At 58.3% G+C, this 57,671-nt stretch carries 21 protein-coding genes and 1 tRNA gene (1 of these 22 running past the window's edge); 17 read left to right on the top strand and 5 right to left on the bottom strand.

Annotated features, from left to right (window positions below):
- Positions 1 to 285 precede the first annotated feature (285 nt).
- Together Mal65_RS14035 and Mal65_RS26510 are read right to left on the bottom strand one after the other, a co-directional pair.
- Positions 286 to 1,026 carry a hypothetical protein gene (locus tag Mal65_RS14035; protein ID WP_145298680.1) on the bottom strand — a complete coding sequence of 247 codons (741 nt, stop codon included), beginning with the start codon at positions 1,024 to 1,026 and terminating at the stop codon, positions 286 to 288.
- A complete protein-coding gene (locus tag Mal65_RS26510) occupies positions 1,013 to 20,110 on the bottom strand; it encodes a beta-propeller fold lactonase family protein (RefSeq protein ID WP_165701268.1) in 19,098 nt (6,365 codons plus the stop codon). Before Mal65_RS26510 ends, Mal65_RS14035 begins: the two co-directional genes overlap by 14 nt.
- 339 nt (positions 20,111 to 20,449) lie before the next feature.
- On the opposite strand from Mal65_RS26510, the gene Mal65_RS27380 reads away from it, so the two are divergent.
- Both Mal65_RS27380 and Mal65_RS14010 read left to right on the top strand, forming a co-directional pair.
- Entirely contained in the window at positions 20,450 to 23,524 is a 3,075-nt protein-coding gene (locus Mal65_RS27380) for a protein kinase domain-containing protein (RefSeq protein ID WP_165701267.1), read from the top strand.
- 167 nt (positions 23,525 to 23,691) lie between these two features.
- Positions 23,692 to 24,339 carry an ECF-type sigma factor gene (locus tag Mal65_RS14010; protein WP_196784154.1) on the top strand — a complete coding sequence of 216 codons (648 nt, stop codon included), beginning with the start codon at positions 23,692 to 23,694 and terminating at the stop codon, positions 24,337 to 24,339.
- A 48-nt stretch (positions 24,340 to 24,387) separates the two neighbouring features.
- Here Mal65_RS14010 and Mal65_RS14005 read toward each other — a convergent pair.
- A tRNA-Arg gene (locus tag Mal65_RS14005) sits at positions 24,388 to 24,461 on the bottom strand.
- A gap of 129 nt (positions 24,462 to 24,590) precedes the next feature.
- On the opposite strand from Mal65_RS14005, the gene Mal65_RS14000 reads away from it, so the two are divergent.
- The 12 genes from Mal65_RS14000 (at position 24,591) to Mal65_RS13945 (ending at position 32,001) form a co-directional block, all read left to right on the top strand.
- A complete protein-coding gene (locus Mal65_RS14000; RefSeq protein ID WP_145298673.1) occupies positions 24,591 to 25,784 on the top strand; it encodes a tyrosine-type recombinase/integrase in 1,194 nt (397 codons plus the stop codon).
- Positions 25,784 to 26,290: a hypothetical protein gene (locus Mal65_RS13995; protein ID WP_165701266.1), complete on the top strand. Its 507-nt coding sequence runs from the start codon at positions 25,784 to 25,786 to the stop codon at positions 26,288 to 26,290. The genes Mal65_RS14000 and Mal65_RS13995 overlap by 1 nt, the downstream gene beginning before the upstream one ends.
- Before the next feature lie 152 nt (positions 26,291 to 26,442).
- A complete protein-coding gene (locus Mal65_RS13990) occupies positions 26,443 to 26,697 on the top strand; it encodes a helix-turn-helix domain-containing protein (RefSeq protein ID WP_145298667.1) in 255 nt (84 codons plus the stop codon).
- Positions 26,698 to 26,809: 112 nt separating this feature from the next.
- Positions 26,810 to 27,301, top strand: coding sequence for a DUF669 domain-containing protein (locus Mal65_RS13985; RefSeq protein WP_196784153.1), 492 nt, complete (start codon positions 26,810 to 26,812; stop codon positions 27,299 to 27,301).
- Entirely contained in the window at positions 27,301 to 28,269 is a 969-nt protein-coding gene (locus tag Mal65_RS13980; protein ID WP_145298665.1) for a DNA primase, read from the top strand. Before Mal65_RS13985 ends, Mal65_RS13980 begins: the two co-directional genes overlap by 1 nt.
- Positions 28,266 to 29,183, top strand: a complete 918-nt coding sequence (locus Mal65_RS13975; RefSeq protein WP_145298662.1) for a DnaB-like helicase C-terminal domain-containing protein — start codon at positions 28,266 to 28,268, stop codon at positions 29,181 to 29,183. Before Mal65_RS13980 ends, Mal65_RS13975 begins: the two co-directional genes overlap by 4 nt.
- Entirely contained in the window at positions 29,180 to 29,530 is a 351-nt protein-coding gene (locus tag Mal65_RS13970; RefSeq protein ID WP_145298659.1) for a helix-turn-helix domain-containing protein, read from the top strand. The genes Mal65_RS13975 and Mal65_RS13970 overlap by 4 nt, the downstream gene beginning before the upstream one ends.
- Positions 29,531 to 29,700: 170 nt before the next feature.
- On the top strand, positions 29,701 to 29,961 hold the full coding sequence (locus tag Mal65_RS27190) for a hypothetical protein (protein WP_231131134.1): 261 nt from the start codon (positions 29,701 to 29,703) through the stop codon (positions 29,959 to 29,961).
- A 3-nt stretch (positions 29,962 to 29,964) separates the two neighbouring features.
- Entirely contained in the window at positions 29,965 to 30,180 is a 216-nt protein-coding gene (locus tag Mal65_RS13960) for a hypothetical protein (protein WP_145298656.1), read from the top strand.
- A gap of 300 nt (positions 30,181 to 30,480) precedes the next feature.
- On the top strand, positions 30,481 to 30,909 hold the full coding sequence (locus tag Mal65_RS13955; protein ID WP_145298654.1) for a hypothetical protein: 429 nt from the start codon (positions 30,481 to 30,483) through the stop codon (positions 30,907 to 30,909).
- Positions 30,902 to 31,243, top strand: coding sequence for a hypothetical protein (locus Mal65_RS13950; RefSeq protein ID WP_145298651.1), 342 nt, complete (start codon positions 30,902 to 30,904; stop codon positions 31,241 to 31,243). Before Mal65_RS13955 ends, Mal65_RS13950 begins: the two co-directional genes overlap by 8 nt.
- On the top strand, positions 31,240 to 32,001 hold the full coding sequence (locus Mal65_RS13945; RefSeq protein WP_145298649.1) for a hypothetical protein: 762 nt from the start codon (positions 31,240 to 31,242) through the stop codon (positions 31,999 to 32,001). Before Mal65_RS13950 ends, Mal65_RS13945 begins: the two co-directional genes overlap by 4 nt.
- Positions 32,002 to 32,373: 372 nt before the next feature.
- Here Mal65_RS13945 and Mal65_RS13940 read toward each other — a convergent pair whose 3' ends face one another.
- Positions 32,374 to 33,009, bottom strand: a complete 636-nt coding sequence (locus tag Mal65_RS13940) for a hypothetical protein (RefSeq protein WP_145298646.1) — start codon at positions 33,007 to 33,009, stop codon at positions 32,374 to 32,376.
- A gap of 231 nt (positions 33,010 to 33,240) precedes the next feature.
- Between Mal65_RS13940 and Mal65_RS13935 the strand changes: the two genes are divergently transcribed.
- Positions 33,241 to 33,507: a hypothetical protein gene (locus Mal65_RS13935; protein WP_145298643.1), complete on the top strand. Its 267-nt coding sequence runs from the start codon at positions 33,241 to 33,243 to the stop codon at positions 33,505 to 33,507.
- 1,139 nt (positions 33,508 to 34,646) lie between these two features.
- The gene (locus Mal65_RS13930) at positions 34,647 to 35,291 is read left to right on the top strand and encodes a site-specific integrase (RefSeq protein ID WP_165701265.1); all 645 of its coding nucleotides are present in this window, start codon (positions 34,647 to 34,649) and stop codon (positions 35,289 to 35,291) included.
- A 112-nt stretch (positions 35,292 to 35,403) separates the two neighbouring features.
- Here the strand turns inward: Mal65_RS13930 and Mal65_RS13925 are convergent, their stop codons facing one another.
- Positions 35,404 to 35,808: a hypothetical protein gene (locus Mal65_RS13925; RefSeq protein ID WP_165701264.1), complete on the bottom strand. Its 405-nt coding sequence runs from the start codon at positions 35,806 to 35,808 to the stop codon at positions 35,404 to 35,406.
- A gap of 577 nt (positions 35,809 to 36,385) precedes the next feature.
- Between Mal65_RS13925 and Mal65_RS13920 the strand changes: the two genes are divergently transcribed.
- Positions 36,386 to 57,671, top strand: the 5' portion of a protein-coding gene (locus Mal65_RS13920; RefSeq protein ID WP_145298634.1) for a right-handed parallel beta-helix repeat-containing protein. The gene runs 6,023 nt beyond the window's last position; the window shows 21,286 of its 27,309 coding nt (coding positions 1-21,286); its start codon is at positions 36,386 to 36,388; its stop codon lies off the right edge, out of view.

Here is a 57,671-nt window from a genome sequence, read left to right as displayed (position 1 = left end):
GTTTACGAAACAGAGCACGGACTGGCTTCACCAAGAGTGCGACAAGACAAAGGGGTCAGGCGTCTTTGTTTCGGTAACGCCTGCGGTTGGCACGTCCGGGGAAAGCTAAAGGGGACGGGGGTGAATGGCACGAACTTAGGACCTAAGCTGCCGTGGCGTAACGGTTTCGGTTCGGATCACGGGGGTTTTTGCATGAGCTTGTATTGTTTGGCGCGACGTTTCAATTCTCTGGGCTCCTGACGCCCTGGTCGGTTTCCCACAGGCAAAGTTAAGGGGACGGAGGTCTTAGTTCGTCGAGGCACCCTCATAGGTTACAGGAGGCGGTTTTTGGATGTGACGAATTCGCCGGATGGTGACAACGGTTCCAAGTGCCAAGAACAGAGCGGAGCCGGGTTCGGGGACCGAGGTCACCTGCAGAGTGATCTGAGGGAGACTGTTTGGACCACCGATGGGGTTGCCTTCAAAGATCGCGTCATCCAACGAGAATGAGAAGTCTAGGTTGTCGAGCGCAAAGTCCTCCAAGAAAGGATCAAAATCTTCAAGCTGCAGGGCGGTGGTTCCGGGGCGATTCAAAGTGACAATGAAGGACCCCAGTTTGACTGCATCGCCTTTGGCACCGCCGGCAAACGCTAAACGGTCGCCTGCGATGATGAAACTGTTTGCAGACTCTCGCATTGTCCTTGTGAATGTTTCGCCGAATAGGTCTGCGTTGCTCGTGATGGCTGACACAGAAATGACGTCGCTGTTGTGTCGCAGTCGAGTAGCGAACGAGAATAATCCATCAGTCCCGAGGCGTGTTTCCGCACCGGTTTGTCGCAGGAAGAGTTCGACAGGGATTGGTTGACCGATCTGTACTCGAACGGTTTCGGTTGGCGTGGACTGCCCGGCGAGTGAAAGCCCTAGCACGAAATCGGCATTGGCAGAGCCGAGGGAGAGCAGGCTGACGGCCAAAGACAGGCCAACCTGAATGAAGCGAAACGGAGTCATACGAAATCCAAAGCAGGAGGTGGTGTTAAGGAGTGTCAAGGATCGTTCGATAGCGTCGTGCGAACTGCGCAAAGTCGCGATTGTCAACGGCGCCGTTCTGATCGACGTCAAAGTTGGCGTCGTAACCGGCCATCGTTTGAGTGCGACGATAGGTTCTGGCGAACGCGGCAAAATCGCGGTTGTCGACATCACGATCACCATCGATGTCGCCGAACATGGAGAAGAACAGGTCGGCTGCCTGGGCGCCGAAGACAAATTCGCCGCCGTCAACGCCGTCTCCATCTCCGTCCAGCCAGGTGGAAGTTCCCGCGCGACGGACTTTTCTCGGGTCCACCCGCAGTTCATAGTTGCCGTCGATCAGCGATCCACTGGCTCGGACCAGGTCACCGCTGAACGAGAGGGTGACCACGGTGTCGCCGTTGGCGTCGGCAGCACTGACGAACGTCGTCTGTACTGATCCGGAATCGTCACCATGTCGGATCACGGAAAAGGCGTCGTCGTCAATGTCGACGGCGCCGTCGAATTGCACGGTCAGATCACTAACGATCGATCGTTGTGGTGATTCACCCACCGACACTTTCATGACGTCAACAAGGTCGACCAGTTGAAGCAGGACGTGGTCGCTCCGTTCGATCGCGTTCCAACCCATGCCTGCGGGGGCATCGGGAAGCATGTCGATTTGAAAATCAGCGGGAGCAACGTTGACTCGGGCGGATTCCACGCCGTCGAATTCGATCAGCTCGCGACGCTGTGGCAGCGGATTGCCAGTTTCCAGATCCCACCACGTCAGTCCGTTTCGAGTCGCGGCCACCATTTGATTGCCGCCCAGCAATTCAATGTCCTGCGGAAAGTCAAAAGCGGCGTCTTGGAAAAGGTCCTGTTCGATCGATTGAAGGAACGTCAGGTCACCGGATGCCGGGTCACGCTGATAGACCGAAATGGTTCCGTAGTCAGTGCTGCTGAAGACGGCGTGTCGTCCGTCGCGCGTGATCCGCATCTGTGAGGGATGAAGCTGCGACGGATAGTCCTGGGAAGAAAGGTCGATGGACTGGGTGAATTCCAACCAGTCGTTTTCGGTGTCGCGACGATAAACGTCGACACGATTCTCGTACGTTGCCACAACGTAGACGAAAGCTCGTTCAGAGCTGACGGCGATCGTTTTTGGACCCGAAATGGGTGCGGGGCGGTTAGTGTCCGTGACCGTTACCGAACGAGTGATAGGGAAACCTTGGTCGAAGGTCCCGGCCACGCTATTGGTGGCTTCGATCCGCCGGCCGCGTTCGGTTTCAATTTCCAAGGTCCACGACCGGAATGTCGAAGTGTCATTGATGAAAAACACACTTTCGTCATCGATCAAAGTTAGCGTCCAAGTTCCGCCAAACTCGATGGCGTCGAATTTGGACAATGATTCGATTGGTCGATAGACACCCGCCCCATTGTAGTTAGCGATGCTTGTGACGGCTTCGTCGTCCAAGGTCAACGGCGCTGAATCGATCGACCCACCGACGTCGGCGTATAGCTGCACCATTGTTCCGTCGGGTGCGGACAAGAAGACGTCCAGTTCGTCCATGTTGTTCTGCTGGACATCGATCGATACGTTCACGTCGGCGATTCTGTCATAGCCCAGGCCATCGGTCAGGCTTTCCAGGGCACCATTCTGGGACCTTGTCCAATACAACGCACTGACCCAATCCCCTTGAGCGATTTGGTCGTAGTTGCCCAAATCCACTGGGATTCCGATCGCACGAACCTGACCATCGGGAAGCGGTTCGAATTTGCGGATGCTTGTCGGGCCGGCCACCCAGAAGTTTCGTCCTGAGACGTTCAGTATTCGATTCGGCCCGCGGCCTATGTCGGCTGATACGGTTTGTGCCCAAGTCAGATTTCCTGATGTGTCGCGATCGAAAATCGTCACGGTGCCATTGGTGAAATCACCGACCATGACGACATCGCCCGCGTTACTGATCTGGACATCACTGGGCGCTGCGATTCCCGTCATGCCGTCTTGGCCGTTGACCAGTTGCTGGCGTTCGGTTTGATCGGCGTTGAAGACGGTCAAGCGACCTGCCGCCGTATTGATCGCGTAGATGTTTTGACCGTCGGTGCTGGCCGCGATCGCATCGAATCCTGCGATGACAGTGTCTGGCGAATCCACGGCGCCACGCAGGTAGGCGACACCGCCGCTGGGCAGTTCCAGATCGTCGATGCGGGTGTATTGCCCGGCGACACTGGCGGTCACACGAATGGGCGTTTCGGGAATCAACATTGCCCAAACTTGGCCACCACCCAGGGCGGTCAACGCATGTCCGCCGCCGGTTCCAGTTCCCGGAGTGCCGCCAAACTGTTGATTGACGGCGACGCCCCCCGTTGAAAGCGGACGCGCAAAGGTTGGGGCTTCATCGTCAACGATCACTCCCAGCTCCGGTGCATCGATCGGCAACGCTGTCAGGTTAGCGAATACCAGGACGTCGTAACCCGCATAGACTTCACTGGTCGACGCAACATTGTCGGTGTCCAGCGAGTCCAAACGCATCACGGCAACCACCGCGTCGGGGTTGCCGGGCGTATCGACGTCGGGCAAGTCAGCCGACGTCACCTGGTCCAAGACGCCGAACGCGTCGGCGCCACCGATCAAGTCGGTCAGACGGGGTACGTGGGGCGAACCGTCGACAAAGGGGTTCTGGTTCAGCAGCGAAGCCGGCAACCGACCTTCCGGCATCGTCAACACGTCGCCGCTGGAATCGACCAGCGGACTTGCACCACCGGCGATTGCTTCCAGTCCGGCATGAGCACCGACGATCAGGCGACCGTCGTCTCCGGCTTGGCTTTGCTGATCAACACCGTTTCCGCCGCGGGCGTCGACCTGCAGAGCATTCGTACCGGAGATCACGTTTGCGACGAACTTGACACTGCCCGCGGCACCACCGGCGCCGGCGGCACCCAAGCCTCCTTCGCCGCCGTCCGCACCCACGGCACCCGGCATTCCGTCGCTTCCTTGACCGCCCCGACCGGCGGCACGACCGCTTCCTTGTTGACCGGAAGATCCCGACAGACCGGGTGACGGATACGATTTGACGTTACCGCCGTCGGTTCGACCTTCGTCCAGACGCGATGGGTCGGCCGGGGCGGCATCACCGCCCGAGACGTCCACCATGACTGCGGTTTCGTTGCTATTGTCGGATCGATCACCCGCGAATCGGATGCGACCGACGCTGGTGATTTCAAAGCCGCCGCCGCCACCGCCGCCGTTGCCTCCGTCGCCGCCTCGACCTCCGTCACCACCATCGCCTCCGGTGCCTCCGATACCGCCATAGCCACCGTTGCCACCGGACAGCGAAACGAGTGGCCCGAATGGCGACCGGAATTCAACAAGGGCACCGCCGCCGCCTCCGCCGCTACCGCCGGCACCACCACCGCCGCCGCCGCCACCGCTGCCGCCAGCACCACCGGCTCCACCACCGCCACCTTGCCCTCCGGAAATTTCGAACGGATTGTTCGGCGAAAAGCTGCCCGGATCGGCAATTGAACCAGCGCCGCCGTTGCTGCCGGGTAAACCGGGTCGCCCGGGGCCGACGCGGTAGCCAGCGCCGCCGTTCCCGCCCGAAGCGTTGTTCGAAGGATCACCGGAAAATCCGCCCGTTGCGTTGTATCCGCCGACGCCACCTTGTCCCAGCGTTCCGGGCACACCGATGTTGCCACCGTTTTCCGTGGCCACGTTGTTAATCCCCACCCCACCATCACCGCCGGAGGTTCCGGGCCGGCCGGCAGTTCCGAAACCGCCTGACTGGCCGCGTCCGCCACTATCGCCGCGTGTCGGCGCTGACGTCGAACAATCGAAGAACGAACACGAAAGCACTCGGCCGCCGGTGCCGCCTGAACCCCGGGTTCCCCGAAGGCCGCCCAGACCGCCATCGCCGCCGTCACCACCCTGTCCGCCAAGGCCTCCTGCACCGCCGCCTGGTCCGGGTGTTTGACCATCCGCAGCAAAGTCGAACACGACATCGTCACCGATGATGGTGTCTGCGGCGACAAAGAATCGAACGCCTCGCGAACGATCCCCGACCACGGTGACCCGAGACTCATCGGGCAAGTGAAGGTCACCGGCAAATCGGAACTCCGCGATGCTTCCGTCCGCGATCCAGTCCGCCGTGAACGTCGTCCCGTTGAACTGACCACCGCTGGCGACGCCATTGATGGTCAGCGTTTGCGTGTCGAGCTCAACGAGACCGGCGGAGGCTTCCGGAGGAAGTTCCGGGCCCAGCGGTTGGCCCGCACTTTCCGGATACGCCAACAGCGAAAGATTGTCCAGCATGACCGGCGCCGGCGAATCGATCACCACTGCCAAGCGACGAAGCGTCCGAAAGCGATCGTCCAGATCGATTCGCAGGACGTCCGATCCGGCAACGACCGAAAATGCCTGTTCGACGATTTCGCCGTTCAGCGTGTCGCCGATCAAGCGAAACGCACCGGCGGTTGACGTGCGCAACACGTCGATGCTGAACAGCGCGAACCCGGTATCGACCAGTGGTGCCAGCGTGGCCTCACCGCTCAGCGAAACCGCACGGCTGGACTGTTCAGCCGGCTGCAACGTCCCATCTTTGCTGATCAGTTCAAAACCGTCTTCCACGTGACGTGGTGATTCCATCGTGAAGTGATCAAAGCCCATGTGTCGGGCAAAGCCGCGAGACCTTGTTTGCACCGGCCCGGTCACAACGCCGGTGCCACTGGCGACAAAGAACTTGGATCCGTCGATCGATGTCGCCGAAGCCGTGTCAACGGTCAGGCTGTCGTGCATCGAACCCGTGCGCAGTTCGACGTGATCAACATCCAGGGTTTCGACAATCTCCGCCGAGACCAGGTCGCCGGATGTCAGCGGTTTGGTGGCGCTTAGGGTTCCCCCGGCATCGACAACCCATTGGGTCGGCGACTGCGCCATGGAATCATCGACCACCAGACGTGCCAGTGTCAGACGCGGCGGATGGACCGGCGGGGTGTCGGCGAATTCGCCCACCAACAGCGTGGCAAGGTCATCACCTTTGAAGCTGGAAAAACTGGCATCCCATCCGGCCCAAGATTCGATCACAAGCGTGTCGTTGCCATCGCCTGTACCGGCAATCAAACGCATCGCCGGTGCATCGTGCCGGACATCGCTGCCAAGAGTCAGGTGGGTGTCACCGTTGCCCAAAGCGAACACGGTAAAGAAGATGTCATCCAGCGTGACGGTATGCTCGCTAGCAGTGGTATCCTCGGTGGCTTCTTGTCGCCAGCTGATGGAGGCATCACGCCCGGGCCCGGCGGTTCGCCATATCCGTCCGTCGGTGATGTCCGCATCAACATCCTGCAAATACAGACGCACTTCGGCTTCGTCGTCCCCACCGTGAACCGTCAAGGATCGTTTGACTTCATAGACATTGATCTCCTCGGCACCCGCACCAAGTTCCAAGGTCAAGTTTTCGGGTGAAGCGTACACCTGAACGTTTTCGCGAACGTCCGATGCAATGAAGCGGACGTCGTCGATACCGGCAAATCGAAGCGGGAAATCCAAGCCGAATCTGACTAGCGTGTTGTACTGTGTCGTGTCCAGAACGCGGATGGATTCGACGAATCGATTGGGAACGGAAAAACTGCGTGGCTCGATCAACACAAGGCGGATGTTGCTGATCTGGCCGGTCAGGCTGAATTCGGTTTCCAGTTCGAAGGCAAGCGAATCGCTGCCCAGACGAGGGTCGCCCATGGTCTGGGCGTTGCCGTCGGGATCCAGCTCGACCTGAAAGTTTTGTTCCGCGGCAAAAGTTTGCAGTGCTGCGTACGATGCGAACGCATGCACCGGAGTTCCCGGGTTGAGTGTGACGACGGTCGCGCCATCACGGTTGTCTGGGCGCATCATGTCGTCGATCAACCCGGGCTCTCGCAAACGGTCACGATTGCGAATCTCGTTCTTGACGACGTTGGCAAAGATGGTGGTCGACACCGCGTCGGGAATGACGGGCAACAGATAATCGACATCGGTCCTCAGTGACAAATCACGCAGCTCGATTGCATCGAACGCCCCGTAAGCCAATGACCCTTGTTGTTGCCGAAGTGTTTCGGTCACGCCGCTGTTGTTGATCACCAGTGACGTGGTGCCCAGTCCCGCACCGCTCAATCCGTCTATCGTCAGCGTGCCCTGGATCGGCGAAAGCAAATAACTGGCCGGCATCGTTTCTTGGATGACACGGCGTGGAACGACGACTTCCCGAGGCACCAGAAGGGGCGGTTGCGGTGTCCGCGTGGTGATGGTGCGGTACTTCGCCGGAACATGGATTCGGCGATAGATGGGGAACAGCTTGAAGATTGGGATCGCGTAGCCGACGATCTTGCTGTAGCTATAAGCCGGACGCACCAGAACGCGAGAGGTTGTGACGATATCCGGTTGGGCGATCGTCTCGATCTCGGTACGTGTCGATTCGGGAATGACCACGTCCAGGGTCTGTGAATCGCCGCCGACATGAACCACATCATCGCCGCTGCCCGGATTGATTTGCAGATCCAATTCCGGCAGCGTTGAATTGATATAGATTTCATCATCACCGGCACCGGTCAGCAAAATCAGGCGTTCGACGTTCACGACCTCTTCCAGGATCAAACCCGCGCCATAGATCCGCTGGACGGGCACCATCTGGGCAATCCCGTCGACGACCTGTTCCACCATTTCGACATAGACGATGAACTTGTCGCCCGCCGGTGTTCCGACGATGACCAGCGTGTCGATTCCGGCACCCCCGTTGATCTTCACCGGGGCGTTTTCGACGTAAGACAGAATGTCTCGTTCGCCTTCGGCCGAGTTGACGACGATCTGTCCCAGTGCCACCGGTTGGCTCTCATCTGCATCGACACGCTGAAGATGGGCGTAAAGAAAGAAGGTGTCGTCGCCGTCTTCGCCGTACAGATTGATCGGTGCGACGTTGTGATTGACTTCGAAATAGTCGCTGCCGCTGCCACCGAAGAAGGATGCGGGATAGGAAACGCCATTGGTGATATCTTCGACGACTTCGAACCCACCCACCATGGCGGTTGCTCGGACGCTGCCGATAAAGAACCGGTCGGCGCCGGAGTCACCACGCACCGACATTTCGACGCTGGTGTCATCGACAATGAACAGGTCGCTGCCCTGTAAACCGGACACCACCGGCAATTCGACACTTCCGTATTCCACACGCTGTGAATACAGATTGACCAGATCGGGATTCCGAACATTGATGTCGGTGGTGAAATCCGAAAGTGCCCCGAACAAATTTCCGGTGGACGAATCGTCAACGGCCAAAACCCTTTGGACATAACCGCTGCCAAATTGAAACGTATCGGCGCCACGTGTGCCGCGAACGTACAGCTGATCCAGTCCATCGCCCCCGGAATCGGCGATCGACACAACGGAGTCTTCGTCCGCGACCGCGCGAGCATCCAATGTGATCGTGAAGACATCTGCGGCGGCCCCGCCATCCAAAATGGCTTGGCCCGTGAAACCGATGACGTCAAATCGGTTGACGCTGATCGAAGGTTGATCGCCGCCACCGTCCGCGTCGAAGCCGCGTAATTCGATCAGCTCGAATACACCCGGCAGGGCGTCAATCGAACGCATGATTTCCTGACGTGGAAGCAACACGTTCCCGTCGGGCAAAAGATCGGTCCGCACGCGGATCATCGTCAGCGTGTCGTCGGTCAAGATGAAATCGCCGTCATGGCCTTCGACCAAAGTGTCCATGCCGGAAACGTCCAGGAAGGCATCGGACCCGAAACCGCCGGACACCAGATCGTCCCCTGGACCCGAATTCAAATGATCGTCAAACGGCGATCCGATCAGCGTGTCGTTGCCTTCGCCTGTGCGCAGATCCAACGTCAAACGATCCGCCTCCACGCCGGAGGCCTCCACGCGGTCGTGACCGTCCAAAGTTTCAATGACCAGTCGATCGCCGCCAGCACGTGACGAATTTGCCACGGAAAACGCGACGCTGTTCTCGATCGTCCCGTAGACGGTGACGTCGTTGCTTAGCACCGTAATCGTGTCGTCACCGCCTGTTCCCAAAATCGTTAGCACGTCGGCCGACGAATCGATTCCGTATTCCGGTGTGATGAAGACTTCTTCGATCGGATTTCTATCGGCATCAAGTTCCGGGTTCCCCGACGCGTCGACCACCGGAATTCGTTCCTGTCGTGAACGCTGGATCAAGCGAGATTCAAACTGGATGGGATCGCTTTCTGCATCGGGATCGGTCGACGTTTCATCGTCCCTGACTTGCCACAGCGGGTTGCCGTCGTTATCGGTGCGTCCGACTCCGTCGAATTGTTGCGCAAGAAAGGTGGTGCCGTCGGAATCGGTCACCGACTGAGTCAAAGGCAATCCGTCTGCGTCGTATAGATAGGTGCCACCGGGTTCAAGCAACTGTCTGCGAAACCTCGGCACGCTTTCGTCGCGTACTTCACCGTCGCTCATCTCTTGATGGCTGGGGACGGCCAATCGAACCTCACGGAACTCCGACCGCACTCGAGTCTCCACCTGTGTGAACTCGGGCAGTCCGTCGACCAAGACGGGATTGCCATCGATGTGCGACTGTGCCAGTACCGTCTCGCCGCTCGGCAAATCGGCTTCGACCAAGACCGGAATCCCGGCTTCGTCGAAAACATATTCGCCGGCGTCAAACGTCTGGCGATAGAACACCAGGTCGGCGGTAATGTTGGCGTCATAGTCGTCATCCGGCTCAAAGATCCGTGCGTTACCGATGTCATCCACCAAGACGGTTTCGTCGACCTTGATCGACTCCGTCAATACAACGGTTTGCAAGATCTCGCCCGTGCCGAAGTCGACATCCACGGCTTCCAGCGTCGTCATCGACACGTCGGAAACCGTCACCGCATCCGCACCGGCGTACAGCTGGATCTGGAGTCGGCCGAACTGACGCAGCAACAGTGATTCCACCGTTCCCGCCGATTCGAATCGCACGGTCACGTCATCGGGATTGGCCGACGATGGATCGACGAAGACCACGTCTCGGACCAAAGCGTCCAGGCCGCTGACGCGGATGGTGTCGATGTCTTCATAGATTAGGCCCTCGACCAGTTTTTCCGATTCGCCGCCTGCGATCGTCGCATCGACACCGTCGCCCACGGTCCATTCAAAGGTGTCTTCGCCGTCTTCGCCCAAAAGCGTGTCAATCCCTGGGCCGCCTTCGATCGTATCGTTTCCGGACTGTGCGTTGATGAAGTCCATTCCCGGTCCACCACGCAAGAAGTCACGCAGAAACTCCGGCTGGCCGCCATCGACGGGAACCAAGACGCCGGTGGAATCATCTGCCAAGTCACCAAAGATCAGGTCGTCGCCTTCACCGCCGTCAACGCGATCCTCACCCAGACCACCGACGATGCTGTCGCCTCCCGCGCCGCCACTGATCGCGTCGTCGCCGTCACCACCGTCCAGTCGGTCGTCACCGTCGCCGCCTTCGATCAGGTCATCGCCGTCACCGCCACGAATGATGTCCGGCCCGCCCATGCCGCCCAAAACGTCGTTGCCATCGCCACCGTCGATGGTGTCGATCGCATCGGATCCCATGATCGTGTCGTTGCCGGGATCGCCATAGATCTCGCGTGACATGGCAACGGTGGAGTTCACTTCGATCGTGTCGTTTCCCGCACCTCCATGGATCTCGATCCTGGGCGTCACGCCTTCGGCAACGATGTAGCGATCGTCGTTGGCGGTTCCTGGGATATAGATTGTCGCAACGGTGGCCGGGTCGAAGTATCGTCGACTGCCGCGCGATGTCACGATGATGCGATCGACCGGGTTGTTCACTCCGTCGTTGGGCGTCACGTCGATCGGTTCTTGTTCGATCAGATAAGATTCGCCTTGTCCGGCAGTCACGGATTCGCCGGGTCCCGGTTGGTAACGAACGGTGACGACATCGCTGGACTGCGTGGCCACAATCGCCGACGGGTCGGGACAACTGAAGTTGAAATCGGCTAAGACGGAATTGAAGAAGTTCTTGCGAGCTTCGAACACGGTGATTTCGCCGAAGATCCCAAGATCCAGCCCGACCCAAAAGAACGCGTCCAGAAACGCCGATAGCTGGCCGTTGGTGTCAAACAGACAGCTTGCGCCCTGGTCCAAACGTTGGGCAATTTCTTGCAGACGCAACTTTCCGTCGACGACGTTTCCAGGCTGAAGTGGATCGGGAACATCGTTCAGATCAAAGCCGACCGACGCCCGGATTCCGCCTTCCACACCGGCTTCGACCAATCCCGCAATGCCGACCGATGCACCCGCGGTGATTGCACTGGTTAGTGAAACTTCGGGAATGTCGCTTCGAACCGCTCCGTTGCCGTCAAAGGAGACTTGGTCGTCGACAAAGAAGCCTTGGAAGATTCGGTCGGCCTCGTTGATCGCAAAATCGGTTTCGGACCATTCGCGAATTCCCGTCGTGTCGAAACCGAAAATAAAGTCGGTGTCGGCCGTCACGCGACCGCCCAACCGTGCGTTCAAGCCGGGAAAGATTGGAAAGGACTTGCGATACTGAAAGTTCAGATTCAGCCCCGGCATCTCATACTTGAACAGATCCACGTCTTTGCCCAACAGCAAGCCGAAGGCGGCTAGTGGATCGGTCAACAACGGGAATTGAAAGCTGCCTTTGGAAGTACCGATTCGATCGGTGACGCGCTTGGACTTTGGATCCGATGCACTTTCGGCTTGGGCCACGGTGTCGTTCGTGGTGCTATCCGCGATTTCGCCGCTGCCGCCCGAACGCACTTCGTCGCCGATGGTAAAGCTGCCAAAATCGATGACCGGTGAACCTTGGGACGGATCAAACGCATCGATGTCGTCGATAAATTCCACCAACCGGGTCACCGCTTCCACGCCACGTGCGACCGGTGCGAATTTCGTCGGCCCCAAAATGACTTTTGCGATGTCCAGCAAAGATGTTTGTGACGCACCCAATTGCCGCAGCAGCGGGATATCGTCGGTCAGCACTTCCACGATCGGCTTGACCGGATCGGTGACCTTCGATACTTCATCGACAATGGGGCCGACAAAGCCGGTGATGAATTGGCCCAGGTCCATTTGAACGTCGGCAAATTCAACGATCGGTGATCCGCCGAAGTCAGCCGAAGATCCGCCGGCGCCAAATTCCACCTGCGCGAACAGTTGATCGTAGTGGATCGTCGTGGTGATCTCCGGCAGTTGCAGGCCCCCGGAATCGGGAAACGAAACACGTCCCGCGATGTCCACGTTCGCGTCCGCGGAAAGCCGGGCTTGAACACCCAGCGAATCGCCGCGCAGCGGTGCCCAACGTCCGTTGCCATCGCCGTCCTGCAGATCAATCTCGAACGACCCGCGTAAACCACTCGCGTCGTCGTCGTCGATGACTTCATCCAGATCGACCTTCAGAAACCCCAACTGCCCTTCCACCGAGGTTCCCGGTTGCAAGGTCGCGGACAAGTCCAACGAGAACTCTGCACCGCTTTCGGTCACGCCCTCGGTGTCGACGAAGAACCAATCGGAACTGGACAACCCAAACCCGAGACCAAAGACATAGTCCATCGCGATCGTGACAGCGCTGCCATCGTCCGACTTCAGCCCCAGGCCGGGAACACTTGCATCGAAGTCAAGGGGGACGGTGAATGGCTCGAACACGTTGCCCGATAGCACAATGTTGAACTGAGCGGCACCGTCGTCGATGCGAATCCCGATGTCTTCGGGCGTTTGGATGTCTTTCAACAGCAGGCGTCCTTCGGCGTCAAACTGTGGTCGGCCTGCCGCATCCAAGTCGGGAACTTTCAATGCATTGTTTCCCAACCGACTGACCAAGGCGTGCAATTCACGCTGGACCAAATCAATCACGCTTTCATCGTTTCCGATCGCCGATTCGAGCGCCGCGCCCAAACGCGGGGCGTCTTCTGATCCGCCGTAGTAGTAGAACCCTTCCGCATTCGCCACCTCCTGCTTCACACCCAGCAGGTCGTCTTCCAAGGTGACCAGGAAATCGGCCGCAGATTTCAAACGATCACCGATCAGCGGCAACCCGAGTTCGTCAAACTTCGCCTGGATGTCCGATTGCAGACCGTCGAACATGCCCTCCAGACCGTCCAGCAAAGTCCGCGGATCATTCAACAGTGCCGCGATCCCCATGAACTGTTCAACACCGGGACCGGAAAACTCGTAATCGAACTCCGCTCCGCTCAACGAAGCGTCTTCCACGGACAACGCGAGCGCCAGAACGTTGTCTGCGATTCCGTTGCCATCGGCGTCGGCTTCGGTGCCACCGACCGGAACCGTGTCGGTCAAATACAACGGCAACCGAACATCGATTCCACCATCGACGGTGATTTGCAGGTCACCGGCGTTGATGTCTTCGAGCGAATAGAAACCAGGTTCGTTTGGCTTCAAACCATACGCACCACGAACATCGATGTCTGCGGTCGCGTCCTTGATCTTGAAGCCGAAAGAACCAAGGTCACCCTCGCTCTGTCCAATCAGGTCATTCAAATCCAGTTGCACGTCCAAGGTAACGGGTTGCCCAAACGACGCAGCCGCCGATGCATAAACCTCCGATGTGTCGGCAAAGATGATCTGTGGGTCGGTGACATCGTTCAGATCGATTCCGAAACCCAGATCGACTCCCGCGGCACCCGAAACCGCCAGCTTCACCTGTCCATCTGCATCACCAAGTCGAACGTCCAGCGCCGCAAGATCAACCGTCACGCCGTCTAGCAATGGCGTGTTATCGACGAACGACTGGATGTCGTCCCGGAACAAAGCGTTCAAGTCGACTTCGAATGCAAACTCCGAATCCAGCAACGTTCGTTCGAATTCAAAATCCACCAGCAATTGGCTGTCGCGGTAGGTGATCGTGAATGGATCCAACGGCTGGCCAAACAAGTCGTTGACCGCCGCGTTCAAGTCATTCGATAGGGCACCCAGACTGCTGCCATCGCGAACACCCTCGATCGCATTCTTCAGCCCGATGATGAAACTCTCGGTTCCGTTGCCGAAAAGATCGATGGCACTCTTGTTCAACCCGGGGATCTTCTTCGCGATCAGACTGGCGTCGTCTCCTTCGGCATCCACCAACGCGTCCAAGCCCGCGATGATGCCGTCCAGAATCTGATCAAGGCTGACCCCACGCAAATCGAATAGTTGATCCAGATCGCCAAAGTCCAATTCGATGCTGTCGATCAGACTGTCCAGGCTGCCGATTCCCTCATCCAACGTTCGCTGAGCCCGCAACGCCATCGTGCCGGTGTCAAATCCGGAAAGTGAGCCGGCCAAAACCAGCGGCAGATCGATGTCGTAGTATGCACCGGCATCCAGCGTCGGCAGCAATTGCAACGGGTCGACCCGCCGACCCAATAAGTCGGCTTGGCTCAGACGAGCATCGGTTCCCAACGACATTTGCGCGCCGATATCAATGGATCCCTGTTCAATGCCCAGGCCGAACGGGCCGAGCGAAACGGACACATCAAGCGGGTCATCGCCACTGGTCGCCTGGAAAGATGCAACCAACGTCGGCGCGTCGACGTAGAAGTTCCCTTGCGGATCGATTCCGAAAATGAAATTCAGGTCGATCCCACCGTCCAACTGAATCACCGGCGGCGCGTTCGAGTCGACCGACAAACCGAGATCGGCGGCGGACAAACCGGCAAGCTCGATTTGTGACAGATCTAAAGCGATCGAATCGCTGAAGTCCAAAGAAGTCAGATCAACACTGCCGACAAACGCAACGGAGTTGCTTGCGGGTGCAAAGGAGACGTTGTCTTGTGCGGCCAAGTCCAGCGTCGTGATCAACGTGTCGCCATCGATGTCGCCGCCGGGACCAAACACCGACGCGACATTGTCGATAACGCCGCTTTGCAGTTCGCTCGCCAACGTCGTCACGCTGCCGGATTCGATGTTCATCAGGCTGGCCAGCGACACATCGCCGACAAACGGGATCGTAACGCCGGTACCGAGCAATTCATCCAACCGGGTTCCCAGATCTGCGACCCAGTCGGCGAAGGCATCCAGGCCTTCTCCCAACTTGGATTGGTCCGATGAATCCACGCTGATGACGCTGATGGACGCAGCCGCCGGAAGCGACAGACGCTGGCCGATCGCGATGGTGTCTTGCATCACCTCGATCAGGCTGCCCGAACCGTCCACGGTGTCGTGCCCCAACCCCAGCGTGTGGCCAATCTCGTGCATGACGACCGACAGCAAGTCGATCTGATCCGCCGGTACAGTTTCGTCGGTCGCGGGATCCGGATCGACATACCACGTGTTCCCGGCCGCGGTCGGATCCAACAAAATCGATCCGTCCGCAAGCGTTCTTGCGATTTCATTGCCTGGCAAGTGACCGAAAACCAATGTCGGCGCCGCGATGGTGGGGGTCGCGGTGTTGGCACCGATGATCTGAACGTTCGCTGATTGCCATCGCGAAACCGCTTCGGCAACCACCGCGTCGATCGCCGGCGTGCTGTTGTCAATCGCTCCGGTCGGCAAACCTGAAAGAACGATCGGCGTGTCGTTCAGGTCGCCGCTGGCCAGTTCGACGCCCGTCGGCACCGTACGTTGGATCTCGCCTGGATCCAGCGTATCACCGATCAGATTTGACTGGTTCCAACCCAATCGCTGAGTCAACTCATGGATCACCACGCCCAACAAATCAACGCGGTCGGCGGGTGGATTGGACGCCGGGTCGACATGCCAGCCATGATCACCGGCGGTTGTGTCGATCAGAATGTCGCCCGAAAGAATTCGAGTGGAAAGCTGCGTACCGGGCAGATCAATGATGCGGAACGTCAACGTGTCTTCGTCCAGACGTGTCACCGACAAATCATCGACCAAACGCTTCGCACCGTTGTCGGACGTTGCCACTGACAGTGTTCGCGTGTCCGTGCTTCCGTCTCGATTGGCGACGGTGAACGAAGCTCCATCGAACGCATCGAAAGCCGCGGAAACGACGGATCTCGGAATGACGTCCAGTTTCAATCCCGCCGGAACCGAGGTCGTGACCAAGCTGTCCAGCGACAGCGTTTGTGCCGCCTTGGGCCATTGGTCTTTGGAATAGGCTCCGTTTCGATCGATGATTCGATAATCGTTGTCGGGTGACTCCAAGATTCGAATCTGATCCGTCCGTCCCTCAAAATTGATCTCTCGGTACAAGCCATCCAGACTCAGCCGGGTTTGCCACTGCCAGGACTCCGGCAATTCCGACAAATCAATGATGTCGTCGCCGCCTCCCGGAGTGATCTGGTCCACGCCCCAGCCCACTGCACCATCGACTTGGAAGACAAAGATCTCGTCTCGATCGGTACCGATGATCGTGTCGCTGCCTCGGCCAGACACAACGCGATTGATGTTGGTGGCCTGGTATTCGGTGCCCAATCTTGTGACGGTCGATGACGAAAGATCAACTGTCACGTCGGCCAGTTTTTGGGACGCGAACAGATCCAGCGTTGATGTCGATGTGCCGTCCAACTGTGTGCGGTCGTTCTGAACATCCAGGCCTGCGATGTCGTCGCCATCCCAGACATATTGAATGTCGCTGTTGCCGAACGCGAATGAGTCCTCGTGTGGGCTGCCGATGACTTTCGACACGCCGATCACGGCGATGTCGCCAAGGGTTTGATTGATCGGGTTGTCGCCAAAATCGACCAGGGTCGTCAGCCCGCCGAAACGATTGCCCGAGATTCCCGTGGCGCTGCCGGTTCCGGTTTGGGGCAAGCCGGGCAGAAAATTTCCGCCGGAAAGAATTGCACCGGACAAAATGCCCGTCGGTACGGGGAACGCATCCAAGAAATCAAGTCCAGGCAACCCCGCAAGATCGCCTGCTCCCGCGTCCACCGCGACGGCGGTGTCATAGTTGGAGTAGTCCAGCACGACGCTGCCGAGTGAACCAGCCGTGACCGTTCCACGCAATTCGGCTTCGCCATGCATCCGCACGGTCATTGTCCCGCCCTTCGGACCGACCAACGATTCAATGTCGGTCGCGAAGACCATGCTTCGGTCGGTGAACGCGGATACCGCAGTCAGCACACCGCCCGGGTCAAACTCGGACCGATCCACAAAATCACCGAGCGATTGATCCGTAACGACGATGTAGTTCGTGTCGACGCTCAGTGGCGGCTTGGGAACGTTGACATCGACAAGGTCCGGATGAGACTCGTTGAATTCGAAAGAAAGCCAATCCGGTTTTTCGTCGTAAACGTCGACCGTGATGGATCCGACCATCGCCGAGAAATCAAGCGTGTCCAGTGCTTCGGGAGCCGATTCACCTGCGACCACCAAGTCCGGGGGCTCCACCACGAACGACAGTCCCCAAAGGTTCGCATAGCGATAAGAATCAGCCCCGGTCAGTCCCGACAGAATGCTCACGCCAGGCCGCAACGCTTTCTGCTGGAAATCATTGTTGCCGAAGTCCCCTTGGATCAGATTCACCCCACTGCCAAAGGACACATCGCTGATCTTGCCGCTGATGGTGGATGACTCGAAGCGATACCGCGTGATCCCCGAAATCGTTTTCGCGATGTTGTCATTGAACAGTGACGTCGGATCTTCGGTGGCAAGATTGACGACCTCGACGTAGCTTCCAGGTGCGTTTCCCAATGGCCTGGTCAGATCAACGCGGTGCCCTGCGCGCAAACCTGTCGGCACCGCGTCCTCAGTGAATGGCACCCGAGTCCACTTGTTGGCTGCGGTAAACGTTACTCGTCCGGCAAACGTGACGTCGGGCGCGAACCGATAGCTGTTTTCATTGCGGCCGGTCACGATTTCCGTGTTCGCATCCAAGCCCTTGATCGTGATCGTGGGGGCGTTCAATCCGGGCAGATCGTCTCGGATCGCGTTGATCGGCGAGAACGTTCCCAGGTTGATGACTTTCAGCGTGTTGTCCGCTTGGAAATCAAACCGCAACCACTCGCTGACGCCTCCAAAGTCCAGGATCAGTTTTTCGCCGCTGCTGCGCCCCGTCGCATCGATCGTGGTGCTGGTCCACTGATTTCCGAAATAGAAAGTTTGCTGGCCCGATCCGGCTTTCAACGTTTCGATGTTGTTACCAATCAGCGAATTTGCCGGCGTGACGGTCAAGCGATCGCCGCCGTCGGAAAAGACGCCTGACCCCCTATCGCGGGATTGGCCGGCCACGGATTCGGTGTCGCGAGTGAAGCCGGCGGTGCCGACTTCGATGTGACGTCCCGCAAGGCTGTACGTTAGCGGTGCCGTGACGGCGGTGAAGTCCAGCGTTTTGTTGCGTGACGCCAGGCTGTTGGATTCCACAACGTCGGTGCCCCAACCATCGGCAAAGCGAAGGATGTCCGCCCCCGTGCCGGGATCGATGTGGTCGTCGCCCGGACCGCCGTCAATGTCATCGGCACCACTGCCCGCCGAGATATCGTCGTCACCCTCGCCGCCTTCGATGGTGTCATCGCCACGACCACCGCGTATCTGATCATTCCCTTCACCGCCGCGCAGCGTATCGTCGCCCGATCCGCCATCCAGATCGTCGTCGCCGCCCGCGCCGTCCAAGGTGTCTTGGCCGTCTTCGCCACGCAGATGATTCGGCGTTTTGTCGCCGACGATGTCGTCATCATTATCGCCGGCCTGGATGATCGCGATGTTCGTGACGGTGCCCAACACTCGAGGAAACAGTGCCGGATCCACGTTAAAGTCGTCTTCGACATCGCCGCGATAGGTCAGTGTGTTCTGCCCTGCCCCGCCATCCAAATCGCCCGCCAAGACGGCACCGTCATGGAAAACGAATTCGTCATCACCCGTCGATCCGATGATCTGTGCGACATGGTCGAACTGGACTTGCCGGCCATTGGCAAACGTCAACGTGACTTGATTGTGCCCCAAGAAGTCATCGACCGATCGAGCCGGCCGGACATCCACCGTCACACCAGTGGTCAAGGAGGAGAGATCAAGAGTGCTGGTAGGTGTTACTCCGGAAGCGATCGCTGCATCGACGACCAGCTTGGTTCGCGTCAGCGCACTGATCAGTCCATCGGTTCGCAGCTGATCGGCAAATCCGTTGTGCACGCGATACGTGTTGCCACCGCCGCCGGAAGCAATGATTTCGATTCGGTTACTGGCAAGCAGTTCTGAATCGAGACTTTCGACAAAGTACAACGGAACGCCTTGATCGCCGGGCTCCGGTGTAACGGCTGGTGGCAACCCCAAGTGGAAAGTCAGATCATCGGTGACGGCGGCGAAATCCAGGGTGTCGGTACCCTCGCCACTCCGCTCGACGACCTCATCTTCCAGTCCCCAACCATTGGCGAAGACGAAAATGTCATCGCCCAGGCCGCCGAATGCGGTGTCACTTCCGGTTCCACCGATCAGCGTGTCGTCGCCCGATCCGCCTCGCAAAACGTCGTCATCTTCGTCACCACGTAGAACGTCGTCCCCGCGGCCGCCGTCCAAAACATCGTTGCCCAGCCATCCCAGCAATTCGTCATCGCCGCGATCACCCAGCAGGTTGTCGCTTCCCCCTCGCCCGGACAACAAATCGTCGCCCTTTCCGCCACGGATGTCATCGTTCGATTCATCACCGACCAGCACGTCGTTGCCACGACCACCGATGATTTCGGTCACCCCGTTCAGGACCGTGAATTCGATTCCGGCGGATTGATAGGCGGGTGATTCCGAAAGATTGACATTGACCGCCTTCTTCACTCCGCCGGTGAACGTCGCGTTGGGGTCCAAAACGTTGGTCGTCGATGACAAAACGACCGATTGCGAATCCGGGTTGGTCAGGATTTGCCCCTGAACCAACTTCGCGCCCTTTTCGATGATGAAGACGTTTTCACCATCGCCGGGAACAAATCGCTCCACATGCTGGGCTTCCGCTTTCCAACCAGTAGCGGATGTCACGCTGACGCGATTCCGGGACTGGATTCGAAAGGTCAAATTGTCGCCGAATGCGCCGAAATCAAGGGTGTCCAGCGATCCCTCGACGGCCGCCGATTCGATAATCTTGGCTCCGTTCCAGTCGCCCGCGGTGAATACATAGGTTTGATTTCCGTCGGTGGGGCCGAACGTCTTTGCGTCCGGTCCCACGACCGCCAGCATCCGTCGCTCCTCCAACAGTTCCCCACACAGGCGGGCTCGTCGACGACGCAAGGTTTTTCTCGACACTCGTCGACGTCGGGCGGATGGTTCGTGTCGCGGCATGAATCAGGGCACCAGATACTGGTCGGACAAGCGTGATGCGACGGCCTGTGAGACTCCGTCGCCAGTAAGCTTGTGTAGAACTAGTCGTGAAACCCGCCAAACAGCCACCCTTTGTCTTGCCCGGTATACAGACACACCCATGGGGGCCTTCAAACAGCCGTGTCCAACGTCCCCGGCACCGGTGCATCGCGCTGAAACTTGAAGTTTGCTGGCGGGTAACGGTCTAGGATGACAACATGGAAACGGATTTCGCTTTCCTGCCGTTTCCTCATCTCCGTCATGCCGCCAATGCCACCCAACGCCGACGCGTTGTCGATCGAATCGCTGCGACGGATTGAGCAGTGGTGCAGTGAATACGAATCACTGCCTCAGCCGCAACGTATCCAGCAGTTTCTGCAGCTTGCCAGCGACCGCGAGCGACCGGCTTTGGCTCGAGAATTAGTGGGGCTGGACGCGGAACTGCGAGCCAGCCGAGGTGAAACGCCTCACGCCGAAGACTATCGGTCGCTTTGTGCCCAGCCCGGAATCGCGATCGACCATTCGGAACTTCGTGACTTGGTCCGCGGTCAGGTTCAAGTCGCAGAACCCAAACCGCTTTCCACACGCTATCGATTCATCCAGCGTATCGGTCGTGGCGGAAACGGTGACGTCTGGAAAGTCGAAGATTGGGTCGGCCAACGGACGCTGGCACTCAAGCTGTTGCGCGGTCCGCTGGAAAACAGCTCGGCTGCCACGCTGCGGATGAATCGCGAGGCGTTGCTGACCGGGCGGCTGCAGCATCCCGGCATTCCACCAATCTATGACCACGGTGTGCTGGAAGACGGCCGTCCCTTCTTCACCATGAAATTGGTCGGCGGAGAAACGTTCGCCGACATTCTGAAAAATAGATCTGATTCCAGCGATGAATTGACACGTTGCCTGGGCATCTTTGAACAGTTGGCTCAGACCGTCGCGTATGCACACGCTCAAGGCGTGATCCACCGCGATTTGAAACCTCAAAACGTCATGGTCGGCGCGTTCGGCGAAGTCCAAGTGATGGATTGGGGAATGGCAAAGCCGTCAGCCGAATCGACGCTGGAAACATCAACCACGCAACACGACTCGGATCGCCAACACTCGTCGCTGCAATCCGCCCAATCCGATGACGACACGACACCCCGCGTCAACGATGAATCCTGGGATGACTTGCAACAAAGTCTGACAGCCAACGGGGACGTTCTGGGCACACCTGCCTACATGTCGCCCGAACAAGCACGGGGCGAAATCAAAACGCTGGACGCGCGCAGCGACGTCTTTGCTTTGGGCGCGATTCTGTTCGAAATCTTAACGCGGCGAAGGTTACATCACGGATGCTCGGTGATCGAATCGCTTCAGCGGACGACGCTGGGGCAATTCGATTCGGCGCTTGCGACGCTGCACAACAGTGACGCTCATCCGGAATTGAAAACGCTTTGCGAAAATTGTCTTAGCACGGCCCCGGAATTGCGACCCGCCGACGCGGGCATCGTTTCCAACGCCATCACCGATCATCTGACCGGCGTGGAAAAACGTGCCCGCCTTGCTGAAATACAGCAGCGTGAAGCCAGCGTGCGCAGCAGTGAAGATCGCAAACGACGACAACTGCAAACGCGAACCGCATTGGTCGTGGCGGTGATTTCAATCATCGGCGCGGGCGTCGCCATCTGGCAGCGTCGTGAAGCCGTTCGCGCCGGCCAGGAGACTTCCGATGCGCTGGCGTTGGCGGACCAGAGGTTTGACGAGGCGCAATCGGTTGTGGATGAATTTCTGACTCGGGTTGCCGATGACAACGGTGTGTTGACTCGCACCGCCGGTGCACAGGCCATTCGTCGCGACCTGATGCAGAAAGCCGTCGACTATTACGAAGACTTGGAAGCCGGGTCGAAACAGACGCCGGAGTTTCGCTTCAAGATTGCCCAAACGCATCGACGTCTGGGCGAAGTGATGTATCTGCTTTCCCCCGGCGGTGAAAAGCTGGAACATCACGCCGATCAAGCCATCCGGATCTGCGAGCAATTGCTTGCCGATGACCCCGGTAATCCCACCTACCTCGCGTGCAAGACCGATGCCTATGCGTTGAAGGTCCGAGCGTTATCACAAAGCTGGCGCGACCAACAAGCTCTTCCGATTGCTCGATCGTCACGCGAACTGGCACGGACCTTGATGGACATTCGCGGGAACGACGATGATCACTTCCGTTACGCCACTCACACGGGGTTATTGGCACTGATCTATCACCGTTTGAAAGACCGTGACCCGTGCCAAACGCTGTTCCAGAAAGCGATCCAAATCGCCACGCCAATTCAACAAGCGAACCCGGACAACGGTGGGTATGCGACAAAACTCGCACGGATTCAATCCAACTATGGGGCGTATTGCGGTTGGGGACGCGGCCAATGGAAAGATTGCCGAAAACACTTCCAAATGGCGGTGGATCTGCAGGAACAGGCGGTCCAGCTACAGCCATCGCGAGTAGACTGGTGCCATGGCTTGGCCACGTTCCAGATGAATTTGGCGATGTCACTAACCCACACCGGCGACATCCCCCAAGCGGAATCCATGTTCCGCGATTCGATCCGGTCGCACGAAAAGGTGGTTCGCGAAAACCCGCTGGACGTTGATTCGCGATGGTCATTGGCGTTGATCTACGGAAACTTCGCAACCTTCTCGTTAACTCGCCTGAAAAACGCCGACGACTGTGAACAATTCCTGATCCTCTCGGCGGAACAATACAAGCGTTTGACGGACGAGCATCCCGATGTGGAGGTCTACATGGAATCGTACACCGACGCGCTTGAATCGCTGATCGATGTGCGAATTCGAATTGCAAACGCTCAATCCAGCCTAGACGTTCCGAATGATCCGACGATGGTTTTGCGGATTGCTCGCCCCGAACTTCAGCGGATGTTGAAACAGTGGTCTTTGTGGCTGGATGCCCACCCGGATTCGCAGAAATACCGCCGATCCATCGCCTATTGGTCGGCTCTATTGCCCGAAACGTCCCCGGACCTTCTGTTGAAATCGACGGATCATATTACCGGCGACCGAGCATCGCTCCGTCAGTTGGATTCCGAGTGGATCAACGCGCGTGCGTTGGCGCTGATCCGCTGTGATCGTCACACCGAAGCGATTGATTTGTTGAAAATGTGTGAAAGCCAAACGCCTTCTGCGGTTCGTTTGACGATCGAAGCCTTGGCCCGCGTAGACCAGGACCCGGATGCCGCAGTAGACTACTTGCGTCGTGCAAAGGCTTACAAATTCAAGGTCGGTCACACACGCTCCGATTACCGAATGCTGGCGGAACAGGCCGATGCAGTGATTGCGGAAGATCAGCGAGCTGAGTAATCGCTAGGCATTGTTTGCCCAACGCGACTGGGTCTTGGCGGTCCAGTCATTGGGGCAATGCAACAACCTTGGGCTAACTTGGGGCGTCGTTCGAATCATCCGGATTCAGAAAGGCATTTGTGCCAGCCGTCGTCTTCACCATCCCCCCAACGTTCGCTCTCTGCCACTTGTCCGACACGCACGACATCACCGCCATAATCCGTAGCGTCGAAGACGGCGATCCGGACGCCGCTGCGGAACTGTGGAGTCATTGCTTTCCACGTTTGCTGAACTACTGCCGCGGCCGCCTGCCAGAACACATGCGGCGCGTTCTGGACGAAGAAGACGTGGCATTGTCGGCATTCAAGAGTTTTTGCTTGGGCGCGGCCGGCGGTGCGTTTGGCGATATCAAGGGGCGCGACGAACTGTGGAAGTTGCTGTTTTGCATCGCCGGACGCAAGGCACAGGGCTACATTCGACACCAGAACCGTCAGAAACGTGGCGGCGGCAAAGTCGCCGGTGAATCCATCTTTAAATCGGATGACGATTCATCGGTGTCGCCCGGGATCGAACAAGTGGCCGATCAGACCCCGTGTCACGTCAGCAAGGCGCATTTCGTCAGCGATTGCGAAACTCTGTTCGACATGCTGGACGACCAGAAGCTGCAGATGGTGGCAATCCTTCGCATCGAAGGCTACAGCGTCGACGAAATCGCGGCGCGAATGGAATGCTCGCGGCGAAGCGTCGAGCGCCGATTGAATTTGATTCGCCGAATTTGGCAAAGCGCCTTTGACGATGCGGATCCACCGGAATCAAATCAACGCGGCGACGACTGAGTGAAAACGCGGTCAATTCATCTCACCGCAAAACTCTGCCCCAACCAGCACGCCCAGCAGGATTCGAACCTGCGACCGTCGGATTAGAAGTCCGATGCTCTATCCAGCTGAGCTATGGGCGCGACGCGTTTGTTTTGTGGCGACTACAACCGCACTACAACCAGCGGTAGAATTGGGCCAGCAAAACGCCCTGACTGACTCGGCAAAGTCAGCCAGGGCATCACCACCCATGCTGAACAGGAGCATTGGCGATGACTGCGAGCAGTCTACGAAAACGCGGCCGGAAAGCGAAGCCGCAAAAGCCGGCGAAACCCTACGACGGTTTCCCCCTCACTGCCCACGCGTCGGGCAAATGGTGCAAGAAGGTCCGTGGCCGGATTCACTACTTCGGCGAATGGTCCGACCCCGACGGTGCCTTGCAAGAATGGTTAGCGGTTCGCGACCAACTGATGGCCGGCGGCGACCGGAATCAAGAGAACGCCGGGGCTGACATTGGCCTGATGGTCAACGCGTTTTTGGATGCGAAAGACGACCAGCTGCAAGCCGGCGACCTGACACAGAAGACGTTTGACGATTACCGTCGCGCGTGTGAACAACTGGCGGGATTCTTCGGCAAGGGGCGTTTGTTGTCGTCGCTGCAAGTTGCGGACTTTCAAAGGTACCGCCGGAGCTTTCCCCAATCATGGGGATCGACGCGTATCAACAACGAGATCGCACGCGTCAGTGCCGTTCTGAACTTCGCCTATGAAACCGAACTGGTCGACAAGCCGATTCGCCGAGGGCCGAACTTCAAACGCGTCAGCGTAAAGCGCCAACGATTGGAACGAGCGGCGAAGCCGAAGAAACTGTACTCGGCCGAGGATGTCCACCAGATGCTTGCCCACGCCGACGTGCAACTGCGGGCGATGATCCTGCTGGGGTTGAACGCCGGCTACGGAAACGCCGACTGTGGCCGTCTGACGGTCCCCATGATCGACTTTCGCCGGAACTGGTTGGAAGGCCTGCGAACCAAGACGGCGATTCAACGTGCGGCGTGGCTGTGGCCCGAAACCGTGTCAGCGGTCAAAGAGGCAATCGCCCATCGCTACGATCACGCACCACCGTCACTGCGGGATCACGTCTTCATCACAAAACGCCGGCAACCGTGGTACCAAGAATCGGGCAAAGGTGACGCGGTATCCCAAGCGTTTCGCAAAGTCGCGGTGAAAGCCGGCTGTCACAAGCCGGGGGTCGGTTTCTATGCCTTGCGTCACACGTTTGAAACCGTCGCCGGCGATTCACGCGACCAAGTGGCGGTCAACTATGTCATGGGACACGTCGACGATTCGATGGCGGCGGTCTATCGCGAAGGCATCGACCCCCAGCGGGTGAAAGCGGTCTGCCAGCACGTCCGCAAATGGTTCCGCGACGGCAAGCCGAAGCGGTCGGCGAAAGGTGGTGCGTGATGCCGAAGAAACTGGACAACCCCGATTCGCTATCCCTGTCCGATATCCGCCGTATGTCGGAGAAAGAAAGGGACGCGTGGTTCAACAGGGAACACCCAAAACTGGTGGCGTCTGCTGAGAGGGTACTATCTTCGGCGTTTATTCGGGACCGAATCCAGAAGCAATTGGCAGTTGCCGACGGCGACGATGCTTTCGAGCGAATCTTGATTGAGATGCATCACGAAACCGGGCTTACGGTAAACGAATTGGCCGACATGGACGCATCGGAATTTGACCGCTACGTCGCGGCGGCCATGCGACGGCGTGGCGTCGAGCCAGACTGGGTGAGAGTCAAAGCGGGCGACATCGCCGGCGGCAGGGCCACACGCTGTCGTCTGGCGGATGATGATGCACACCCCGGCATCCGCAGGGAACTGAAACCTGCGAGCACTCAATACGATTGGTACGTCCGCCGGAACTTGTTATCGACCTATCTGAAACCGAAAGCAGTCGACCGGTACAGCTAAAAACGTATCGAAAACGTTTCAAACGTATCGAAAACGTTTCATCTATATCGGCCGCCGGAAAAGCATCTTCAGCGACCGCACCCGACCTGCAAACCTTGCTCCTGTCAGCCGCAAGCAACCGCACGCGGCATACACGAGAGCGAGGTTTTTTCATGCACAGTCTGAACTTCTACACCGTTGAGGAAGTCGCCGACATCTTGCGGATTCATAAGGAGTCCGCACGTTCGCTGATTGCCAAAGGCGAAATCGAAGGCATGTCGATCGGCAAAGGACAACGACGCCGCAAGTGGCGGATAAGCCAAGCCGCGCTAGAAGACTTCATTCGCCGGCGGACCGAACAATCACAACCCGGCCCCAAGCCGCAACGGTCCAAGCCAGCCGTCAAACCCAAACGTCAGTGGGTATGAAAAAACGGCCAGGGTCAGCCATCCAACCGACCCCAGCCGTTTCGGTTTTTTCTTGGCAAAGACGGTCGGACGTCTTCGCCGTTTCTTAGCACCCCATCAAAGGGAATCAAAAATGGGAAAGCTATCTAGTATCTTACGCCAGCAAGGCAGCTTGGACAGCATAAAATCGGCTTGGGACACCACAGCCGCCGCCGCCGACAATGACGTGCTACCCAAAGGCGAATACGTCGCCGACATTGTGGCGGGTGAGGCCATCGAAAGCCGAACCAAAGGGACGCCGGGATACCGGCTGACGTTCGAGGTGGCCGAAGGTGAACACACCGGCGGCCGGTTCTGGCATGAATGCTGGTTCACCGAGGCCGCAATGTCGCGAACAAAACGCGACCTTTCAAAGCTGGGCGTGACTGACCTGGAACAACTTGAACGGCCGTTGCCGGCTGTGTTCCGCTGCAACGTCAAACTGGCAATCCGCCGCGACGATGACGGCAACGAAGGGAACCGCGTGCGTCGTTTCGAGGTTGTTGAAGTCATCACCCCGGAACCGGATGCGTTCGCACCGGACGGCGGCAGTGAGAACGCACCCGAAAGCGGGGAGACGTTCTAATGATCAATGCGATGCCGCTGGGGTATCGCATTGTGGGACCGTGTAGCCGCGAGCGTCGTTTGGTTGATTATGACCGAGCGTTCGCGGCCTATGCGGATTGCGATGACCTAGCACAAATTGACCGGGAAGGTTTCTTGTCGCCTTTCCAATACGGCGATGCGATTCGGTCGCGGGTGGTCCGACCGGATGGAACGTTGGACGTTCGCGGGTTCACCGGGCCGCATTGGTCGCGGTACTTGTGGGCCGACATCGACGACGACGGCAACATCGACCGGGCAACCGCTTCGGCTCGGCGGTTGGTCGCTTGGGTGTTGGAGCGGTACCAAGTCGATGAATCGGAGCTGCTGGTGTTCTTCAGCGGTTCAAAAGGTTTTCACGTCGGCATACCGACATCGCTGTTCGCCGCCGCGTCGTCGGACGTGTTCGGACGGGTGGCTCGACAGGTTGCTGAGGACATCGCCACGAAGGCCGACGTGCGGCTCGACACTGCGATTTACAACATCGTCCAGCCATTGCGAGCACCGAACAGCCGGCACGGCAAGACGGGCCGTCACAAGCGGTTCCTGACGGTCGATGAGCTGATACAGGTTCGCCCGGCGGCGATTGTGGAGCGTTCGGCCGAGCCGCTGGCGTTCGACTTGCCAGAAACACCAGCGGCCGACGAACGAGCGGTCGCGGACTGGCAATCGGCTTGCGAACAGACGAACCGAAAAACCGAAGCGGTCCGGTGTTGCGACAACGACCGGACCGAGCTGAACTTGGCGACATTGGAGTTTATCCGCGACGGTGCGGACGAAGGCGACCGACACCGGCTGTTGTACTCGGCGGCAGCAAACTTGGCCGAATTTGGTTGCCCGCCGCGACTTGCGCATGCGTTGCTGACTGAATCGGCCTTGGACTCGGGTTTGCCGCCGGCTGATGTCCGCCGAGCGATTGACAATGGATTGTCGAAAGGGGTTACGGAATGACCGCCGCGAACTTCATCCGGTGCGACCGGTTGTTCGATGACTGGCAAGACGATGTTTTGCACGGCGAACCGCCGCGCCGATATGACATCGGGCCGGGATTGGAACACGTCCGGCTCGGTCCGGGGACCGTCTCTTTGTTGGGCGGTTCACCCGGCATGGGCAAGACGGCATTTGCCATGCAGTGCGTCGTCTCTGCAATGACCGCTGACGCGTCGTTGCGTGCTTGCGTCTGCAATGTCGAGATGCCGCCTGAACGGCTGTTAGAGCGGCAACTGAGCCGTTTATCGGGTGTGGGACTGGACTACATCCAAAGTCGCCAACTAGGTGAACGGCAACGCGACAAGCTAGACGCGGCTTTTGATCTCATCGACGACATCGCCGACCGGCTGGTGTTTGTGCGGGCCCCGATGACGCTTGAGAACGTCGCGGCGGCGGCGGATGACATCGACGCCGAGTTGGTGGTCTTGGATTACATCCAACGAATCCGGCCGGTCGGTCGGCACGACGACAAGCGCGGTTCGGTCGATGCGACGATGGATTCGATACGGCGGTTCGCCGACGCGGGTTGTTGCGTTCTGGCATTGTCGGCGGTCGGACGTTCAAAGGATGCCAAAGGCCGCACCAGCTACGCCGGCGACGGCTTGTCACTGGCATCCTTTCGGGAGTCGTCGGAACTGGAATACGGGGCCGATGACGCCTACCTGCTGGTTCCCGCAAAGGACGCCGAACAGGACGCCGACGACGCGGTTATCGACGTGACGTTGAGGCAACTGAAAAGCCGCTACGGTCAGCCGACTGATTGCGACCTGACGTTCGACCGCTCGGTCCAATCGTTCGAACCGACCGAACCGCCGATGACCGAGGAACACCGCCAACTTCGTGATGCGATTGCGGGATTGTGGGGTGAGGAATGACCCGCCCAAAGAACAAGCCGAAGCGTCAAACCGCCGACCGCTTCCGCGTCTTGAATGCGTTTGTGGACTTCACGGCAAGCGAACTGCGACGGTCCGAGTTGTTGGTGTGGCTGGCGTTGTACCGCGACACCCGCGAAGGGATCGCGACGGTATCCCAGCGAGCCATCGCGGGTCGGTGTGGGATTGATCGCAAAACCGTTGAGCGGTCGGTCGCAAGCCTGGTCGCTCGGGGGCTGCTGGTAGTAGTGAACACGGGAGGGTTTCGCCAAGGTTCGGCAAGCTACCGAGTGTTGCCAATGTCGCGCGAAAAACTCGACTCACTGCCCCGATCACCGCCGGACGCCTAGGCGACATTTTGAGCAAATCCTAGGCGACATAGCTATGTCGCCACGTAGGCGACATTTTGATACCTGCCCAGGCGACACCCAGATGTCGCCATTCCCATAAGGGACCATAAGAGAGTCAGTCTCTCTTAATGGTTCCCATTGAGACTGACTCTAAAGACCATCGCCGACGAATGAACAACGCACCAACCGCCGTCGACCTTCAATCGCTTTGGGTGACGCCGGCACTGAACACGCCGGCATCCGAACCAACGACACCGCCGCGTTGCACGTACCACGACCGGTCCGCCTGGCGCGACGACTTTCAATCGCGTCCTGGTTGGATTCGCACAACGTGTTCGGTTTGCGGCGGATTCATTGGCTACCGCCGCGACACTGGCAGCACCCCCGAACTTGAACACGCGAACCACCACCAACAACAGAACGGAGTTTGAGCAATGGCAGGGACGAAACGCCGGGCACAAGCCAAGCGAACGCAAGTCGACCCCAACACCATCGCGGCTTTGCCACTGACGACCAAGGAAGGCGAGCAAATCTTCGTCGCCAGGACATCGCGTCGCGTCGAGAAGGGGACGCTATTGCGTCTGGATTACGAAGATACGCGGCTGGTCCTTCGCATCGCCGATGAGGACATCCTGAGCGAACAATACTGATGCGAGCTTTAGACACCTGCCCCAAGTGCCACACCGGCACGATGCGACGGCAGAGCACGCGCACGGTCGGACGATGGCGGACGCGGTACTTTCGGTGTGATGTCTGCGGGCATCATGGCAAGGCATCGAACGCGGTCGATGAGCGCGGCAGGGATATTTTTGATGCAGTTATCCGTTCGGATAAGTCGGCCATGGAATGTCCATGTTGCGGCCATACGATGGAAGCATCACACCCATCACGGAGTTGAGTAAGTGAGCCAATCACAAAACCTTCGGAAGCTTCGGCGGATGTTCCCACGTATGACATCCGACCGACTGGTTCTTGCCATCGAACGCGGCAAGACCGTCAAAGCCATCGCCGCGGATGAAATGAAGCGTCTGGCCAGCGAGAACGACCAGCTAAGCGAAACCATCGCCGAGTTGGAAAAGCGAATCGAAACGTTGACCGCTGAGCGTGACCAGCACGACGCGGACGAAGCCGAGCGGACCGCACCGGCGGCGAAGGCGAAAGCACGAGGGAACAAGCCGATCGCATTCGCCAGCGGCACCCGTCCGAATCTGGTTGATACGCACACGATACGCAGCCAGTGGAAGGCACTGGTGGCCGATCTGGTCAGTCAAGGCATGACACGATCCAAAGCCGTCAGCCAAGCGAACAGGGCCTATCCCGAACTGCGGGAACACGCCGTCATCGAAGCCAACAGCCGACGCAGCCGTCGCCATGGATAAGCACTACGTTTGCCTCCAAGACGGTGGCGAGTTTGTCGCGGCCGCCGAGACACCGGCCGAAGCGGTCGCATGGTTCTGCATCGCCGAGGTGGTCGACAAGGCGCACGAATACCTGGACGGACCACCGGCCAATCTGCGGCCAGCGTACTGGGTGCACAACGGCAGGATGGCCAAAGCTGTGCCGGTCTTGCTGGCGGACGCGATGGCGTGCCTGGAGCGATCAAACTGGCCGCTTTTGAACGCGGGCCTGGAAATGAATGTTTCGGCCGATCTTTACCGCCACCACTGCGAAGCATTGGTTGAGCTTCTCGAACTGATTGAGGAAATGCAATGACCACCAAAACCAAAACCGAAACCAAGTCCAAGCTAGAAGCCGCTGAGGAGATCCTACAGATGGTCGCATCGTCTGGCGGCGATTTGACGTTTGAACAACGCGTCGAATGCTGCAACGCACTCGGGTGCACCGATAAGGAACTGGACAAAGAATTGCGGCGGTTCGGTCGCATCGTCCAACAACGCAAGGTGGCCGGCACCCGCCAGGATCGCGACAAGCAAGACGCGGAAGTCGCTCGCCTGTTCAAGGTGCGAGAGAAACGCGCCCCCGAACTGCAAAAGAAAATCGCCGACCTACAGTCCGAGTTGGCCAAGATTGAACAAGACCATCGCATCGCGGCGAAGCGAGCCGAAGAAATGGACGCGGCGGTCGAGAGCTTGCGAGGACTGGCACCCAAGTGGCGCGTGGCTGAGTTCAACCGCATCAAGCGGACGGCGACGAAGACCTACCGAGCCAAGGCAATGGCAGCAGCCACCGAGCTGGACCGCATCGAAGCGTGTCAGAATTTGGTCTTGGACGATGGTGATAAGTGCCTGATGTTTGTCGGCACCATTGAGAACACCAGCGGCAAGAAGTTCATTCAACGCCACGGATTTGGCCAGCGATCCATCGTCGACCGTGCGGCGTGGAAGGCGTACGTAGACGAGCAGGTGGCACGCATTCCAAAGCTTGAAGAAATCCACGGGGAGAACCTGGACGCCTACAACGACGCAATCGATACCGCCGAGGCGGAATGGTTGGACGTTTTTATCGACTGACCCCACCCCCGCTGATTGTCTCCCACCCCGCGTTTGCAACCTTTTCCGCGGGGCTGGGCTTGGCCGGACCGCTGTTAGCTTTGGCAGCGGTCCGGCTTTTTTTGTGTCTTCACCGAACATGCGACAATGGACCAACCGATGCGATGCACCACCCCCCTACCCGCCTTTGGGTCCTTCCGCCGGACAGATGGAAAATGCGGTCAAGGGAATCGCGATGCTCACCGTAAAAAGTCCGGCGTTTTCAAACCCGTGGGGGATTAGGGGGAAGGTACGCACGGACATAGCCGGGGGTGGCCTCAAAGTCGGTTCGCATCGGTGACGACCGCCCGTGTTCCGCCCGCTTTTCCTTGGCCAGCAGAATGAGATTTTCGCCTACGCCTTGGCACGCATGGCAGCGACCCGACATCGAGCGGAGCAAAACTTGGCATCGCGGCGTTTGGCACGATAGGCGGCTCCACAATGCTGACACGTCGGCGGTCCGCCAATCGCCGGCGGTTTGCAGAACGGCGAAAAGAGCGTCAACGCCTGGACCCATTCGTCGCGGTTGTCATGGATCGTCGATGCAATGTCGTGCGGGTCAATGGCGGAATCCTGAAAGTAATTCCAGGCAGTGCAGCAAACCCAAATCCAATCACTCCGAAGGTGAGTTGATGGTCCAATCGGTTGAACGTCGTCCCATGGTTCACGCTTGGCGGTGTTCACGACGTGGTGGCCAATCTCATGCAGCAAAACGCCGATGACCTTCAAAACGTCGGCACCATCCGCAACGCCAAGCTGTCGCTTATTGTTGAGTCCGATAACGCTTTTCTTGTTGCCGATCGGAAATTCAATGATGCCGGATTCGTGGCACCGAGCCGAGTACGCGCCATACCCTGCGTAGTTGCCAGCAACGATAGCGAGCCTCTGATAGTCCGCGTCCGCGTCGGCCCATATCTGCGGAGCAAGGCCGACGTAGTGGTCCATCTTTTTGGCAAGTTTCGGTTCAAACGTCGCGACAAAGCTTTCCATTGTTACGCCTAAACATTCGCTACTTCAAAAGCCTAAGCGTAACGCCGTGTTGTGCGACTGGTCAAACGGTTCAGCGTACGCAAATTTGCGGACCCACCAAGAAACCGACCGCTCACGCTCAACCCTCCCGCGACTGGACGACCTAACGCGACATCGGAGCGACGAAAGCGGGAAAGTGCGTTAGGGGGCGGCACAGGCGGCCTGAGGGGGTGGTAAGCGAAACGGCAGGGCGTGATTCTGGAGCGGATCAAGAACGACCAGGAATACAAAGACGCCGGGTTCACGTCGTTCGACAAGTACATGAACGAGCGGATGCCGCTGGGGATTAAGAAGTCGCACGCATACGACTTGATTCGTGCGGCTAGCGTGCGGCCTTTGTTGCCGACATTCGATTCCGGCATGTCGGAATCAAAACTATGGACTCAGCGAGCCGTCCGCCATCTCACCCACAAGGATTTCACGCCCGCCGACATGAAGCGAAGAAGGAGGAAATGTTGACAATGTAAACAATTCCTCAAGGCCCGCTGGCACGGTCACACACCAAAAGGAAGAAAGAGGAACTTTGTATAATATACAAGGTTCCTCATTTGACCCCGTCGCAAGCATCCATGTGTGTCGCAAGGGCACGTGGCATCTACGAGGAGCAGGCGAAGAAACGTCACGAGGAAAACAGCGGGCGTCCTTCTGGGGCAAAACCGGTGGCAAATTTGCCACCGGTTAACGCAGGCAAAGCCCGCGACCAAGCGAAGAAACGGCAGGGCCAGAGAACAGACCTGAAAGACAACATTCAGGAAAATTTGCCTGAAAGTAACAAGGGCCAGTCCCGCGACCACGACCGCCAATCCCCGCCGGTCACTTCCACGCTGCCAACCATCGACTCCACCATGGTGGAGTCGGGTCACCACGACCACCGGACCCACCGGTCACTTCCACCCGCATTCAGGTGGTCAACTTGACCACCTGTTTTTTGTCACCACGACCACCGGACCCACCGGTCACTTCCACTGGAGTAGGGAAAGTTGCGACTTTCCCTATCTTGGTCGTCACCACGACCACCGGACCCACCGGTCACTTCCACGATTGCGAGGACTGCGATCAGTGATAGCATCGGTTCAGTCACCACGACCACCGGACCCACCGGTCACTTCCACCCCTGCCGCCATCGACGCGGCAATTCCCGGCGGTCTGACGGCGGTTTGCGAGCGGTGGGCGGATGCGGTCTTGCGGCGGGTTAAAAATGGTGGCTTTTAAGCGACTACAACCGCTACAACCGCAAGGCCGATTTACAACCGTTTTTGGTGCTTGCGGCTGATTCTGAAAAACGCGTTTCGCACCGCAAAAGACGGTGTTTTCTTGGTTTTCGCGTTCCGGCGGTCACGCTTTAGAAGTCCGATGCTCTATCCAGCTGAGCTATGGGCGCCTTTGAAAAAAACACCGTGTTTTCCGCGCTCAAACGGGCCTTCGGATAATTGCCCTGAAGCCCGATTCCACCAGACTACTGGGGCCTACTGGCTTTGGCCAGTGTTAATACGCCGGTAGGTCGATGCCGAAAATGCCCGGATCAACGATCCGAACATCGAAATCGGGCGGTGCTTTGACGATGGCGAAGGGTACACGGCGGGGTAGTTCGCAGCAAGGTGAACAGGTCGGCAAGCCATACCCGACGTTCCCCCATTACGCCGCACAAAGGCAGTGGAAAGTGGCAGAAGCGGCTCGACGGCAAAGTCCACTGCTTCGGCCGGTTGGATAATTCCGCCGTTGCCCTGGCCGAGTACAACGCCTACGTCCGCAAAGCTGTCACTGGGAAGCTGCGCAACGAGGATCCGACAAAGTGCAACGTCGACTTCATGGTGAATAGGTGGCTAGCCGGGAAGCTGGTCAAGGTCGACGAAGGGTCGCTTTCCAATCGGACCTACCTGCAATGCAAGCACGCGGCGAAGATCATGAAGGAGCACTTCGGCACAGCCAGAGCGGTTGAGACAATCACAGCCGACGACATGTCGGAGTTCTGGGCCGGGTGGGCCAAGGATGGGCTATCACCGACGGCTATCAACAACCGCCTCCGCTGCATCAAGATGATCCTCCGGTATGCATACGAAGCCGGATACATCGATCGCCCACTTCGACTTGGCGAACCGTTTGACTCGCATGCCACGGATTTGATCATGGGGCATGACGACCACAGTATTCAAGCACGCTACCGTGAATGCTTCGACAACGAGCGGATCAAACGCGTGTGCGAAGCGGTCAGGGCCAAGGTGTCTACGGCGCAATCAAACTAGTTCGCCTAGTTAACCCGCTTGATTAAACCGCTGGCCGACTGGATGCTAGCTTCTTGACCTGATTGCGCTGTAGCCCATTGCAAAGCCACTGTGCGTGCGCCGGCGGTCAGCGTTACATAGTCGACGCGTGCGCTTGGTTGGTGCCTGTACCAGCAATGTTCCCGGCGTCGTCGTTTGGTTCATGTCGGTGCAGGTCAAAGCCACTGGTTTCATTCGAAGCGCCGTCTAGCAACAGTTGGGATCTGATGTCATTGGTGGTGCGGTCGTAGTTCCAGCCGTATCTGACGATCAGGCCGTAAGTGTCGGTCGTTCCAGTGATCTTGTCGGACCACGCTGTCGCCGTCGTTGTGGATACGCCAGGTGATTCAAACAGTTTGAGTTCATGCTTCGGCTGGGCGTCCCAGCTATCCCATGCGTCTCCGGCCCGTAAGACGCTGTACGTCTTGCCGTTTTCTGGTGATGCAGGCTCATCGGGCAACCACCGGGATGGATTGATTGCGGCGGCGACCGATTGCATCGCCAAGTTGTTTGGATCGACTTGAGGTGCACTAGACGTGGCAGAAGATGATGGTGAGCCCGTTGTCCGTCAGTGGGCGATTCAGTTTTGCATTGGGGAACAAACTTGTCTGTTTGACGGGGAATGGGAGGTCAAGATCACCGATCGCGTCATGCTGATTAACCATGACCAGTTCTGGTGCATCTCGGGGGCCGTTTTGACGACAGTCTGCATCCGGTGTACCTCTGCCGCGTTGAAAACCGTAGGCATTTCAGAGAGATCGCCAACGCGCTTCGCATCTAGCTGGTGTTACGTCTAATTTCACGAAGAAGATGAGGAGCCTTTTCGGTCATTGTCGGCGAACGAAATGCTCGGAGGCCTCGGCTAAGTTCTGCCAGTGTGAAATCCTGAAGTAGTCTTCGGCCGGCTCCTCGGTCGCAAAACGTTCACGGGAAACGGCCCTATGGCGTCTGAAATGGCAGAATATCGAGCCGCGATTCCTTGAAATACCCGATACGAGGTCTTAAACTCGGTATCCCCGGCTGCAGAGGGGGAGTGGATCGCGTCGCGGGGGTTGCGTCGAGGAAGAAATTGAAAGATGCCAAGAACTTCAAGTAACACTAAATACCGCCGGCAGGCCCTGGAGCGTCGTTTGCGCCGCCCCATGGCCGAAGTGCTCGAAGCACGCCGGGTGCTAGCCAACACGGTGGTCCTGGATTTCACGCCCGATACCATCGCTAACGAAATTTCGCCCGGGAATTTCGGCAATCTGTTTTCCGGCGAAGTGGGCGTCGATGCCCCCGGTTTTCTGAACTACGACAATTCGAACAACGTCGTTGATCACAAGGATGCGGAACTCGCTGCCAAGCGGATCGCCAGCCGAACCCGGCAACTCTTGCTGCCCTACGTACGCGATTCGACGCTTGATCTAAGAATTCTTTACACGCCCACAGTCACCGGCAGTTTTGATCCGGGCGCGGGAGAACGGATTCTGGAGCGTGGGCAAGCATCGGACGATGAGAACGCTTACGTCATCTACGTGGGGACCAACAACCCGGCACCCGCAGGCCTGGATTTTGGATTCGCGAATCAGGCGTTGGTGAATGAGAACAACGAGTTTTACGGCTACGTCTTTGCCGATTCGATCGCTGACTATTTCGTCGACGGGAAATACCGTTGGGGCGGTGACGAGTTACTGACGCGAGACTTCACAAATCTGGTTTCCTACGCGGTTGTTCATGAGCTCGCTCACCTGTGGGGGCTGGGGCACACGGTTGACGAAGCACAATTTCCGCAGTTACGAGCACCGGACAACTATCACCACTTGATGAGTCCGCCGGCTCAATCAAATCCGGCGATCGCGACCTTCCGCGACGAAGTCTTTCACCGTTTCGAGGTCAACACACTCGACGGCCCGCAGTATCGGAGAATCAATGCCCACCAAGAGGTCATCGATTCGCTTTCGCGAAATGGTTCCGGTTTCATCCAGCATGTGATTCCGGACGATCAAGGAAACACTCTTCCTACCTATGCACAGGTGCTTGGTGCTGGAATCACCGGCGGAGAGACCAGTCCGCCGCCTGAACCAAACGTCACCTCGCCCTTTCCGAACACGGGAACCCTTGGGACGACGACCCCGGCCAACATTGCGACCAGTCTCGAAACCGGTTTCAACAACCTTGTCGACGCGCATCTGACTGAGTTCGCCGAGCGGGTCTCGCTACCAGCCGACGCCCTACCGCTGGCCTCCCCTGATCTCAACTCATTGTTGGATTTGGGGAGTGCTTTACAGGCGTCGGTCCAGGCGATCGATGTCGCGGACGCAGCCGACATGGCAGGTTTGGAATCGGCACTCATTGATGCGGGCTTTACGATTCAATCCATCGTTGATGATGCGACGTTTGCGACGCTGCCAACGAGTCAACCCGCGGATTTGATTCGTGTCAGTCGAACGTTTTCTCTGGGAGAGATTCTGGCGGATTCGTCTTTGGATGCGACCGCCCTGAATTCGATCGGCCAGCTTGCCGGCTTAAGCTTCTCGGGAGACCTGGACTGGAAAGCCCAGACGTACTTCACCGTCGCTTTCGGTGTCGACACCGGCGGATTCTATTTGCTGCCGGGCAATGGGCTGTCGTTGTCGGTGTCCGCCAGTGGGGATGCTGATGCAATACTGGGTTCTGTCGGCCAGGTCACTGGTGCCGCCAACCTGGGGCTGCTTGCAACGGTTCCGCTGACGACGTCCTCGCTCGACGGTCGTATTCGAAGCAGCGACCTGCAATCGTCGTTTGTTGACGCCAGCGATTTAACCGTGCGTGGATCGGCATCGGCGAACCTGAAAGCGAACGTCGATGTCGGATTCTCTTCCGATGTCGAAGCCGAAGGCCGGTGGGTATGGGATATCGATGTGAACGCGGGGCAGTTTCAACTGCTTGAGGACGCATCCGGATTCGACACCGAATCACTCTACGAATCGATTACCGGTGTTGCCGGCGAGGCTTTGGACCGCCTTGGCGATCAGGCTTCTCAACTCGCCGACAACTTGGCTGAAATCCCCGTCATCGGTGACGAGATCGAATCCTTACTCAGCGACTCTTTGGAAACGGTCTTCGATTACCTCGATGACTACGCTTCGGCCGACGCAAACGCGGACGGGACGTCCATTGAGATCATCGACGCGGTCACGATTGATGCTCTGCTCGGCTACGCCATCGATGGGACACCGCTGCCGGCCACCATCTTGGAAGCCCGATGGACCGATTCCTCGGTCATCGATGTGGATCTGAATGCCAGCGGCGAAGCCGGCTTGGATCTCGGTGCGACGACGCTTGCTGCTGCCCTTCAAGGCGATGTCGCGGGAGACATCGTCGTTGATTCAGAAATTGTGTTTGGCTTCGACACTACAGGCGGTGCCTTTTTACGGGAAGATTCCAATATCCTGGCCATTGCCGACGTCAGCGGCGGCCTTGAAGGAACCGCGGACATTGCCGGTCTGGTCAACGTCGGTGCCAATGCTGATGCGGATTTTGATGCCACGCTCAGTCTTTTGCTGGACGATGGTGACACGACTCGGGAAGAACGACTGTACCTGTTTGATGGCGATCTCGATTCGATCATCGCAAGTTCTTCCGCGACGACGTCCGGATCGGCGGATCTGAACAACCTGACCATCACCGGCGAACTGTCGGGCTTTGGCGGCGAGTTTCCGGCGCTGAGCGTATCCGCCGCTGGGAACCTGCAATTCGATAACAGCACCGGCAGCATGGACGTCGACGGTCAGCTCACCGTTGATCCTGACGCGTTGTTGGACGTGCTGGCGGGTTACGTCGTGCGTGGCGTGCAGATCGCACAAGACGCGGCCTCCGCTTTGGCGGAGACGACTCGTGAGATTCCCATCCTCGGCAACGAACTGGCGAAGGGGATTTCCGCGGCGATCGGTGATGGATTGGACGTCACCTTGCCGGCCGGTGCAGCGCGAACCTACCTCGAATCGAAAGGGTTTGAGGTCGTCAGCGTCCTGAGCCCCGAAGAGTTCGTTGCCGGCGGAATCGCTGACGACGACTGGATGGTCTTGCGTTACGACCACACGCATACAGCAACCGAGGGATTGGACTTAAACATTCAGGACGAGCGAGCCTCCTTCGGTCCGGCGACGCTCTCGCTTTCGGGTTCGGCGACGGTGCAGCCACAGCTCGATTTTGACCTGACGTTTGGCTTCGACGCCGACGGGCCGTTTGCCGTCGAAGGCGGGAGCGTCGCCATCCAAGCTGACACCAACGCTTCGCTGGCCGCACGAGTCAGCGTCGGATCGATTGTGGATGTCGGTGCGACTGCGACCGCAAGCTTTGACACCGACGCGACGTTTGTGTTGTCCGATCATGATTCGACACCGGACGAACGTTTCTACCTGCTGAAAACGGACGGAACGGACGCGGACTTTACGTTTACCGACGCGGCTTTTGACGAACGATCCGTCACACTCAACGCGGTGGTTGATGCGGGTCTTGAGGTCACGATGGACAATCCGGTTCGCAAGATTCCGGTACTCGGGGAATTGCTCCCGACCAGCGTGCTGCCCAGCCAGTTTGTCTTCAACGCGTCGGCTCATTTGGATCTGTCCGATCCGTCCAACAATGACTACCGAATCATTCAAGACGATACCTTCGACACGTTGATGCGGGCGTTCGAGGACCCCGAGCAACTGATCATCGACAAGTTCTTGGGAGCTCTGACCGACGCGAATCCGATCCCCGAACCAGTGCGACAGATGCTGGTCACGGACATCCCGTTGATTGAGTACTCACTGCTCGACATGTTGCAGGTGCCCGAATCGGCGCAACTGTTGTTCTATCCGGAACAGTTTTTCGGCAAAAACAAATCGGACATCGAAAGCACGGATGCGAACAACCTGATCGATCTCAACCTAGACTTCAAAAGCCCGGAAAGCATCATCGCAATGCTGACCGATCAACCGGTCGATTTGATCAGCTTGGATGTCACGCAGACGCTGACGGCGCCCACTGAGCCGTTGCCGATTTTTGCGAGCCCCATTTTCACACTTTTGGGCTTAGTTACCGTCAACGCGTCGGCGGAGTTCGTGCCTCTGGTTCAGTTCGAGATCGACGCATCGATCGGCGTCGACACCGATGAGGGTTTCTACCTCAGGCAAGCCGATGCGGCGAATCCAACGTTCGCACTCAGCGGTGGGTTCAGCTTGTCTTTGGGAGCCGAATTGCTGGTCACGATCGTGCGTCTGGCGCAGCTCAAGACGGATCCCGGTCTGAGCTTGGGTGGCAACGTCTACATCGCCGACAGTGACAAGTCGGTCGGTGACAAGCTTCGGGTGGGCGACATCAAGGATAGTGAGAACTGGAAGCTTGGGCTGACGATGGATTTGACAGTCGGGATCCAGGGAATCATTGAGGCATCGGTACCGGGTGGCGGTGGAGTCGAACTGGCTGATTTCGAAATCCTGCCCGAGCAGAGGTTCACGCTATTCCGAACAGCTAACGACGCGTCGGTTCAAGACTTGCTGGATGCCAGGGACCGGTTGAAACAAAAGGTCAGTGAAGCAAAGGATGAACTGCAACGCAACGCGGAGCTGTATGCCTGCGGTGCGGCGTTCGTCACCGCGAACCCGCTACTCGGGGCCGCGTGCGCCGCGTCACTGGCCGACGATGTCGCCGAGGCGGTCAAGAAAGCGGTCGAGTGGGCCGGAGATCAGATCGAAGAGATCGGCGATCAACTCGGCACGATCGCACGTGATCCCGGGAAATACCTCAGTGAACGAGGTAAAGCGGCCCAAGAGGTAGCCGACGATGCGGGCGAGTATTTTCAAGAAAAAGTACTCGATCCGCTCTCGAAACTTCCTGGGGCCAAGACGATCGAAAGGCTGGCCGGACCAGTTATCGACGCCGGAAAAAACATCGGAAGACTTTACACCGACCTTCGAAATCAGGTTTACGCGGGTCTCGATGACGTTGGGGCTTGCCTTACCGGTCGAACCCAAACCAGGACTCGATCCTTTGATGTTCATCCGGAGTATTCGTTCACCGTAAGCGATCCCGATGAAAACGGCGAAGTTACTATCATGCCCATCGACGGTCACTCGCTTGACATCGTCCTTGGTGTCATTGACGGCCAGCTTGTGATCGATGGTGCCGACATCAAGCAGACCGGGGTCGTTGTCGCGAAGTATGAAAAGAAACGTTGTGGTCAGGGCTGGAAGACAAAACGTACCGACTACGAGGATATCAACCACCGCAATCTACGAAGCTTCGATGCGGATACCTCTCGTAGCATTACGAAAATTCGTATCGAAGGATCGGATTTCGATGACAGCATCCGCATCGGGGACCAGACCACGTTTCCGGGGCTGGTTTCCAACTTTCCCGATTTACATATCGAAGGCAACGACGGAAATGACTTGATCGTCGGCAGCCACGGCAACGACACGCTTCTGGGTGGCTTTGGCAACGACACGATTTATGGTGGCGGCGGCAATGACACCATCACCGGAACGCCCGAGGTGATTGCACTGTTCCCGCTTGCCGATCATGACACGCTCTACGGCGGACCGGGGATCGACTTGATTCAAGGCGGGGATGGCGATGACTTCATCGAAGGCAACGAACACGCCGACGTCATCGATGGTGGTCGGGGCAACGACCAGATTTCCGGTGGTGATGGCGACGACAACATCGATGGGGGAGACGGTGACGACGCGATCCTTGGCAATGGCGGCGGGGATGTCATCGACGGTGGTTTCGGCGACGACTTCATCAATGGGGGCGACGGCGGCGACACGCTCTTGGGCGGTTCCGGCAGCGACCTTCTGATCGGCGGCAGTGGCAACGACTCGCTGCAGGGAGAAGCCGGGAACGACGATCTATTTGGCGACGCTCAGTTCGGTGATGACGTATCGGGCGCGGACTATTTGCATGGGGGTACCGGCCACGATTATCTGGCCGGTGGTCCGGGGATCGATGACATGTACGGCGGCGACGGTGCCGACATTCTCGACGGCGGCGGCGGCGGAGACTTCTTAACCGGCCACGGGCTAGACACCGAAAGCGACGCCGGTGACGCGAATGATGTGCTTCTGGGTGGTCCGGGCCGTGACGTGCTCAAGGGCGGGCCGAGTGGATCCTCACTGGCCAACCATCCTTCGCTGGACGCCAGCTTCGGTCGGCTGGATTTGCTCGACGGCGGTACCGACACCGACCGGCTGGAAGGTGGTCCTGGTCCGGATTCTTTGATCGGTGGCCCTGGCGATGATCGCCCGGTTAGCGGTTTCTCGGGCGGATTATTTGGCGGCAGCGGTGACGACACAATCGCCGGTGGGGATGGCGAAGACTTGCTCGAAGGCGGTACTGGTGCCGACGAGCTGATCGGCGGACTCGAAGGCGATACGGTTTACGGCCATTCCCAATCAGGCATCAACGATGATGGCGGCGACGACGTGATCTGGGGCGGCCGCGGTGACGATCAGTTGTTCGGACAAGGCGGTCAAGACATCATCAGCGGCATGGCCGGCGCTGACCATATCGATGGCGGGTCGGCGAGCGATCACTTGTACGGTCATTCGCAGATCAACATTGTCGATCCGGACAATCACGTCGGTGACGATGGTTCGGCGGACACGTTGGTCGGCGGCAGCGGTGATAACCATCTGTACGGCGAAGCGGGCGATGACACGCTTTCTGCCGCGAACGGAAACAATCTTTCGTACGGCGGTGATGGGACTGACAACATCACGCTTGGAAGTGGCGACGACATCGTGTTTGGCGGGTTGGGGCCCGACAACATTGAATCAGGCGCCGGAAACGACACCATCGACGCCGGTCCCGGAATGGATACCGTCGACGCCGGTTCCGGTGATGACGTCGTCGATGGTGGAGACGACAACGACACGATACTGGGAAGGGCGGGCGACGATCACCTCGTCGGCGGTGCCGGACGCGATACCTTGCTGGGACATCAAGGTGCCGACACGCTGATCGACGGCTTGGGGTCGGGCACGCTTGATGGTCACGACGGCAACGATACGTACATCGTCAACTTGCAAGGCCAGACATCATCCTCCCTGATCAGCGTGTCTGACAGCGGCCTTGATGAAGCCGAATCGGACGTCCTTGAAGTTCGTGGTACCGAGTTTGCCGATCAGTTTTTGCTGCGTGCCAGTTATCTTCCTGGCGGCTTCGCTTTCGTCGCGATGCTCAACACCGATGATAACGTTGAGCGGGTCAACTACGCCGGCGTCGAACGGATGCTGGTCGAAGGACTTGAAGGTGACGACCGATTTGCCGTCGATGACGTCCAAACCGAAGCAACCCTGGACGGTGGCCCGGGGTCAGATTTCTTCCAGGTCGGTCAACTTTACAAGACTCGTCGGACCGCCGCCGAAGCGAATCTCGACCCGCTCGATGACTTCGAACCGACCATCGAAACGACGCGAGGATTCTTGAGCAACGGCATCAGCCGACCGATGACGATTTTCGGCGGTTTGGGCAACGATGAATTCGTTGTGTTCCACAACAAGGCGGTGCTCAGCTTAAGCGGCGACGAAGGCGATGACTCGTTCTCGGTGCGAGCGTTCGCCTTGGTCGGATCGCAAGATTCCGTGCGAGATCGAACCGATCTTTCCGGTGGCGAGGGCGCTGACCAGATCGAGTACGTCGTCAATGCCCCGGTCAACATTGATGGCGGCGACGGACTGGACACGGTCAGCGTGATTGGAACGGAGTTCGGTGACGATTTCGTGGTCACGCCCAACGGCACCTTTGGAGCCGGATTGCATGTTGAGTTGGTCAACATCGAGGTCTTGAAAGTCGACGGTGCCGAGGGTGACGATCGTTTCTTCGTTCAGGGAACCGGCGAAGATTTCGTCACGGTGCTCGCCGGCGGTCTGGGCAGCGACACGTTCAACATGGGCGGTGACGCGCCGCCGGTGGTGTCCAACGACTTGCGCGGCCACAGCGGACTGATTCTGCATGACGTTGTCAGTGGGGACATCGAGTACGACGGCGTTCAGGTCGCGGGAATCTCGGCAAACGTTGTCGATAACGATGAAGCGGCGATCGTCATCACCGAATCGGAAGGTTCGACGGTCATCACCGAAGGTGGTGCCGTCGATAGCTACACCATCGCTTTGGCAGCCGTTCCAACGGCCAATGTCTTAGTTTCGGTCGCGGCGCCCGTGCGCACGCGGCGGGAAAGGCAAGCGAACGCAAGATCGTTCCGCGTTTCCAGTACTGCACCGGGGGCTCAGAACAATGCGGAAGCCAACACCGTCGTTCTGACTTTCACGCCGGAGAACTGGGATACGCCCCAGGCGATCGACGTTTCGGCCTTGGATGATTCGAACGAACTGTTCGATTTCAACGACGACGCGATGGAAGGGCTGCGTTCGGGATTCATCACGCACACAGTTGTCGCCGCGGACACTTCTACCGGTTCGCCCTCCGTCGATCGGTACGACAGTCTTCCTGTGCGTTCCGTCAAGGTTGACGTCCACGACGATGATTCAGCGGGGCTGATTGTGCGTCACGCCGATCACTCCACGACATTGATGGGCGACAGTGACGGACAAACCATTGTCGCCGAAGGTGGCCGATCGGATTCGATCGAAGTGACGCTGACGATGCCGCCAACGGGGCCGGTAACGGTGACGCTTGAAACCGGCGAACAGTTGACATCATCCACCGCCGAACTCGTCTTTGACGCTTCCAACTGGGCGACGCCGCAAGCCGTTCTGATCTCCGCGAATGATGATGCTGCACACGAAGGAATTCATCATGCATCGATTGACTTCACAACCACCAGCCAGCTCGACTCACGTTTTGATGGACTGGCAACGAAGCCCCTGTTTGCATCCATCGCCGACAATGATGTCGCACAGGTCCTGATCAACGAATCGTTTCATTCAACCGATGTGGTAGAGGGTGGCGCAGGCGATTCCTATACGGTTGAATTGACGCGGGCTCCGATTGATGTCGTGACCGTGAACTTGGTTCCTCAGATCACTAAGTCCACGAAATCCGGGATCCGAAATGATCTTGTCCAGGTCATACTGGACAGCAATGCGGTGGGTGCCGTCAATCACAGTGACGGTTCGACGTCCCTCACCTTTACGCCGGACAATTGGAACCAGCCACAGACGGTGTCGGTCACGGCGATCGACGACCAAACCGTGGACGGTGGTGACACGAAAGTCTTCGCGCCGCTGCCACGAACGGTCGCGGGAATTCAGGGCCCCATCATTGTCCAGGGAGCCGCCGGTGATGGGTCGATTGAGATCGATTCGCCTGTTCTGTTGCCCGGTGAAACAAATGTTCGCCCGTCGACCGGCAGCGTTGTGTCGATCGGGGCACGAGCGCTGACCGCAACCAAGAGCGACCTTTTGAGCCTTGACGCGGTCGATCAAGCCACCGACGTCATCGACAAAACGGTCGAGATCACTGTTGGTCCAGGTGCCGGACAATTTCGATTGGTCACCGGCGTCGTCGATCTTGGAGATCAAGTTGAACTGATTTTGAACGAAGACTGGGACTTGAGCTCCGCAGAATTGGGACTGGTAACGGAGTACGCGATCACCGTTATGAGTTTGAACTTCTTTGTCAAAGAAGAAGACCAAGTCGACGTGCTGGCCTTTAACAACCAAGACAGCCTGGCGGACTCGGTCGGGGCGATCGGCAGCTCAAGCATTAGCGGTCTGGGCATGGGGGACGATCGAATCATCGGCGGTCGTTTGTTTACCGGCGGAATCACGTTCGAACAGTTGGAAGTGGTGCAGGTCCATCTCGGATTGGGTGACGACGACGTGCAAGTCACCGGCGCAACCCAACGCGACGACGGCTTTCAAACCTGGACGATTGTGGACACGGGAGCTGGCGATGATGAATTGACCGTCTCGCTGAACCGATCGAACCGAATTGCGGCTGATGGAACGGCCGACGTCGGATCGGAAATCACGCTGACCGATCTCGACGCGAACTTTCAAACGGCAGCCACGGGGCTGCAAGGCCATCTGGTTTCCATCATCGCCGGTATCGGAACCGGGCAAACCCGAACCATCCAGGCGAACACGTCCAGCACGATCACCGTCGATTCGGCTTGGCAAGTCATTCCAGATTCGAGCAGCGTCTATGAGATCATCGACCCGGCTGACGGAGACGTCTCGATCAGCCTGGGGGTGGGCGATGACATGCTTGACGGGTCCGGTTCTGATCGACCGTTAACCGTTTTTGGCGATGCGGGTTCCGACGCGTTGACCGGGGGAACGGCTGACGACTTGATCATCGGCGATGGCGGTCGTGTCGACTATCTCAACGATGACGGTGCTGTCATCACGCGATTGGGCACAGCGCCGGATCTGGACACGAGTACTCCAAACCGGGAACTCGAATTCCTGTCGAACGTCGATTCCGCGACTCCCACGTCCTTGGTCGATCTGGACGCCTTTTTTCCTTTGGGTGATGAAAGTCTCGTCGGACTGTACGTCCGGATCACCGACGGAGCCGGCGCGCTCCAAAGACGAAGGATTGTCAGCAACTCAACCAACCAATTGGAGATCGACCAGCCGTGGAGCATCTTGCCTGACTCATCAAGTGTCTACCGAATCTATGCGTTGCCCGAAGATCAAACCGACGGAATCGCACGCAGCCACCATCGGATGTACTCGATTGCAACGACGTTTGACGGAGCCGACGTCATTGCCGGTGGCGAAGGTGACGACTGGGTGTTTGGCGGTGCCGGTGACGATGACCTCAGCGGCGGTGCCGGCAACGATCGTCTGTTGGGACAAGACGGCGATGACACGATTGCGGGTGTCGCGGGTGACGATGAGATCCTCGGTGGCCGAGGGGATGACCAGCTTTCCGGCGGACCTGGGCAAGACGTCATCGAGGGCGAGCAAGGTGACGACACCATCGACGGAAACGAAGGCAACGACCAGTTGTTCGGCGGATCCGGCGGCGACACCATCGACGCCGGTGAAGATGACGACTACGTCGAAGGCGGACGCGGCATCGACGAGATTTCCGGCAACGCGGGTAGCGATGTGTTGTTCGGAAACGATGGCGACGATGTCATCGATGGAGATGCCGGAAATGACTTGCTGTTTGGCGGCGCGGGTGTCGATGAACTCGATGGCGGCGACGGTGACGATCAGGTCGAGGCCGGAACTGGTGTGGGCGATACGCTGATTGGTGGGCTAGGCAACGACGTCATTACGGGCAGTGATGAAGGTGGCCAACAGGACCCCGACTTCGAAGACTCCACCCGGTTTGGTGACTGGATCGACGCGGGACCGGGCGAGGACGTGATTCGGTCACGCGGTGGAGCGGATTTCATTCAGGCCGGCGAAGGAGATGATCAAATCGATGCCGGCGGCGCCGCTGATTTCGTCCGTGGCGGTGATGGAGACGACTGGATTGTCTTGTCGACCGGGTTCGGTGACATCGCCTACGGCGATTTGGGCGACGATACCATCTTCGGTTCCTTCCTCGGTGGTGACGTCATCCGGGGCGGCGCGGGAGACGACAAGATTCAGTCTCAGGGTGGCAGCGATGACATTGATGGCGGTGACGGCAATGACTTTCTTGATGGGGGAGCAGACACCGACTTGATCAAGGGAGGTGCCGGGAATGACCAGGTTCATGGCGGTGGTGGCGTCGGTGATCAATTATTTGGCGAAGCAGGTGACGACGTCTTGCGTGGGAGTCACGACGGTGCGGATGTCGCAGACGGCGGACCAGGCCGCGACCGTATCTTTGGCAACGGTGGCAATGACACGCTCCGCGGCGGCGAGGGTGACGATGTCGTTAGTGGCGGACTCGGCGATGATTTGATTGAGGGCGGTTTTGGAAGCGACACGTTGCTTGGAGAGGCTGACCATGATCGCATTTACGGGCATTCGGTCGCGGGCCTCAGCGATGATTCGGCCGTTGACTACTTGTACGGCGATTTCGGCCATGGCACTGTTGGATCTGTCACGATCACTCCTTCCGGTTTGCCCGGTCGCGACCAACTATTTGGCGGGGATGGAAACGATCTTCATTTTGGTGAGGGTGATGATGACCTGATCGTAAGCGGCGGCGGGGATTTTGACATCGTCGACTACGGTCCGGGGGAAAGTGGGGATGCAGACCAATTCGTGATGCCGTCGATGACCCAGGTTCCCCTGATCGTTGACGTCGCTCCGTTGATGCCCGCCACCTTCGAATTGCCCAGTGGCGTGACCGATGGCGGGCGATTCACGGGAATCGATGGTTCAAGAGAGGCGTCCGGGCTTTCAGGTGGGCAAAGCCACGCCGAATCACCGGCCGCGGCCGTCCACGGTGACGATCGTTACGTTGCCTGGACGGACGACCGAACCGGAACGAATCAGATTTACGTGCTCAAGCACAACCATCAGTCAGGATGGGTCGGCTTGGCAGAGTCGGCTCAACCGGATGGGCTCAGTGCCTCGACGGCATCATCAATCATGCCAAAGATCACCATCGATGCTACCGGCCAACCAGTCGTCGCGTGGATCGAGGTTCGTGAGGGTGGAGCGGATGTCGTCGCGATGCGTTACGACACTGCTGCAGATCGCTGGCTGCCGCTTGGCTCTTTCGGCGAGGGAGGAATTTCACAGGTCGGCAGTGTAGATAACCTGGATTTGTTGACATGGGACGGACAGTTGGCCTTGGTCTGGCGAGATCATTCAACGGGTCTGGCGGATCTCCAGACGCGTCGATTTGACGAGGCAACGCAGACTTGGGTGTCGCTCGATGGAAGCGTCAACGGCTTGGCTCTCAACAACGCTTACGACGTGCTCGATTTTGCCGTCGCCCAATCTGGGAACGCGTTCGTCGTTGGGTTGCGTACCGAAGTGGACGGCCATGGACGATTGCAGGTCCGTCAATTCGATGGAAACCAATGGAACGATGTCACCACTGCTGGCCCGGACCTGTTAGCTGAAGATAACGCGCCGAGTGGACCATTCGCCTTGGCTTACCACCAAGCCCATCTGTTCGTCGCTTGGCAGGACGGCTTGGGCGATGAAACGGTCGGCGACGAAGTTTTGGTCGCTCGTCGCGACTTTGACGGATGGACGCCCATTTCGGGTGGGAATTCGCAAGGCGAGGCTGCAACCCGCGTCGATCAATGGGGAGCCAGCTCCCTGAACCCCACCCTGGTCTCCGCGGGCGGTGAACTGGTTTTGTCTTGGTGGAATCGGGATTCACTTCATCGCACCGGCCAGCATCGAATGCTGCGACTTTCCGGTGATCGGTTTGTCGAGGAAGTCGTTGGCGACGCGGTTGCGTCCATCGCCAATTCGGAACCGTTGTGGTTCAGCGATGTTTCGGTCGCGGTGGACGCATCCGGGCAACCTTGGATTGCATCGATTGCTGCCGTTGACAGCGGCATGGGAACCGTCCGAGCCGCCGTGGGTGAAGTTGTTCCCGTGAACCGCACCTTCGTGGCGGATGCGGGACGCACCGTTGCCGACATTCTGGCGGATGACTCCCCAGGCAACGGCGATCGCATCGTGATCCGCCAATCGCAAGCCACGGGATTCACGCTTTCGGCCGAACATTCCGGCATTTCGATCCATGCAGATCCCGCCGTGACAATCTCCGGTGATGTCATTCTCTCTGGTGTTGCCAACGCAACTCTGGCGTTTTTGCACGTGACGGGCGATTTGGATGTCGAAGGGACATCGAGCGTGTCGATCCGTGACAGTCGAGTCGAAGGAGCCGTCAGCATCGACGCAGGGCAAGATTTGCAGCTGATCCGCAATCGGCTAGTCGGTCCGGTTCAACTGACCGGATCCACTACGGGGGCCAATTTCCACGACAACGACTTTGGATCGGCGCTCGTCTTCGCGGGAACCGCAACGGAAGTTGAAGTCGCGTTCAATCGTTTGGCCGGGATCAACATTGAAGCGGCGTCAGCCGGAACGATTTTCGATAACGAACTCAATGGAACGCTGCGAATCGCGGCCCCCTGGATGGGCCCGATCGAAGACAACTTTATCGCGGCACCTGATCTCGGGATCGATTACCGAGCCGCCGCCGACGTTCAAGGCAACACGGTCACGGGCAGCGCGGTTGGCGTCCAGATCCAGGCGGCCGATGACGTGGATCTGACGTTTGGAAACGTCGGCGGCGCGGCCAACATCATTCGTGGAAATGACACCGGCGCGATACTCGACGGCGACCGTTCCGTGGTTGCCGGCCAAGTTTTCCAAAACAATCAAACCGGTGTCAGCGGCACCGGAACGGTTGGCGGACCGGATGATCACGCGCCGAACCGGTTCGAGCGAAACCAAGTCGCCGTTTCGGTCGAAGGTGCGGTTCAAAACAGCGATTTCTACCGCAATCAAACCGGCATCGTCGCGACCGATGGACAGTGGATCACAAACAACCGCTTCATTGATGATCAGACCTCGGTTTCGCTCGATGGTGTTTTGCAAGTCAGCATTGTCTCGAACGATTTCCTGGCGACTTCCGGGACGCATCTACGACTGGGCAATGGAAGTCGCGAAATCGAAATTCGCAACAATCTGCTGCAAACCGAATCGGGATTGCTCATCGACATTGCCGATGACAGCGTTCTCGGGCTGCAATCCGACTATAACACTTTGCTGGCAGGTGACAGTGGTCGGATCGCACGACTGTGGGGCCAGGATTTCGTCGATCTGTTGGATTGGCAGTTAGACATCGGACAGTTCGATTTTAATTCGTTCGGCTCTACCGACGCCAATCCTTCCATCACACCGACATGGTTCTCGGCGTTTGAGTCACCGGCTGAAGGTCGGGTTTCTTCCGTCGCCGGTTTACGTCGTACCGGCTTAAGCACCGACGGAGCGGATCCGCTGTCGATTCCCGAGGCCTCGCTTGCCGAAAACCTGTTGACGTCCGGTGACTTTTCGGACGGTCTGTCCGGCTGGATCGAGTCGCCGTTGCTGGACGCGTTTGTCGACGAAACGTTGTCATATAGCGATGGCCAATCGGTCACGATTGACACGTCGACGTCCGGATCGATTTCACAGACCATTGATCTGGTGACCGCTGGGGTCGATGCTGGGCAAGTCGATGCGGTCACGCTCGATGCGATCGCCTCGATCAGGACACGAATGAAGCAGCCGGTCGATGGCACAACCACGTTGCGGTTACAGATCGATTGGCTATCTGAAGACCAGTCTCTTCTGCGGCGAGATGTCGTCGAGTCAGCGAGTGAACATGACCACTGGGATTGGATCGGCAAGCGTGTGTCGATACCAACGCAAAGTCGCTTTGCGAGGTACGCCATTCTCAGCGATGGTGCCGCGATAGAGACGCGTCTGGAGAGCATCGACGAGGCCCATTTCGCGGTCGTGCCTGATGATTACGCGCCTAACATCGGTTTGGGCGGCACTCGTGAGTCGGGAAACAGCGAAGACATACACCCGCGTTTGTATCTGCGGCGGCCCGATCTGTACGTCGATTGGGAACGTGATGTCCCGAAGACGATTGTTTGGGAATCGTTTGGAGTTCCCGACAACGAGCCGGTGAGGATTGATCTGCTTCAAGACACGGCCGATGGACCGGCACTGGTGACCACCATCGCCGCTGCGACCGCGAATGACGGTGAATTCTCATGGACGCCGGCAATCTCGTCGATCGACGCCGGGACGCACGGGTTGAGGCTGCAACTTTCTGTAGTCAACGATCCGATCGTTTTTGACCGCAGTACCGAAGCATTTAGCGTCCCAGAAGAGACACCCGACTATTTCGTCAATGATCAATCTCTCGACGGTGATGAATACACCTCAGCGGTCGGAGATCACCGGAACACGGGCCGCGTTTCGGATGCTCCGAAACCGTCCCTTGGTTCCGTCATCGCAACCTACGCATTAACGGCGGGTGACACGGTCTTCATGGACCAAGGTGATTTCCGTGCGTTCTATCCACACGTGATCTCGAACTTGCCCGGGATTGGTAATGACGAAGGTTTCTCGATCCAAGGCGCGACGAATGGTGGTACTGTTCTCGGTTACCACCGGACGGAAACGGTTGCCCCGATTGTCGAATTGATCGATGCCGACTTTGTCGAGATCAGCGGATTGAATCTGTCTGGCGGAACTCACGGGTTACTCGCCGACGCGGCATCCGATTCGTTGATTTTGTCAGACATCACGGCGAACGACAACGACCACGAGGGCATTCTTGCAAGAGGTTCAGTCGTCTCGCTCGAGTCAATCACCGCCACGGGAAACCGAGCCGGCGGTGTTCTCCTCGATGGTGACGTCGGAAGCGTCAGTCATCTCGTCTCGTCGAACAACGCCGGTGATGGCATCTACGTCGGCGGGAGTATTGAGAGTCTTTCTCAGTCGGTGTTTGGTAACAACGCTGGCTACGGGATTCGGCTGAACAACCCTGGAGCCGTCAGCGTGACGGGAAACGAATCCTATCGGAACCATCGATCGGGAATCTCTGCGTCAAGCTTGGCAGCCGGATCAACCATTGGTTCGGCCGACTTGTTGACGGTTGGCGGAAACATCGTCTACGAAAACAACGAATCTGGAATCGTTGTCAACGGAGATGGTCTCGTCGCCGGAAACGTGGTCTACGGGCACGCAAGCGATGAGGGGATCTATGTTTGGGGATCGATTCCCGTCACGCGAAACGTCGTATATCGAAACAACGTCGGAATCAATTCGTCAGACGTGGTGTCAGAAAACAGGCTGTTCGAGAACGCGATCGCCGTTCGTGCCACGAACGTCCAACGAAACGTGATTTACTCGGGTGGCATTGGAATCCAGAACTACCGTTCCGGTGGCAAAATCAGCGGCAACCTTATCTATGGGTTGTCCGATTACGGCATTGACATGGACGATCCGTTCTCGTCCGCCGCCGTTTATAACAACACGTTCCTGTCCGACGACTCAGCGGCGATTGTGAGGATTCGGTCGGGACAAGGGCCCAGTATCGCGAACAACATCTTTCGCAGTATTGACTCTCCGGTGTTTGACCTTGATGGGCCCAGCCAGTTGGTCCACCAAAGTGATTTCAATCTGTTTGATCTCCAGGGGGCTGCGATTATTGGCACCTGGGCCGGCGTTGATCGAACGGCACTCGACGCCTGGAAGTCGGTTTCGTCAACCGAGTCGTCCAGTCTGACCGGCGATCCGTTCTTCGCGGATCCCGCCGGCGGCGATGGCGTGATCGGTGCAGCGGGTACCGAGCAAGGCTTTGACGATGATTTTCATTTACGGAGTGAATACGGGCGATTCGCGGGTCACAGCTTCGCCCCGGTCATCGATTCCGCGACCGGGCTGCCCGTCTTTCTGAGCGTTTCTGAATCAAGCGATTCAGAAACTTCGATTGCCATCGACAGGGGCAACGCGAGTTTCTCGGTGGGGGATGAACCGGCTGAGAATGGAAGCTTCATCAATCTTGGTGCCTATGGCGGGTCGGCGTTTGCGTCAAAGAGCCCGGCAAGTTTCCTGTTGATCACCGAGCCAGCCGCACCGCAGGACTGGCCACTGGGGCAATCTTTCCCTATCCAGTGGCGGACCAATCAAGCGGATTCCACGGTTGACATCTTATTGTCTCCGGTCGGTGGCGGTGACGCCGTTTTGATCGCGGACGACACGCCAAACGACGGCACCGAAACCTACCTCGTCGACTCGGCTGTCCCACCCGGCGAGTACACCGTCGTCGTCGAATCCGAATCGGGTCTGGCCGGACAATCGGTGTCGACGATCACCGTGCTAGGACAGATCAATGCTTACTACGTCAACATCCCCGGCGACGTTGACCTCTCGGATAACCAATACACCACCGCGGCCGGAACGATCGACGGAAGCGGGACGTCGCCCGATGATCCGCTGGCTTCCATCAAGCAAGTTCTTGACAGCTACCAGCTTGGTGAGGGTGACGTCATCTTTGTCGACACCGGGCAGTACACCATCGATGCCAACATCGTCATCGGGGCCCAGGATGCCGGAGTCACCATCACCGGGCCAACAGACGCTGACAAGACAGCGATCCTGGACCGCGGAAATGTGGCCAGCGGTGCCAGCGTCTTTGCTCTGGATGGAACGAGTGATGTCGAGATCCACTCGCTGACATTGTCGAACGCCTTTCGTGCGATTGACCTGATCGGGACGAGTGACGTGACGCTGAGTGAGTTGTCGATCACCGGTGGTCAGTCGGCGGTGTACCTGGGTGATGATGTTGGCAACGAGCGGATCGTTATCGAGAACAACGAGGTCTTCTCGGTCGGCTCGACGTCTGGCGAAGGTGCGATCCACGTCGGAGTGGGGAACTCGGAAGTCACGATCTTCGGCAACCGGGTTCACGACAATGGTGCGAGGGGAATTTATGCGACCGGTGACTTGGTCGAAATCCGCGACAATGAAGTCTTTGCAAACGGCAGCGGTGTCTATGTCGGCTGGGCCGGGTTTGTTCAATCGAGACGGACCGTCATCGCTAACACGGTGTTTTCCAATGGTGGCATTGGTATCCAGGCTGATGCTTACTATGGCAGCTATGGCCAAAGCGTTGAGGTGATCGGCAACACGGTTCATGGTCACGCCGATCATTCCGGAATCGTGGCCGTCACCGGATCGGTCGCTCGCGAAAACGTGGTCTACGACAACTTGCGTGGTATCGAGTTTGACTCTGCGAATATCGCGAACAATCGTGTGTACTCCAACACAATTGGCCTGTGGTCGGGAAGAAGCTACGACTCGGATGTGATCGGCAATACGGTCTACAGCAACAGCGTTGGGATCAGCCTGGAGGGTGAACGTCACAACCCGCTGATCGCATCGAATCTGATCTACGCGAACACCAACGGTGCGATCTCGGTCAGCGGCGGCTGGGTCCACGGCGGTTCAATCTACGATCCCGAACTGGGCACGCGGATCGAGGGCAACACGATCTACCAGGAGGTCGGCGACGCGGTGACGCTTGCCAACTCCACGGGGATCTCGCTTGCCAACAACATCATCCGGGTCGATGGCGGCGCAGCGATCAATGTGGCCGCCGACGCGATCGACCAGTTCCAAAGCGATTACAACCTGTTCGATTTGCGGGGCGATGCGGCGATCGCGGTCTGGGATGACCGGTCGTTTGCAACGTTGCCAGACTGGTCGTTGGAACTGGGCATGGACCGCGGCGGCCAAGTCGGCGATCCGATGTTTGTCGACATCGACGGAGCCGATGATGTGCTGGGCTTTTCCAGTCATGTGCTCAGCAGCCAAATCATCGACAACGGCGATTCGGGATTCTCGACGACCGGTGATTGGGAATCGCAGGACGATTCGGGTTTCGCGGATGATCACCTACGGGGCGGATTCAACGGTCAGCGATCGGCGACGTGGAGCTTTGCGGATCTGCAGCCCGGTGCGACGTATCGAGTCTATGCGACCTGGGTGCCCACGAATAACTACACGGTTGCGCCGTACCGCGTGATCAATGGTGACACGTTCATCGCCGAACGTGAACTGTCGCAGAACAGTGCGCCGCAAGACTTGCGAGTCGACGACGTCGACTGGGGATTGATCACCGCGTTCGTCGCGTCGGCGTCGACACTCGATGTGACTTTCGCCGTCGACGATGGTCCGGGTTATTACCACGTCGCCGATGCGATTCGGTTGGAGCGGATCGTTGGTGATTCGGGCGGCGATGACGACTTCCATCTTTCCAGCGGATCACCGGGGATCGACGCGGCCGATCCCAACGCGGCGTACTTCGCCGAACCGCTTCCCAGCGGAGACCGGGCCAACCTGGGGGCGTACGGCAACACGGCCGAAGCGACCCGCAGTGATTCGCAACTCGTCCAGGTGCTTTCGCCGATCGGCGGTGAGAAGTGGATCGCCGGGGACACCGAAACGATCCAGGTTCGCAGCAGCGGGCTGACTGAGCAGCGGACGGTGCTCGCGATCAACGCCGGCGGTGCGTCGGTGGGCCGCTTCGGAATCAATGATTTTTTGGTTGAGGGCGCCAATGCCGCGACCAATGCGACGGTTGACCTGTCGCTGGTCACCGATCCGGCCCCTGCGGAGGTCTACCAGAGTTATGCCAGAAGCGATGGGTGGGATTCGCCGCTGAGGTACGAGTTGCCGTTGGCCGCGGGTAGCTACGAAATGCGGCTGCACTTCATCTCGGACAGCGGCAGCCTGTTCGATCTGTCGATCGATGGTCAGGTCGTTGAAGCCGGTTTGGATTTGGATGTGCAAGCAGGTGGTGTCGATAAGGCACTGGTCAAGACGTTTAGCGTTATCAGCGACGGTCAAAGCCCGACCGAGATCCGCATGGACAGTTTGAACGGTTGGTACGCTCAGGGATTGGCAGCGATTGAGTTGATCCAGCCCAACGCCTTGGGGACGAGTGATCCGGTCGTCTCGCTGGATGTCTCGGTGGACGGGGGATCGAACTGGACCGAGATCGCCGCGGATCTTCCGCTCGATGCGGGTGGGCTTGCCAGCTACGACTGGACGATTCCTTCGTCGCTGGTGACCGCCGGCAACGAAGCGTTGATCCGCGTCCGTGGCGACGGAGTCAGCGACCAATCACGCGGCGGTTTTTTGATCTCACCGGCGGGCAACGAGTACTACGTCAACATCGCCGGTGACGTGGACTTTGACGATAACCAGTACACGACCGCGGCGGGTGACAACGCGGCCAGCGGCCGTAGCCCGGACGCTCCGATGGCGTCGCTCGGTGCGTTACTCAACGCGTATGACCTGGACGCCGGCGAGGTGGTCTACGTCGACAGCGGCCACTATCAGCTGATCGATAACCTGCGGATCACCGCCGAGGACGCGGGCGTGACGATCACCGGACCGACCGAAACCGGCAAGACGGCGACGCTGGACCGAGGGGCGACCGGGGAAGGCCGTTATGCGATTGACCTGATCGGGACGAGTGACGTGACGCTGAGTGAGTTGTCGATCACCGGTGGTCAGTCGGCGGTGTACCTGGGTGATGATGTTGGCAACGAGCGGATCGTTATCGAGAACAACGAGGTCTTCTCGGTCGGCTCGACGTCTGGCGAAGGTGCGATCCACGTCGGAGTGGGGAACTCGGAAGTCACGATCTTCGGCAACCGGGTTCACGACAATGGTGCGAGGGGAATTTATGCGACCGGTGACTTGGTCGAAATCCGCGACAATGAAGTCTTTGCAAACGGCAGCGGTGTCTATGTCGGCTGGGCCGGGTTTGTTCAATCGAGACGGACCGTCATCGCTAACACGGTGTTTTCCAATGGTGGCATTGGTATCCAGGCTGATGCTTACTATGGCAGCTATGGCCAAAGCGTTGAGGTGATCGGCAACACGGTTCATGGTCACGCCGATCATTCCGGAATCGTGGCCGTCACCGGATCGGTCGCTCGCGAAAACGTGG

The organism is Crateriforma conspicua, assembly GCF_007752935.1.
Classification (GTDB): Bacteria; Planctomycetota; Planctomycetia; order Pirellulales; family Pirellulaceae; genus Crateriforma; species Crateriforma conspicua.
Note: the sequence above shows the minus strand (reverse complement) of the source record. Positions and strands in the feature narration are given on the sequence as shown.

What these genes read in the sequence shown, in the direction of transcription:
- Mal65_RS13975 (WP_145298662.1), top strand. Translation starts at nt 28,266, where the DNA reads ATGACCGCCGCGAACTTCATCCGGTGCGACCGGTTGTTCGATGACTGG.
- Mal65_RS13985 (WP_196784153.1), top strand. Translation starts at nt 26,810, where the DNA reads ATGGGAAAGCTATCTAGTATCTTACGCCAGCAAGGCAGCTTGGACAGC.
- Mal65_RS13960 (WP_145298656.1), top strand. Translation starts at nt 29,965, where the DNA reads ATGGCAGGGACGAAACGCCGGGCACAAGCCAAGCGAACGCAAGTCGAC.
- Mal65_RS13995 (WP_165701266.1), top strand. Translation starts at nt 25,784, where the DNA reads ATGCCGAAGAAACTGGACAACCCCGATTCGCTATCCCTGTCCGATATC.
- Mal65_RS27380 (WP_165701267.1), top strand. Translation starts at nt 20,450, where the DNA reads ATGCCACCCAACGCCGACGCGTTGTCGATCGAATCGCTGCGACGGATT.
- Mal65_RS13955 (WP_145298654.1), top strand. Translation starts at nt 30,481, where the DNA reads ATGACATCCGACCGACTGGTTCTTGCCATCGAACGCGGCAAGACCGTC.
- Mal65_RS13945 (WP_145298649.1), top strand. Translation starts at nt 31,240, where the DNA reads ATGACCACCAAAACCAAAACCGAAACCAAGTCCAAGCTAGAAGCCGCT.
- Mal65_RS13980 (WP_145298665.1), top strand. Translation starts at nt 27,301, where the DNA reads ATGATCAATGCGATGCCGCTGGGGTATCGCATTGTGGGACCGTGTAGC.
- Mal65_RS13940 (WP_145298646.1), bottom strand. Translation starts at nt 33,009, where the DNA reads ATGGAAAGCTTTGTCGCGACGTTTGAACCGAAACTTGCCAAAAAGATG.
- Mal65_RS27190 (WP_231131134.1), top strand. Translation starts at nt 29,701, where the DNA reads ATGAACAACGCACCAACCGCCGTCGACCTTCAATCGCTTTGGGTGACG.
- Mal65_RS13925 (WP_165701264.1), bottom strand. Translation starts at nt 35,808, where the DNA reads ATGCAATCGGTCGCCGCCGCAATCAATCCATCCCGGTGGTTGCCCGAT.
- Mal65_RS13990 (WP_145298667.1), top strand. Translation starts at nt 26,443, where the DNA reads ATGCACAGTCTGAACTTCTACACCGTTGAGGAAGTCGCCGACATCTTG.
- Mal65_RS13950 (WP_145298651.1), top strand. Translation starts at nt 30,902, where the DNA reads ATGGATAAGCACTACGTTTGCCTCCAAGACGGTGGCGAGTTTGTCGCG.
- Mal65_RS13970 (WP_145298659.1), top strand. Translation starts at nt 29,180, where the DNA reads ATGACCCGCCCAAAGAACAAGCCGAAGCGTCAAACCGCCGACCGCTTC.
- Mal65_RS14000 (WP_145298673.1), top strand. Translation starts at nt 24,591, where the DNA reads ATGACTGCGAGCAGTCTACGAAAACGCGGCCGGAAAGCGAAGCCGCAA.